Below are 56,396 nucleotides of genomic sequence, written 5' to 3' on the forward strand. Positions count from 1 at the left end.
AGATGGATGTGCGCGGGAAGGGGTGACGTTTTCGGTGGCGCGCCAAACTCGTCGTCATTGCTTCGCCGCTTCGCTTCTCGCAACGACGGAGTGCGCGGCCAAGCCGCCGGTTTCACGCCGCCGCCAGCTTCCGATACAACGCGCTGTAACTTCCCGCCGAGATGCCCCAGGAGAACGATCGTCCCATGGCGCTGCGACGCATGGTGTCGAGCTGGTCCTGCGCCATGAAGGCCTGGAAGGCGCGGCGGACCCCGCCGAGGAAGGACTCGTGCGAAGGCCTCGAGAACAGGAAGCCGGTCTCGCCGTCGGTGATGGTCTCGGCGAGGCCGCCGGTCTGGTGGCCGATCGGCAGCGAGCCGAAGCGCTGGGCATACATCTGGCTCAGTCCGCAAGGCTCGAACCGCGACGGCATCAAGGTGAAATCGCTGCCGGCAAAGATGCGCCGCGCGTGGGCGTCGTTGAAGCCGATGGTGACGCCGATGGCGTCGGGGCGGCGGCGATGCGCATCGATCAGCGCCTGCTCGAGTGCGGGCTCGCCGGAGCCGGTAACGACGATCTGCCCGCCGGCATCGACGATCTCGTCTGCGGCCGACAGCACGAGGTCGATGCCCTTCTGATGCACGAGGCGGGCGACGATCGCGAACATCGGCCCGCGCGAGACCGCCAGCCCGAACTGCTTGCGCACGTAGTCCGCGTTGGCCTTCTTGCCGACCCAGTCGCCGGCGCTGAATTGTTGCGCGAGCTGGGCGCAGGAACGTGGGTCCCAGCTCTCGTCGATGCCGTTGAGGATGCCGGTGAGCTCGGACGCGTCCGAACGGACGCGCAGCAAGCCTTCGAGGCCGCAACCGAATTCATCGGTCGTGATCTCGCGCGCATAGGTGCCGCTGACGGTGGTGAGGTGCGAGGCATAGACCAGCCCGGCCTTGAGGAAGGAGAGCTGGTCGTAGAACTCGACGCCGTCGATGTGGAAAGAGCTTTCGGGGATGCCGATCCGCCGCAGCGACTCCTTCGGGAACAGACCCTGATAGGCGAGATTGTGGATGGTCAGGATCGACGGCAGCTTGGCGCCCTGCCAGGCGAGGTAGGCCGGCACGAGCGCGGCCTGCCAGTCGTTGGCATGGATCAGGTCTGCTGCCCAATTCTTGTCCAGCTTGCCCATGGCAAGCTCGGCGGCTGCCGACGCAAAACGCGCGAAGCGGATGTCATTGTCGGGCCAGTCGCGACCGGACTCGTCGCCGTAAGGGTTGCCGGGGCGGTCGTAGAGCTGTGAGCACAACAGCACATAGACCGGCAGGCCGTCCTTGGTGGCGGCCCGGCCGAGCGAGCAGGCCGGCATCTCCGCAAACGCCGGACAACGCCCAACGATCTGAATATGCGTGAGTTGTTCGATGATGTCGCGATAGCCGGGCAGCATGACCCTGATATCGGCGAAGGGGCGGAGCGCTCGGGGAAGGGCAGCGGAAACCGCACCGAGCCCGCCGACGCGGACGAAGTCGTCCATCTCTGTCGTGACGAATAAGACCCTCAAGAACGATTGCCCTCTTCCGATCCCGATTGCTGCTATGCAAGATCGGGTCCAGTTGACCCTGGAAATCTCAAGCCACCTGCGAGACGCATCGGTTCGGTAAAGACTTTCCTACCCAGCCGCCGCCCTCTAGGGTCGGCGCACCAACAAGAGACAACAGTGATTGTTCCTAAGGGGCGGCCGGGGATGCAGCGATCAAATAAGCACGAAGACAAGACGACAAAGGCCTTCGCCGGCCTCCGCGTCCTGGATTTTTCGACGACCATCGCCGGACCCCACTGCGCTCGAATGCTGGCGGACATGGGCGCCGAGGTCATCAAGATCGAGACCGATGGCGGCGAGACGATGCGAACCCGGCCGCCGCTGCGCAATGGCTGCAGCACAGTGTTCGGCCAGCTCAATGTCGGCAAGAAAAGCGTCGTGCTCGACCTCAAGTCGGAGGACGGACGGGAGGCGGTTCGCCGGCTGGTCGCCACATCCGACATTCTGGTCGAGAATTTTCGCCCGGGCGTGATGCGCCGGCTGCGGCTCGACTACGACAGCTTGCGTTCGGTCAATCCCAGGCTGATCTATTGCTCGATCTCAGGTTACGGCCAGAGCGGTCCCTCGGCCGAGCTGCCGGCCTACGCCCCGGTGATCCACGCGGCCTCCGGCTACGACATGGCGCATCTCGCCTACCAGCCTGGCCGCAACAGGCCGGACTATTGCGGCATCTACCATGCCGATGTCGTCACCGGCACCTACGGCTTTGGCGCGATCGCGTCTGCGCTCTATCAGCGCACGGCGACCGGTCTCGGCCAGCACATCGACGTCTCCATGCTGGAGTCGATGCTGACCTTGACGGTGATCGAATTGCAGAGCTCGCAATTCGCGGTGAAGCCGCCGCCGCGCCCGATGTTCGGCCCGACCGAGACGGCCAGCGGCTATGTCATGATCACGGTCGCCAGCGAGAAGACGTTCCAGGCCTTGATGGGTGTGATCGGCCGGCCCGAATGGATCTCCGATCCGCGTTTCTCGTCCTACGCTCCGCGGCGCGAGAACTGGGCCGATATGATGGACGGCGTCGAGGCCTGGTCGCGGCGATTGTCGACCGACGCATGTCTTGTCGCGTTAGGCGCAGCCGGCGTGCCGGCTTCGGCCTATCGCACCATCAAGGAGGCCCTTGATGATCCGCAGCTCGCGCACCGGCAGGCGCTGTCGTCGGTAGAGGACGGAGGCGGCTCGTTTAGGGTGATCAACCTGCCGTTCCGGATGACGGGCGCCGACACCACGCCGGGCAAGACCATGGCCGTGCTCGGCGAGCACACGCGCGAACTGCGGGAGGAGATCGGCCTCGGTGAGACCGCTTCAATTCCGTCAGGCAAAACGCAAGCGGCGAACTGAGCGCGCTGCGGCATCGAACCTCGCGCGTTCCTCTTGCCGTGAGCTGCGATTCTCGCCAATCTCACCGAAGTCATCAGCGATCCGAAACATCGGACGAACGGCTTCGGGAGGGACCATGACGAACGCGGCAACGGCGGCGCGCAGACTTGCGCCAATTTTCCTTGCGACGGCATTTGCTGCGCTTCCCACGGGCCAAGCCGCTCAAGCTCAGAAAGCCGGCGGCAGCATCACGGTCGGCCTGGAACAGGACATCCCCGGCTTCGATCCGCTCAAGGTCGGCGTCTTCGATTCCGGCGGCTTCACCGCTGCTGCATCGATCTTCGATACCCTGACGACGCTCGACGACAAGGGGGAGGTGCAGCCGAAGCTCGCGCTGTCCTGGACGCACTCCGACGACTTCAAGACCTGGACCTTCAAGCTCCGCCCCGGCGTCAAGTTCCACGACGGCACGCCGTTCAATGCCCAAGCGGTGAAGGAGAACTTCGACCGGCAGAAGGATCCCGCCAACAAGTGCCGCTGCGCCTTCTACATCACCAGCATCATCAGCGTGCAGGCGACCGACGATCTCACCGTGGTCTACAATTTCAGCGATCCGTCGGTGAATTTTCCGGCGACGCAGACCATTCAGAGCACCAACAACGTGATGCTGTCGCCGACGGCGTGGAAGACCAAGGGCGACGACTTCAATCGCAATCCGGTCGGCACGGGCCCCTTCATTCTGAAGTCGTGGACCGCCGGCGACCGGATCGTGCTGGAGAAGAACCCGGATTACTGGAACAAGGGCAAACCCTATCTCGATCGCATCGTCCTGAAGCCGCTGCCGGACGCACAGTCGCGATTTGCCTCGCTGCAGTCCGGCGAGGCCGACGTCATCTGGGATGACGAATACGACGCCGACAACATTCAGAAGGCGCAGAAGGACTCCAATCTCTCCGTCAACGCCTATACGGGCTCGGGTGCGCAGGTCTATGCCATGAACACCAAGGCGGCGCCGCTCGATGACGTGCGCGTGCGTCAGGCGCTGGTGATGGCGCTCGACCGCAAGAAGATGTCGCAGGCGATCACCAACGGGCTGGCGAAACCCGCGACCAATCCCTACGGCGACGGTTCCTGGGTCAAGTGCAAGGACGATGGCGCTCTGCCGGAGGATCCCGAGAAGGCCAAGGCGTTGCTCAAGGACTACGGCAAGCCGGTCGAGTTCAAGATGATCGTCACCGCAACGCCGCGCGGACGCACTGTCGGACAGGTGCTCCAACAGTTCTGGAAGCGCGTCGGCGTCAACATGGAGATCGAACAGGTCGACCAGGCCACCATCGTGCCGCGCGCCTTCATGCGTCAGTTCCAGATGACGCCGTGGCGTATCGTCGATCTCGCCGATCCCGATCCGCAGATGTATGCCAACTTCAAGAGCGGCAGCCCGGTCGCGCTGGCCAATTACTCCAATCCGGAGCTCGACGGTCTGCTTGATCACGCGCGCTCGACCGCCGACGTCGCCAAGCGCAGCGAGGACTATTGCGCGATCAGCCGCCTGATCAACAAGGAGGCGATCTGGTTCTGGACCTTCCAGAACACCTACTATTCGATCTCGCAGGCCAAGGTGAAGGGTCTGCCGAAGATGTATAACAGCGTGCTCGACGTCTCGAACGCCTGGTTGGACTAAGGGACGATGCTCAACTTCGTCGTTCGGCGGCTGTTCTATCTCGTTCCCGTGCTGGCCGCCGTCTCGTTGCTGACCTTCCTGATTGCCTCGCTGCTGCCGGGCGATCTGGCCTATGTCATCCTGGGTGACCAGGCGACGCCGGAGAAGGTCGCGGCGCTTCGCCACGACATGGGGCTCGACCAGCCGCTGTGGTGGCGATACCTGAGCTGGCTCGGCCAGATCGTGCAGGGCGATCTCGGCCGCTCCTTCCGCACCGGGCAGACCGTGCTGCAGGCGGTCGCCGAGCGCATTCCGGTCTCGATCGAGCTGATGCTGCTCGCCGAGATCATCGGGCTCGCGATCGGCGTGCCGCTCGCGATCGCCTGCGCGGCCCGTGCGGGCAGCGCGTTCGACCGCTTCATGACCGGCAGCGCGTTTGCGATGCTGTCGGTGCCGTCGTTCCTCTCCGCGATCCTCCTGATCTATCTGTTCGCGGTCGAGCTGCGCTGGCTGCCCGCGACGGGCTACGTGCCGTTCGCCGAAGATCCCCTCGCGAACCTGCGCTTCTTCGTGTTGCCGGCGCTGACGCTGGCGCTGGCGGAGTGGCCGGGCATCATGCGCGTGCTGCGTTCCGACATGATCGCGACCCTGCAGGAGGACTATATCTCGCTCGCGAAAGCCAAGGGGCTGAAGCCGGCGCGCATCCTGTTCGTGCACGCGCTGAAGCCTTCGTCGCTGACGCTGGTGACGATTACCGGCATCAATATCGGCCGCCTGATCGGCGGCGCGCTGATCGTGGAATCGATCTTCGCGCTGCCCGGCATCGGCCGGCTGCTGGTCGGGGCCATCTATACCCGCGATCTCATCATCCTCCAGGGCGTGGTGCTGCTGGTGGCCGCCGGCTTCGTGATCATGAACTTCGTCGTCGACATGCTTTATGCCGTCCTCGATCCCAGGATTCGCCATGGCCACACTTGAACTCTCGCTGCCCGAAGAGGTCGAGCAGCCGGTGCGGCGCAGGCGCAGGCTCGGCTTCCTGTTCTGGTTCGCGATTTTCTGGATCTTGCTCGTCGTCGTGCTGGCGATGTTCGCGCCGATCCTGCCGCTGCAGAATCCGGTCGACATGGACATGCTGGAGCGCCGCGCCTGGTTCTCGTCCGAGCACTGGCTCGGCACCGACGGGCTCGGCCGCGACGAGCTGTCTCGCCTGATCTTTGGTGCGGGGGTGTCGCTGACGGTCGGCCTGTGCGCACCGATGATCGGCCTGACCATCGGTGGTGCGCTCGGACTGCTGGCCGGCTATTTCCGGGGCCGTTTCGAAACGCTGGTGGTCGGCAGCATGGACGTGCTGCTCGCCTTTCCGCCGCTGATCTTCGCCCTCGCCATCGTCGCCTATCTCGGCCAGTCCATTCCGAATCTCACCTTCATCCTCGGCTTCCTCGGCATTCCCGCCTTCATGCGGGTGTCGCGCGCGGCGACGCTGACGCTGGCACGGCGGGAATTCGTGATCGCTGCCGAGGCGCTCGGCGCGAGCCATGCGCGGATCCTGCTGCGCGAGCTGTTGCCGAACGTATTCCTGCCGCTGTTCGCCTTCTTCCTGCTTGGCGTTGCCGTTACCATCGTGGTGGAGGGTTCGCTGTCGTTTCTCGGGCTCGGCGTTCCGCCGCCGATGGCGAGCTGGGGCAGCATGATCGGAGAGGGACGCGAAAGCCTCGAGATCGCGCCACGGCTCGCCTTCCTGCCGGCGGTTGCGATGTTCGTCACCGTGCTGGCCTTCAATCTGGTCGGTGACACGCTGCGGGCGATCACCGATCCGCGTCAGGGGGCCCTGTGAGCGGGGTCTTGCTGTCCATCCGGGACGTCGCGGTCGACTTGCCGACGCCGCGCGGCAATCTGCGCGCCGTCGACCATGTCGATCTGTCGCTGGAGGCGGGCCGCACGCTCGGCATCGTCGGCGAGTCCGGTTGCGGCAAGACCATGCTGTCGCGCGCGATCCTGCAACTGCTGCCGAAGAAGGCGAAGCTCACGGGACGCGTGATGTTCGACGGCCAGGATCTGGCGCAGCTTGCGCCCGAAGGCCTGCGGCGTCTGCGCGCCCGCGACCTCGCGGTCGTGTTCCAGGATCCCATGACCTCGCTGAACCCGGTGCTGACGATCGGCACGCAGTTGATGGAGACGATCCAGGAACACCTTGAGCTCGACGCGTCGGCCGCGAAGAAGCGCAGCATCGAGCTGCTGACGGCCGTCGGCATTCCGGCGCCGGAGCAGCGGCTTGCGCAGTATCCGCATCAATGTTCCGGCGGCATGCGCCAGCGCATCGCGATTGCGATCGCGCTGTCCTGCGAACCGAAACTGCTGATCGCGGACGAGCCGACCACGGCGCTCGACGTCACCATCCAGGCGCAGATTCTCGATCTCTTGGCGCGCGAGCAGCGCCGACGCCATATGGCGATGATCATCATCACCCACGATCTCGGCGTGGTCGCCGGCCGTGCCGACGAGGTTGCGGTGATGTATGCGGGCAGGGTGGTGGAACGCGCGCCGACGCAGGCATTGTTCAAGCACATGCACATGCCCTACACCGAGGCACTGCTGGCCGCGATTCCCAAGCTGGACGCGGCGCCGCATACGCCGCTGCCTGCCATCTCCGGCCGCCCGCCCGATCCGACCCGGCCGCTCAAGGGCTGCTCCTTCGCGCCGCGCTGCCGCTATGCCACCAATCGCTGCCACGAGGCCAAGCCCGAGCTGAAGAGCGCCGAGATGCCCGATCATCTCTATGCCTGCTTCCACCCGATCCAGATGGCGGAAGGAATTGGCGCGTGATGCAATTGGCCGTGCGCGAAGAGCCGCTCCTGAGCGTCGACAATCTCGTTGTCGAATACGGTCTCGGCAACAAGACGGTGCACGCCGTCTCGGGCGTCAGCCTGCATGTCGCGCGCGGCGAGACGCTGGGGCTGGTCGGCGAGTCCGGCTGCGGCAAGTCGACGCTGGGACGCGCAGTGCTGCAATTGCGCCGCGCCACATCCGGCCGCGTGCTGTTCGACGGTGAAGATCTCACCGCGATGGAAGGGGATGCGCTGCGCAAGATGCGCCGCCGCGTGCAGCTGATTTTCCAGGACCCGATCGCCTCGCTCAATCCGCGCCGCCGCATCGGCGACATCGTCGCCGAGCCGCTGATCATCGCCGGCGTCAAGGATGCCGCCGAGCGCAAGCGCAGGGTTCACGATGTGCTGTCCGCGGTCGGGCTCGATCCTGATCTCGTCTCGGGTCGGTTGCCGCATGAATTCTCCGGCGGCCAGTGCCAGCGCATCTGCATCGCGCGGTCGCTGGTGCTCAACCCGGAATTCATTGTCTGCGACGAGCCGGTCTCGGCGCTCGACGTCTCCATCCGCGCCCAGATCCTCAATTTGCTGGAGGAGATGAAGGCGCGCTTCGGCTTGACGCTGCTGTTCATCGCGCATGACCTTGCCGTGGTCAAAGCCGTCAGCGACCGCGTCGCAGTGATGTATCTCGGCCGGCTCTGCGAGGTCGGTCCATCTGAGCAATTGTTCGCAAATCCCGCGCACCCCTATACCGGGCTGCTGTTGCAGGCGATCCCGGTGCCTGATCCGGACGTGCGTCCCGCCGAGAGCGTGGCGACCGGCGAGCCGCCATCGCCGATTGCGCCGCCATCCGGCTGCCGCTTCCGCACCCGCTGTCCGCGCGCCGACCAGCGATGCAGCGCGGAGATGCCGGAGTTGCGCGAGGTCGCGCCCGCGCAGTTCGTGGCTTGCCACCATCCGCTGGCCTGAACTAAGACCGGTCCCGGGTTTGTCTCGCCCCGCCGTCCATGGCATGGTGGGGCGACGACAAGTATGCTTGGAGGACGCTGATGAAGAGTTTCAAGGTCGCCGATTTCAAGGCGCCGCTGCAGGAGTTCGACGAGGCGACGCCGCAGCCATCAGGTACGCAAGTGCTGATCAAGGTGAAGGCCGCCGGTGTCTGCCACAGCGATCTCCACATCTGGGAAGGCGGCTACGATCTCGGCCATGGCCGCAAGCCGCTGTCGCTGAAAGACCGTGGCATCAAGCTGCCGCTGACCATGGGCCATGAGACCGTAGGCGAAGTTCTCGCCTTCGGTCCAGACGTGAAGCCGGGCGACCAGGGTGATCTCAAGCCCGGAGATACCGGCCTCGTCTATCCCTGGATCGGCTGCGGAAAGTGCGCTGTTTGCGTTGCCGGTGACGAGAACATGTGCGCGACGCCGCGCTCGCTCGGCGTCTATTGCGATGGCGGCTATTCCGACCACATGCTGGTGCCGCATCCGCGCTACCTGCTCAACTTGAAGGGTCTCGATCCCGCCACGACCGCGCCCTACGCCTGCTCGGGAGTCACGACCTACAGTGCGCTGAAGAAGGTCGAGCAACATTTTGATGCGCCGATCGTGATGTTCGGCGCCGGCGGCCTCGGGCTGATGGCGCTGTCGCTGCTCAAAGCGATGGGCGGCAAGGGTGCGATCATGCTCGATATCGATGCGAAGAAGCGCGAAGCCGCTGAGAAGGCTGGTGCGCTCGCGACTATCGATCCAAAGGCACCGGATGCGCTGGAGCAGCTCGCCAAGAAAGCGGGCGGTCCGATCCGCGCGGTAATCGACCTCGTCGGCAACGCCGCGACGACGCAGCTCGGGTTTGATTGCCTGGCCAAGGGGGGCAAGCTCGTCATCGTCGGCCTGTTCGGCGGCGGGGCGACCTGGGCGTTGCCGCTGATCCCGATCAAGGCCGTGACGATCCAGGGCAGCTATGTCGGCAATTTGCGCGAGACGCAGGAACTGCTCGACCTCGTGCGTGCCAAGAACATCGCGCCGATCCCGGTGACGAAGGCGCCGCTCAACAAGGCCAACGACGCGCTGGTGCAATTGCAGCAGGGCGCAGTGGTCGGGCGCACGGTCCTGACGCCGTAGTTCGACGCTCTCACCTCCGTCATTGCGAGGAGCGAAGCGACGAAGCAATCCAGAGTGCTTCTACAGATACAGTTCTGGATTGCTTCGCTTCGCTCGCAATGACGACCTGGCCAGCTCCTTCCTCGAGGCCCTCTGAATGTCCGCAAATAACGCCTTCCACATTGCCGTGCTCGCCGGTGACGGCATCGGCCCCGAAGTCATGGCGCCCGCACTCGAGGTGTTGCGCAAGATCGAGGCGAAGTCCGGCTTGCGCTTCCGCTTCACCGAGGCGCCCGCCGGTGCCACCAATTATCTCGCCACCGGCAAGTCGATGCCTGAGAGCACCATCAAGCTGTGCGAGGAGGCCGACGCAATCCTGCTCGGCGCCTGCGGCCTGCCGTCGGTGCGCTACCCCGACAACACCGAGATCGCGCCGCAGATAGAGCTGCGCTTCATCTTCGATCTGTACGCCGGGGTACGCCCGGCGCGCCTCATCCCGGGCGTGCCGAGCCCGATCGTCGGCGCCGACATGCGCGGCATCGATCTCGTGGTGATCCGCGAATCCACCGAGGGCCTGTTCGCCTCGATGGGCAAGGGCGTCGTCACCCACGAGGATGCGCGTGAGACCATGGTGATCACCCGCAAGACCTCTGAGCGCCTGTTCGACTTCTCGTTTCGTCTCGCCGAGCGGCGCAAGGCGCGCGGCAAGCCGGGCACGCTTGCCTGCGTCGACAAGGCGAACGTGTTCAAGGCGTTTGCGTTCTTCCGCAGCATTTTTGACGAGATCGCGAAGAAGCATCCCGAGGTGAAGACCGATCGGCTTTATGTCGATGCCTGCTCGGCCATGCTGGTCAAGCGTCCCTGGGATTTCGACGTGATGGTGATGGAGAACATGTTCGGCGATATCGTCTCCGACATCACCGCCAGCCTGATCGGCGGCCTCGGCATGGCGCCGTCGGCCGACATCGGCGACAAATATGCCGTGTTCCAGCCGTGCCATGGCACCGCGCCCGATATCATGGGACAGGGCAAGGCCAATCCCACCGGCATGATCCTGTCGGCGGCGATGATGCTGGACTGGCTCGCCGACAAGCACGGCCTTGAGAGTGCCGCTGAAGCGGGCGAACAGATCGAGCGCGCGGTGGATCAGGTCTATGCCGGCGGTCTCAAGCCGATGGAATTCGGCGGCAGCAATGGAACGGCTGATATCACGAAAGCGGTGCTCGGGGCGCTGTAGGCACCGGAGGCCGATGTTGGAGGAACTGGACGTTGATGGGCAATCCGGTCCCCGAACATTATCGACACCTCCGGACCTTTGCCTTCGGCGACAGTCCCGCGCTCGCAGATGAATTGCTTGATCTCGTCGTCAAGGGTGTCAAGACCGCGACGTGCAGCACGGAAGACGAACCAAACACGTCGACTCCCGGTGAGCGCTGGGTCGTGCTCGACGGGCGGGGGCAACCGCGCTGCGTCATTGAAACCATCGAGGTCACCTATCGGCGCTTCCATGACGTCGATGCCGCCTTTGCCTGCGACGAGGGGGAGGGCGATCGAAGCCTCGCCCATTGGCGCAGCGCCCATCGGTCCTATTTCGGTCGGCTGGGACGGTTCAGCGAAGACATGATGCTGATGTGCGAACGCTTTCGCCTGATCGAGGTTTTCGACGACTGACGGCTTGCATGGCCTTGCAAGAAAAAGGGGCCTTGCGGCCCCTTCGTCATTTACCAGCGGTGCCAGTGACGATGGCCCCAGCCCCATCGACGCGGGCCGTAACCATAGAAACGCCGCGGGCCGCCATAATAGCCGTAGGCTCCGTAAAAATTGGGGCGCCGCCAGCAGCGGCCCCAGGCATTGCAGACAAGCCGCACCTGATCGACATTCGCCGCCGGGCCGCTTGCGACCTTGTCGGCTTGCGGAATTCCGTTCGGCATCGCCGCCAGCGCTTGTCCCGACGCCAGCGCGGCGCTGCCGAGCGCAGCCAGACCAAGAACAGCAAATTTGAGTTTCATCACGATCTCCCTCATTGGTGGCGGGAGAACTTGCCGCAGATCAATTGGTTGCTATCGCAGCGCAAGACGGCGAGGAATTTAATCTTCCTGAATGAAGGTTCAGATTGGCCAGGGGTTCCAGGCGTTCCGCTCTCTCCGCATCGTCATTGTGAGCGAAGCGAAGCAATCCAGACTGTCGACGTGGACTGCTTCGACCTCGCAATGACGCGGTGAGAGATGTGCGCTCATAACGACGGAAGATTCACTTCCCCTGGAACTGCGGCTTGCGCTTTTCCATGAACGCCTGCCGGCCTTCGCGAAAATCCGCGCTGTCCATGCAGGCCGTGCCGATTGCCCTGATCGCGTCCATGTCGCGGGCGCTCTCGTCCTTGAGAACTTCGGCGATGGTGATCTTTGCGGCCTTGATCGCGAGCGGCGCGTTGTGTGAGATCGTCTCGGCAATCGCCATGGTCTCGCCCCAGAGCTGGTTGTCCGGGATCACGCGCTCGACGAGGCCGATGCGCAGCGCCTCCGTGGAATCGATGCGCATGCCCGTGTACATCAGAAGCCGGGCCCAGGACGGGCCGACCAGCGACACCAGGTGCCGCAAGCCGTCAAAGCCATAGGCGATGCCGAGCTTCGCTGCGGGAATGCCGAACTGGCTGTCATGTGCGGCGATCCTGATGTCGGCGAGCATCGCGACCTGCATGCCGCCGCCGAGGCAAAAGCCCTGGATGCAGGCGATGGTCGGCTTCGGGTAATCGGCGAGCAGCGCGCGCTGGGCGGCGCTGCGCCTGCTGTATTCCTCGGACGCCGCCGCGTTGTGCCTGACTTTCTCGAACTGGCTGATGTCGGCGCCCGAGACGAACGCCTTGCCGCCGGCGCCGCGCATGATCACGACGCGCACCGTGTCATCGTCGCGCAAGGCCGTCAGCGCCTCGCCAAATCCCTCCCACATCTCCAGCGACATCGCGTTGCGCTTGTCGGGATTGTTGAAGGTGATCACGCCGACGCCGTCGGTGATCTGCTTGAGGATCTTGCCGCCCGCGTAGGGAGTTTCTTGGGAAAGATCAGGCATCGCGCGCTCGCTTGTCGTTGACGACGCGCAATGTGCGGCTTTGGCGAGGCCTGGGTCAACCGCGGCAGGGGATGCAGCTCTGCATCCACCCGTGCCGCGATTGCATGCCTACTGCGCCATGTGTGCGGTCAGCGGATGATTGCCCGCATTGCTGAAGAACGCCGCCTCTTCGGCGGTCGCCTCCAGCAATTGCTCGTCCTGGTTATAGACGTCGGTGCGGAACTGGACGGTCTGGTCCTTGGTCATCCACGCCGTGAGATAGATCCAGGCCACCGGCACCTTCCTGGCCATGGGGACTTCGAGGTGCTGCCCGGTGGCGATCTCCGCGTCGATCGCGACGCGCGTCCATTTCGGCTGGTCCTTGAGCAGCCAGGCGGCGAGATCGCGGACATTGTCGACGCGGGAGCAGCCGTGGGAATCGAAGCGATAGTCGTCGCTGAACAGATTGCGCTGGTTGGTGTCGTGCATGTAAACCGAATAGGAGTTCGGCATGTCGATCTTCACCGCGCCGAGCGCGTTGAACGTGCCGTTCTGCTGGCGCACGGTGAAGTTCGGCGCGTGCGTGCCCGACCAGTCGACCGAATGTGGATCGATCGGATTGTCGTGAGCATCGAGCACCTCCATGTGCATGCGCGACAGATAGGTCGGATCCTTGCGCATATGCGCGGAGATCTCGGTCCTGGCGATCGAGGACGGTACGGTCCAGGTCGGGTTGAGCACGACGCCGGTGATCTGGGCCGTCAGCGTCGGCGAGGGCTTTTCGGTCTTGCCGACGATGACGCGATAGCGCCGCACCACCACGTCGTTCTCGACCGCCTCGGCGAAGGCGGCGGGAATATTGACCACGACATAGCGCTGGCCGAAGCTGAAATTGGTGTTCTCGAGCCGCTCGAGCGAGGCTTCGAGCTGGCGGATGCGTTTCTGCACCGGGACGTTCATCGCGGCGAGCGTGCGGGGTGTCATCATGCCGGTGGGGGCGAGGCCGTGACGGGCCTGGAAGCGCTTCACGCCATCAGCGAGATCCTGGTCGAAGGCACCGCTCGCCTTGTCGGCGGCGAGATCGCCGGAGAGGATCAGCCGCTTGCGGAGGAGGGCGTCACTGGCGCCCTGGACGCCGAGCGTGAATTTGGCGTCGGCGGGGATGGTCGGCCAGCCGCCGCGCACCGCGAGATCGGAATAGCTCAGCGCCGCGTCCTTGATCCGCTGCGCGGTGCCCTCGTCGAAGGTCGGCTCATGCGTCAGCGCGAGCGCTGCGGCTGAGCGGCTCTCGGCGGTCGACGCCGGGGCTGCTGCTGCTTTGGGGGCGGCGGAGTGGGCCGGGTTGGCAGCCGAAGGCAACGTGCCTGATGGAGCGGCGGGCGAGGCATTGGTCCTGGGGCCGGCCTGGCCCGTCGTCTCGGTCTGCGCGAGCGCGGAGGCGCTGGCGAGGAGGCCGATGACAATGATCACGGCATGACGTTTCGACATCTGCTTGGTCTTCCCCATGAGCCCCTTAAGCGCGGCGCGTCGAGCCCCGGCGTTGCACCGGGGCCCTCGATTAGGTCGCAGCAAGGTTGGGACCGGTTCGCGACATCGGCGATGAATGGCCGCCGGATGCTCAAAAAACACAAAGAAAAAGGGGCGGCCAGGCCGCCCCGAAAAGCCGTGACCGCGCGCGGATGGCGCGCAGGCTCAAATCGGATCCGTCAGGTCCCGCCCAATCCGCCCACGCGGCGCGGCGGATTGAACATCGGCCGTGAAGGCCAGACCGTCGACCGGCTCAGCTTTCGTTCGCCGCGATCGATTCCATCAGCGAGACGAGCTGACGCTGCACCGTCTGATCCTTGATCTTGCTGTAGGCGCGCAGCAGGCGGAGGCTGAAAGCCGAGTCCAGGAACAGGAGGCTCTCGACTTCGCGGGCCTTGTTGTCGCCGTCATAGAAGAAGGTCACGGGCACATCGAGGGCGGTGGCGATCTGCTGAAGCCGAGCCGCGCCGACGCGATTGACGCCCTTCTCGTATTTCTGGACCTGCTGGAAGCTGACGCCGAGCTTTTCGCCAAGCTCAGCCTGCGAGATCTTCATCTCGACGCGCCGCAGGCGGATCCGCTTGCCCAGCTCAATGTCCGGCTTGCCGGCACTGCGCTGCTTCATTCTCTTCGCCGCTGCTTTCATTTTAGTTTTCACCTTTGTTCTTCGGTTGAAAATCCCCCGAAGAGCTGGGTCAGGGGTTCGCCCATATACGAGTCCTTGAATTCATGCGGGTGCACGAATTCTTCCTTAAACCACGGGAAGCGAGCTGGATTGAAAGCTTCGATCAGCCAGTCAATCATGTGCCGCACGCGGGGAATCCGGCCGCTACCGGGATGGTAGGACAACCAGATATCCAGCGGCCGGTTCAACTCGACCTCCAGTGGAATCAACTTCCCGCCAAGCGCGATGGCGTAGCTCGGGAAGACGCCGATCCCGGCGCCGTTCGCGACTGCCCAGTAGTTGGCGCTCGAGACGTTGGTCTTCATGACCAGAAGGTCACGTTCCGGAACGCCCGGGAAGAAGCTCTCAAAGGTTTCCTTGGCGGCGATCTGATCGGCGAATTGCAGCACCAGGCGGTGCTTGATCAATTCCACCGCGGAGCGCGGCGCGCCATGTTTCTCGACGTAACTTTTGGAGGCCCAGAACATCAAATGCATGCGGCCGAGCCGGACCAGCTTGACGTCGAGCGCCGAGGGACGCGACAGATGGATGGCGACGTCGGCCTCGTGGCGGGAGACGTCGGCCGAGCGCATCGCGCAGTGCAGGTCGACCAGCACGTTCGGATAGGCCTGCTGGAATTCGACCAGCCGCGGCGCAAGCCAGAACGTGCCCAATCCTTCCGTGACGGCGACGCGGACCTCGCCGGTGAGGGCATTGGCGGTCGAATCGCTGGTGCGCAGCACGTCGAAGGCGGCCGCTTCCATGCGTTCGACGGCGGACACCACCAGCGCGCCTTCATCGGTCAGGTGGGTGCCGTGGACGTCGCGGGTGAACAGGGTGGTTCCGGTCTGTCGTTCGAAATCGTCGATCCGGCGGCGGACGGCATTGATCGACAAGGACAGGCGTTCGGCCGCCGAGCGGAAACTTCCGCATCGAACGACTTCCAGGAAAATGCGGGCCGCATCCCAATCGGAGAGGCCGCTGATATTTGTTTTTAGGCGTTCCTCCAGTGGAACGCCCCTTTCCGCCAAGGAGTGCATACAAGTCCCTTCGGGCCGCTAAACTGGCAGAATCTAGCGCAAACCACAACCACGACGGGTTGGGGAACGGTGAGTTTTGAACGCCATACTTACCGCGCCCGCGATGGTATTGGAGTGCGTTTCAGGTTGGGAATCGGGCAAATTTCGGCCCGGAAGAGGGGTAGACGTGCGTTCCGTTGCGAGCCTTAAAATGGCTGCGGGATTGCCGGGTCCATCTGGGCCGGAAGATGGCGTGCGAAAATCTGTGCGCTTTCATGCGATGGATCAATCGCGCAGGCTCAAGCGTTTTGTTTCTGACCGTTCCGACTTAAGCCGCGGTGCGATGCCGTCTGGAACCGCGATTTCGACAAAGAACCACATTCAATTCGTCTTCGAGGGCGCGGATTCGTCGTGCTATCCTCGGCGCTCTCTGGGGGCCGAGGGGATTTTTCCAAGCACGACTCGCAGCCCGAATTAACGGAAAGAACGCCGTGTCGCATTCAGACGAACAGTTGCAGTCGGTGCTCGAGACGCTCGAGGAGTGCCGCAAGGTTCTCAACGAGAGCAACAGCCGCGAATCGGCCGACTTGCTCTCGATCGTCATCCTGGATGTCAGGATGAAGCTCAAAGGAATTGACAGTGCCGACCTCAAGGCGCTGTGCGACGAAATGCTGCGGAGCGCTGCCAGCGAACCGCTGCCCCCCTCCAAGCAGACGCAGGACCAGCCCCGGCGTCCGCTGCTCCGCGTGGTGAAGTAGCCGCGCCGCCTGATCTCGCTTTTTGGCGAGATTTGTGCGCGTCCCGATGCCGCATCTGTGATCGCAGACGGCATCGGGAGGAGCCCTGGTTTGATCGCGCATCTGTTGCGCATTCCCCGGCATCGGCTACACCAGAGCCGGTTCGGCTCCGGTTCCGTGCGCATTCCCCGCGCCCAGCCCGAGAGCCCGGGATGGCTCCGACTGCATCATGCAACATGTCTCGATTACGGCGGCGCTGATTGCCGGTCTCGTCAGCTTCCTTTCGCCCTGCGTGCTGCCCCTGGTCCCGCCTTATCTGATCTATCTCACCGGCGCCACGATCGAGCATGTCGGGAGCGACCAGCCGGCGTCGACCTCCAAGCGCGCGATCATGATGGCGGCGGTGCTGTTCGTGCTCGGCTTCTCCACGGTGTTCGTGGCGCTCGGCGCCAGCGCCTCGCTGATCGGCTCCCTGATCCGCGCCTGGTCGGCGGAACTGTCGATCCTCGCCGGCATCGTCATCATCATCATGGGGCTGCACTTCCTCGGCCTGACGCGCATCGGCCTGCTGATGCGCGAGGGCCGCCTGACCGCACCAAAACCCGTCGGCCTCTGGGGCGCCTATGTGATGGGGCTCGCCTTCGCCTTCGGCTGGACGCCCTGCATCGGACCGATCCTCGCCGCGATCCTCTCGATCGCCGCGGCCGAGGCGACGGTGACGAAGGGCGCAGGACTGCTTGCGGTCTATTCCGCAGGCCTCGGCATTCCCTTCCTGATCGCGGCGCTGATGATCGAGCAGTTCTCGAAGCTGTTCGCGCGCATGAAGGGTCAGCTCGTCAATGTCGAGCGCGCCATGGGCGTCTTGATGGTGATCACCGGCATCGGTTTTCTCACTGGCGCGGTCTCCAATGTCAGCATCTGGCTACTGGAGACGTTTCCGGCGTTGCAGACGATCGGCTAACTCACGCCCGCGCCGCTGTCCCGGCGCTATCTCCCGTCCGGTCGGCGAACGGATCCTGATAGAGCCAGGCGAGATTCTCGCAGAAGCCCTCCAGGCTGGTCTCGCGGATCAGCTGGTTGCGCAGCAGCGCATGGACGCCGGCGGGATGGTAGACGTGGTCGCCGAGCTCGCGCGCCTGGAGCTGGACGCGTGCGGTGCGCAGCAGCCGTGCATTCCTGTAACGCTCCAGCGCGTGGGCGCTGTCGCCCTCGCCGGCGTCGAGCGCGTCGGCCAGACAGACCGCGTCTTCCAGCGCCATGCAGGCGCCTTGCGCAAAATATTGCAGCATCGGATGCGCGGCGTCGCCCAGCAGTACGACGCGTCCGTCGATCCAGCGATCGGTCGGATCGCGATCGCACGTCACCCAGGCCTTCCAGTCCCTGCCGTGATGAATGATCGCCTTGGCACGGGGATGCACGTCGCGAAATTCCGCGAGGACCTCGTCGTGGGTCACGGGCCTGGCGGCGAAGGCCTCGGCCGGATCGTTGTGGCAGGTGATCGCGAGGTTGAACACTTTCCAGCCTGACAGCGGATAATGCACCAGGTGGCACTTGGCGCCGGCCCACAGCGTCGCCGCGTTCCAGCGCAGATCCTCCGGCATCTGCTCGGTCGGGATCACCGAGCGATAGGTGGTGTGGCCGGCGATCCGCGGCGCACCGTCGCCGACCATCTGCTGGCGAATGCGCGAACGCAGCCCGTCGGCGCCGATCAGCAGACACCCGCTGATGCGCTCGCCTGATTTGAGCAGGGCCGCCGCGCGTGCGCCGTTCTGCTCGTATCCGGCGACATCGCAGTCGGTCCTCAACGTGACATTGGGATGCGCGTCGCAGGCGCGGACGAAGATGCCGTGCAGATCGCCGCGATGGACCACGGCATAGGGATTGCCGAAGCGCCGGCGGAAATGACTGGTGAGATCGATATTGGTGATCTCCTCCGCCGAGATCGCATCCATCAGGCGGAGCTGATCGATGAAAACGGCGATCGACCGTGCCGCATCGCCGAGGCCAAGGCGATCGAAGGCGTGAAACGCGTTGGGGCCGAGCTGAATGCCGGCGCCGATCTCCTGATAGCGCGAGGCGCGCTCGAGGACCGTGACCTGGAAACCCTTCTGCGCCAGCGCGATTGCGGCTGCAAGTCCGCCGATGCCGCCGCCTGCAATGATGATGGGATCCTGCCGCATGTCCTCTCCTGTTTCTCTATTTCCTTGATGTCTTTCCACGCGGCTGGCTCGCCTTGCCGCGCCTCTCCGCGCGTTCGTCGCGGGCGTCCTTCGGTCGCGCCGGCGGCGCGACCGTGATCTGACCGGCTTCGACTTCCTGCTCGAGCCGATCGATGTTGTGGTAAAGCTCGACCAGCACCTGCTTGAGCTCGGCCGCCTCCTTCGCGGACATGCTGCCGGTGACCACCTCTTCGTAATAGGCGGCGAGCGGCATCAGCCGTCCGGCGAGCTCGGTACCCTTGGGCGTCAGCGCGACCTGGAGGCTGCGCTGGTCGTTCTCGGGCCGGTCGCGCGTCAACAGGCCGGTGCGGCTCATCTCCGCAACGATGCGCGACAGCGTCGACACATCGGCAGAGGTCAGCTCGGCGATCTCGCCGAGACGCAGCGGGTGGCCTTGCTCCGACAGCGCGGCCAGCACGCGATACATCGGCAGCGTCAACTTCTCGTGACGGATCACGCGCGTGAACAGGTCGCCCATGCGCACGCCGAGCCGGGCGAGCAGATAGGGAAGCGAATTCGAAAATCGATACATGAGTTTAGGTCCGGGCTTGGGTCCTGGCAGGAGAGCCTCGCCCGGATTAAGCGCCAACCTTCGCATGTGCAATATTTGTGTTTCAATCATTTGCAAATGCAACTTTCTCATTGACAAGTATTTGCAGCGGGTGCTTTGCTTTGTCAACGCCGAAAGCAAAGCCGAAGGAACGCCGCCATGCAGGGCAAGATTACGCTCGAAGAGCATTTCGCGATGGACGACACCGTCCAGGACAGTGCGGGCTTCGCACCGTCCCAGGACTGGATCGAGCTCAAGGCGCGGCTGCTCGACATCCACGATCGCCGGCTCGCGGAGATGGATGCCCACGGCATCGAGCTGATGCTGCTGTCGCTGAATGCGCCCGCGGTGCAGGCGATTCCGGATCGTCATCGTGCGATGGATCTATCGCGCCGGGCCAACGACTTTCTCGCCGAGCAGGTCGCAAGGCGGCCCGAACGCTTCCAGGGGCTCGCAGCGCTGCCGATGCAGGACCCGGAAGGCGCCGCGCGCGAACTCGATCGTTGCGTCAGCACGCTTGGATTCCGCGGCGCGCTCGTCAACGGCTTCAGCGAGCTCACTGGGGCCGATCAGGCCATCTACTACGATCGCAAGGAGTTCTGGCCGTTCTGGGCGGAAGCCGAGCGCCTCGGCGTCCCGTTTTATCTGCACCCGCGCAATCCGCTGGCCAGAGACGCAGCGATCTACGAGGGCCATCGCTGGCTGCTGGGGCCGACCTGGGCATTCGGTCAGGAAACCGCGGTGCATGCCTTGCGCCTGATGGGCTCGGGCCTGTTCGACGCCTATCCGAGGCTCCAGATCATTCTCGGTCACATGGGCGAGGGCCTGCCTTACTCGATGTGGCGCGTCGACAACCACAACAAGTGGATGAAGACCCAGAACGCCTATCCGGCGAAGCGCAAGATCGCGGAATATTTCCGGGAGAATTTCTACATCACCACGTCCGGCAATTTCCGCACCCAGGCGCTGATCGACGCCATGCTCGAGATCGGTGCCGACCGGATCCTGTTCTCCGCCGACTGGCCGTTCGAGAACATCGATCACGCTGCCGACTGGTTCGACACGGCGACGATCTCCGAAGGTGATCGCCGCAAGATCGGCCGCGACAACGCCCGCGCTCTGTTCGGGCTCGGCGAAGCAACCAATCAACCTGCCGCAGAGCAGGACCAATCGTCATATCCAATGGAGGAAACCCGTGAGCATCTCGTCCGAAATCGACGTGCATGAGGAATTATCCGGCGCCGCGGTCGGGCCATTCCACAAGTTGCTCGGCATCCTGATCACGCTCATCACGCTGTTCGATGGCTACGACACTTTCAATCCAGCCTATGTCATCCACTATGTCATGCAGCCCTGGGGGCTCGCGCCAAGTCAGGCGGGGCTTTTGGTGAGCTCTGGTCTGTTCGGCTTCCTGTTCGGCGCGATCGGTCACGGCAGCGTCGCGGATCGCCTTGGCCGCCGCGGCACGCTGCTTGCGGGCCTGTGGATCGTCAACGTCTTCACGTTGCTGACCGCGGTATTCGCCGGCGATTTCTGGAGCTATTGCGCCCTGCGCTTCGCCACCGGGCTCGGTCTCGGGGTGCTGCTGCCGCTCGGAACGACGTTCATCAACGAGCTCGCGCCGAAGCGCGTCAGCAACACCTTTTCGCTCTGGGGCGTGACACTGGGCTGGTCGCTCGGCGGCGTCGCCGCCGGTCTCGTCGGCGTGTTCCTGACGCCGCAGCACGGCTGGCAGATCCTCTATTACGCCGGCGCGCTGTCGATCCCGTTGACCTTCGTGGCGCACACCATTCTGCCTGAGAGCCCGCGCTTCCTGGCCTCGCGCGCGCGTATCCCGGAGCTGCGCGCATTGCTTACACGGCTGCGGCCGGAGCGGGCGGCAGCCTACGAGAACGCGAGCTTCGTGACGAATGACGGCACGTCCTCACGGAGCGCATTGAGCGCGTTGCTGAGCCCGCGCTATCGCCGCGTCTCCCTGACCATCTGGTTCACCGCGTTTCTCACCTTGTTCGCGATCTTCGGTCTCACCGGCTGGATTCCGACCGTCATGCTCAAGCGCGGCGAGACGTTTGCGGCCTCGTTCGGCTTCGGCGCGCTGATGCAGGCGATGTCCTTCATCGGCGGCCTCACGCTCGCGATGCTGGCCGACCGCAATTTCGCGCTGACGCCGCGTTACCTCGCGACATGGTGGATCACCGGCGGTATTGCCGTGCTGGCGCTCGTCTTCGTCAGCGGTCACGGCGTCAATCTCGCCATCGTCGCCGTCGCCGGTTTCTGCATCATCGGCGCGCAGCACGTGCTGAACAATTTCACCGCCGGCTCTTACGAGACCAGTTTCCGCGCCAGCGGCGTCGGGATGGAGTTGGGCGTCGGCCGGGTAGGGGCAATTCTCGGTCCTTACGTCATCGGTCTGCTGCAACAGGCCACCGGTGGCCCGGACGCCGTGTTCTGGGCGATCGGCGGCGCGTGCATCGTCGGCGCGCTGGCGATCGGATCGCTCGGCTTCGCCGCCGCGGACCGCCTGCCACGCGCGGATGTCGCCCCGGCGGAATAACGAGATTTTCACCACAGGAGATATGACATGCCGACATCGACCCGTTCCGCTGAGACCGCAGGCCCGCTCGACAGCTGGGTGCTTCTGTTTGCGCGCGTCGCGATCGCGCCGCTGTTTCTCTACAGCGGCGTCGGAAAGGTGATGGCCTTTACCGCGACGGCGGGCCGGCTTCCCGGTGGCGCCGACGGCTTCGGCGCACTGCTCGCCGCGGGCGCAGTGACGGTTGAACTTGGATGTGGTATCGCCTTGATACTCGGTCTGTTCGCGCGGCAGGCGGCCATGATCCTGATCCCGTTCACCATCGCGGCCACACTGATGTTCCACAATTTCTGGGCCGCGCCGGCAGCGCTGGTCGTGATGCAGACCATCAACTTCCTGAAGAACCTTGGCCTGCTCGGCGCACTTGCGATGATTGCGACTTATGGGCCGGGCGCTTATAGCGCGCAGTCCGCGATCTGGCCTGGTCCCAAACGCGCACCGAGCCTCTCGTGACCGATCGCCGCGATGCCGAACGCACCGCCCGCAATTGAACCAGGGCGCGCACGCGTCAACGCCATCGGCGCGCCCTGGATCGAGTTGATGGATCAAACGCTCAGTAGTCCCAGAACACCGGCACCCAGCGGAAGGCGTCGCCGTCGATCGCGACGCGTCCGACCGACGGGAACGGCAAATGCGTGGCTACCAGCAGCTCGCCCGTCGCGGCAAGGTCTCGCAAGAGGTTGATACGAACCCGCGCCGCTTCCTCGGGATCGTGCTCGAAACCGTTGTGCCAGTCGGGTTGATCGAAGCCGACGGCAAACACCGCGTCGCCGGCGAAGGTCAGCGCGTCGCCGCCGGATGCCACCCGTACCACGCTATGCCCGGGGGTATGGCCGCCGGTGCGACGGGCGACGACGCCGGGCGCAATCTGGTGCGTCTCATCGAATGGCCGCAGCTGGCTGCCGTACTCCTTCACGAACTGCTTGGCGGTCGCGCGGAGCGCGTCCGGAAAACCCTGCGGCATGTTGGTGTGGGCGAAGTCCGGCGCCTCCCAGAACTTGACCTCGGCGGCCGCGACGTGGATGCGCAGATCCTTGCGGAGCCGCTGCTTCACGCCGTCGACGAGCAGCCCGCCGATGTGGTCCATGTGCATATGGGTGAGCACCAGATCGGTCACGGATGACAGATCGATGCCGGCGGCCTCGAGGCGCCTGGTCAACTGGCCTGCCCGCGGCAGGTGCAGATCGGGGTCGGACCCGAGGCCGGCGTCGATGAGGATGGTCTTGTCGCCGCTACGGACCATGACCGCATTCAGCGCCCAGTCGAAAGCGTCCTGCGGCAGGAACATGTCGTGCAGCCAGGCCGCCCGCTCGGCCGGAGCGGCATTGTGCGCCAGCATCGTGGTCGGCAGCGGCAGCACGCCGTCGCTGACCACGAGCACGTCGATTTCGCCGATCTTCAGCGCGTAGCGCGACGGCACGAGCTCTTCGGTGCCCGATGCCACGGGTTGCGAGGGATTGTGCAGGTTCATGTTGGTCTCCTGTGTCATGATGTGTGTTCCCGGCAAGACGTCGTCATGTCTAACGAACCGGAAAGTCGAGTGCCCCAGAGCGATTGCTGTGCCTGTCGAGAGATTGCTGCTAATGCGAGCGCTGGTCGTGGCGAGCGAGGCCACTATGCGCTGCAAGGGCCGAGCGTCTTTCCCGAAGCGGCCGCCTTTTGTCCGATCGTGCTCCGCGCAGGCGCACGTTTTCGTAAACGCACGCCTGGTGGCGGCGCGTTGTCGAGGTCCTGAACGGAGATAAGCGGGAGGGGCGCGCTCTAGCTCACGGCAAAGCGCGCGAGGGCCTCGCGGTCGATCTCGATCCCGAGCCCCGGACCGTCGGGGATGCGCACAACGCCCTTTGCATGCGCGATCGGTTCTCTCAGGATCGCCTGCCGGATCGGATGTTCGGTGCGGTCGAACTCCAGCATCGGCTCGAGCGGTGCGAGCGAGGTCGGCGTGTACGAGGGAAGCACCGCAAGAAGCTGGAGCGAGGCGGCGATCGCGATCCCGGTGCCCCAGACATGCGGATTGTAGCGGATACCGAAGGCTTCGCTCATGTCGGCGATCTTCTTGCATTCGGTGAGGCCGCCGGCCGCGCAGGTGTCGGGCTGGGCGATGTCGAGCGCATGTGAGGCGAACAGGTCGCGGAAGCCGAAGCGCGTGAACTCGCACTCGCCGCCGGCGATCGGAATTGTGAGCGCGGCTTTCACCGCGCGGTAACCTGCGACGTCCTCCGGCGGCACCGGCTCCTCGAACCATCCGATGTCGAGGGGTTCGATCATTCGGCCGAGCCGGATCGCGGCGACCGCGTCATAGGCATGGTTGGCATCGACCATCAGCGCGACGTCGGGACCAATCGCTTCGCGCACGGCGCGCGTGACGGCGGCATCCTCCGCGATACCGAAGCCGACCTTCAGCTTCACGGCGCGAAAACCTTCGGCCGCATAGCCGGCCGCTTCCTCCGCCAGATATTCGAGAGGATCGCCCGACTTCCGCCGATAGAGCCCGGTCGCATAGGCTTGCACTTCTCTGCGCGCCGCGCCGCCGAGCAGCTGGTGCACCGGCACGCCGAAATGCTTGCCCTTGATGTCCCATAGCGCGATGTCGATGCCGCTGAGGCCCTGGATCACGACGCCCTTCTGGCCGTGATCGCGCAGTCGCGCATAGATCGTCTGCCACAGCACATCGGTGCGCAGCGGGTCCTCGCCGATGAGCCAGGAGGCCACGTTCTGCACCACGGCGGCCGTCATCCGCGCCGGCCCGTAGCATTCGCCCCAGCCGGTCAGGCCCGCGTCGGTCTCGATCTCGACCAGCATTGCGGTGCGGGTATCGTACCAGGCGCGCGAGTAGGCGAAGGGCTGCGAGAGCTTTGCCTCGAGGATATGGGCGCGAATTCGTGTGATTTTCATTGCCATCGCTTCCGGTTCATCGTGTCTCGTCCAGCGCGCAGGTCACCGTGCAGACCACGCCGCGCGGCAGGAAGTCCACCGTTGCCTCGCCGCCAAGTTGATCGCGCGCGCTGCGCTCGATCAGACGCGAGCCGAAGCCGCGCTGCACCGGCGCGGTCACCAACGGGCCGCCGATCTCGGTCCAGATCAGCCGCAGCCGCGGTTTTGTGGTGTCGGCGATGACCTCCCAGTCGAGGGTCACCCGGCCGGTCTCGTTCGACAGCGCGCCGTATTTGGCGGCGTTGGTTGCGATCTCGTGCACGATCATCGACAGCACGACGGCAAGCCGCGGCGACAGCGGCACCGCGGGCCCTGCCATCCGGATGCGATCTGGATTGGTCAGCAGAAACGGCTGGAGCACGCGGGCGATCACGTCTCTCAGCTCCGAGCCGGCCCATTTCTCCTGGCTGAGGAGATTGTGCGCCTCGGCGAGCGCCCCGAGCCGTCCTTCGAATTTGATACGCTCGTCGCGGCTTGCGCTGCGAAACGTTTGCACGGCGATGGCCTGCATCAAGGCCAGCGTGTTCTTGACGCGGTGGTTGAGCTCCTCGATCAGGAGATTATGCAGCATCTCGCCGCGCGCGATCGTGGTCGCCATCCTGACCGCAAAGGTAAGGCCGACCAGCAGCAGCACGCCGCCGATCAGGCTGGTGATCGCGATGTTGCGCCAGAGCGGCGCGATCAGAGAGCTCTCGGTGACGCCGGCCGCGACGGTCCAGCCGGTTAGTTGCGACCGCGTATAGGCCGAGGCAAGCGCAACGCCGTCGAGCGAGACGCTCGACAGAGCAGCCTCGGGTGAACGGAACATGGCTTCGAACAGCGACGGCGAGGCCTGCTTGCCAAACGTCTCATTCGGATTGGGGGCGCGCGCGAACACGGTGCCCTTGCTGTCCAGCAGCGACACGGTCCATTGGTCGTCGGGGCGCTGCCGCTCGACCAGGTGCTGGAAGATGTCGATTGGCGGGCTGAAGGAAAGCGTGTAGACGACCTCGCCGTCGCGCAGCACCGGGACTTCGACCGTGACGATCGGGCGCTTCTTGGTTGATCCGGTGAAGAGGTCGGAGAATTGCGGCGTCTTGGTTGTGAAGACGCGTTCGACGATCTCGCGGTTGTTGCGCGGCGGCAGGCTCGCGGTTTCGGTCGTGACCGTCGAGAACAGCTGGTGCCCGGACTTGTCGGCCAGCAGCAGGACGCTGTCCTCGCCATACTGGCTGATGAATCCGGCTGCGGAGCGCCGGAAACTCTCGAAGTCACCCCTGCGCAAGGATTCGCTGAGCGCGAGCACCTGCAGGCCGCCCGTCATCCGCTGCACCTCGGAATCGAGCACGAGGCGCATGCTTCGTACCGTCTCGAGCACCCGGCGCGTCGCATCGCTGCGGTCCTGGCGATAGTTGGAATAAGCAAGGCCGACGGCAAAGACGATCAACGGCAACATCGTTCCCGTGACCAGGAGAGCGAGCCGGACCGGCAGGGTGAGCTTTGACAACGCGGGCGTCCCGATTCCAGCGCCTCGCGCGCCGGATTATGATTTTGGAGAGAACCATACGGGCAGGAATTGTGCTGCGCCATGATTTTCGTATCCGGCGAGCAGGCTGGAAGAATTCGGCGGGGCAGTCGCCGGCACCTCAGCTCATGCTGATTGCGGTGAGCAGCAGGCACACGGCGTACACGGCCGCCAGGCTGAGCCCGGCGATCCGGGCTTCTCGACGCGATGTCATGTGATCGACTCCAGGAGGGCGGCCGCCATTGCGGCGACCGCCCGTCCGTTACGTTTTAGTCAATTTCCTGCACGACCGTTCGTGTGCCGGGATCGACCAGCATCACGCGTTCGCCGGAGTAGACGTAGCGATAGTGCGTGAGCGACGGACCCCAATCGGCCGGGACCGCCTCGAGTTCGACATCGGTTGGAACCGTCGCGCCGACGATGATTTTTTCCTTCGTCGTCACCGGCCGCAGATGATGCTCGGTGACGTAGGATTTGATCCGCGTCCGGTATTGCGGCTCGATCTGGACCGCCGCGGCATGACCGGTTCCGGTCGTGGTCACCACGGTGGATTGTGCGAACGCGCCGGTCGAGATCATCAGCGCTGCTGCGGACAGCAGGAGTAGCTTTTTCATTTTGTCCTCCTCGATAACAAGCGCCGCACCAACATCTCATCGCTGGCGACGTTCCCGGCCGATAGGAACAAAATGCTACTTTTTCCCGTTTGCAAATCGACTGGGCGCGGAACGCCCGGCAATTGGAGGAGGAGAGAATGAAGCTGAGGATCGTAACCGCGGCCGTGATGGTTGCTGCGTTTTCACTACCGGCGTTCGCGGCCGACGAATTCTACGTCGTGCAGGACGTCAAGACCAAGAAGTGCACCATCGTCGACAAGAAGCCGACCGACACGAGCATGACCGTCGTCAGCCCCTCGGGCACGATCTACAAGTCGCGCACCGAGGCTGAGAGCGGCATGAAGACCGTCAAGGTCTGCACGTCAAACTGAGGAGGACGACAGAATGCCAGTTCTGATCTTGTGGGCCGTGCCGGCCGTGCTCGTTGTCGGCGGCGGCATCTATCTGATCGGCCACTTCCACTAGGCCAAACAGTATCGGGCTCCGCGAAGACTCGCGGAGCCCGATACAACAAATGTTGGGAACGTCAGAGATTGCTCTCCGTGATCGCGGCGTAGACCATGCTGCGCAGCTCGCGACGGAGCGGGTAGGCGCTCGACGGCAGCACCTGCGTCATGAAGATTGTGATCAGCTCCTCGGCCGGATCAATCCAGAACGAGGTCGTGGCCGCGCCGCCCCAATTATATTCACCAGGGCTGCCGGCGATCAGCGTCTCGGCCGGGCGCATCGTCACCGCAAAGCCGAGACCGAAGCCGATGCCGTTATAGGTGGCCTCCGAGAACAGCGAACGCGACACGTCCGGCAGCGCCTGTCCGCCCGGAATGTGGTTGCTGGTCATCAGCGCCAGCGTCTTCGGCCCGATCAGCCTGATGCCGCCAAGCTCGCCGCCGTTCAAAAGCGCGCGGCAGAAGGTGAGATAGTCGGCCATGGTCGAGCAGAGCCCGCCGCCTCCTGAAATGAGGGAGGGCGGCGCCAGGAACGAGCTCTTGGTCGGGTCGTCCTGAAGCGTCAGGCCCTCGCGGCGCTGGCCGGCATGCATGGTGAAGCCACCGCCGGGATCGGCGTTGTAGCAGGCGGCGAAGCGATGCGCCTTCGAGGCCGGCACGTGGAAATCGGTGTCGGTCATGCCCAGCGGGTCCAGGATGCGTTGCTTTAGAAACTGCTCGAACGGCATGCCCGAGATCTTGCCGACGAGGTACCCGATCACGTCGGTCGCGACCGAGTAGTTCCAGGATTCGCCCGGTGAGAACTCCAACGGGATTTTTGCGAGGCTCTCGATCATGCCCTGGAGCGTGCCTGACTTCTCGACCTCGCCGATCTTCTCGGCGCGATAGCCGGCATCGACATTGGAGCGCTGCTGGAAGCCGTATGTCAGTCCAGCCGTGTGGCGCAACAGGTCGACGATCAGCATTGGCCGGGACGGCGGCCGGGTCAGGAAGTTGGGGTGAGTGCCCGCGACGAAAACGCCGAGATTCTTCCATTCCGGAATGTATTTGGCGACCGGCTCGTCGATCGCGACCAGACCTTCCTCGACCAGCATCATGAAGGCGACGCTCGTGAGCGGCTTGGTCATGGAATAGATGCGGTAGATGGTGTCGTCCTTGGCCGGCACCTTGCGCTCGACATCGGCGAGGCCCTGCACCGAGCTGTGGGCGATCTTGCCGCGTCGGTAGACCAGCAGATGCGTGCCCGGGAAGCGGCCGGCGTCGATGTACCTGGCCTTCAGATGGGCATCGACGCGGTCGAGCGCGGTCTTGGACATGCCCACGGATTCGGGCGAGGCGGGGGTAGGGGCGAGCATCAGTTCCTCCGGCGGTTTTCTCAGGCGTTGATAGCCGAAATGAGGGCCTTATTCCAAGCGGGTCGCGCTTAACGCGAGGTCGCCTGATGGTGTAGGCTCCAGTCTGGAACGCCTCCAAGGAGCCCCTCAAGATCCCGCGGGGCCAACGAGAAAAACCTAAGGGCAAACGCAGCATGACCCAGTTCAACGAGACCGAACTCACCGAGGCCGTCGTCAGGAGCTTCGACAACACGCCCAATCCGCGCGCGAAATTCCTGCTCCAGGAATTGGTGAAGTCGTTGCACGATTACGTGAGCAAGACCGGTCTCACCTTCGAGGAGTGGGAATACGCCATCGATTTCCTGACCCGTACCGGCCAGAAATGCACGGACACCCGCCAGGAGTTCATCCTGCTCTCCGACGTGCTCGGCGTCTCCATGCTGGTCGATGCGGTCAACCATCGCGACCGCGACGGCGCGACCCAGACCACAGTGCTCGGCCCGTTCTATGTCGGCGAGCACAAGGTCACCCCCCACGGCACCGATATCTCGCCGAACAATCTTACGGGCGAGCGGATGTTCGTGCAGAGCCGCGTCACCGATCTCAAGGGCAAGCCGCTTGCGAACGTCCCGGTCGACGTCTGGCACGCCGACGATGACGGTTTCTACGATTCCCAGAAGACGAATTATGACGAGGTCGGTGCCTCGGCACGGGCGCGCTTCATCACCGACAGCGATGGCCGCTTCTTCTTCCGCACGATCCTGCCGTGCAGCTATCCGATCCCGACCGACGGGCCGGTCGGAGAGATGATCGTGCAGACCAAGCGCCATCCGATGCGCCCGGCGCATGTGCACTTCCTGGTCAACGCGAAGGGCTATGAGCCGCTGATCACCCACGTCTTCATGGACGGCGACAAATATCTCGATTCCGACGTCGTGTTCGGGGTCAAGGACGACCTCGTCGCCAAGGTCGAACCGCACAACGACGCGGCGATGCCCGACGGCACCAAGGCCAACGGGCAGTGGCACCTGATGACCTACGAATTCCACCTCAAGCCGGGCGGCGGCCTCGCCCCCAAGCCGCTCGGGACCAAGGCGGCCGAGCCGGCCTGACGTCACTTCTTGGGCATTCGCTCATTTGTTGTGCGCCGCACAAGGAGTGAGCGATTGCCCATTCAAGAAATGGGCGCGTCGCGACTTTTTGATGCATTCGTGGGTGTGCTCATCTTTTGATCGAATTCAAATAAGCTATTGCTACAACGTAATTTTTTTGTCCGTCCGTGCGCTGGCACAGGCCTTGAATAACAAGCTCTGACGCCACCGACGCCGTCACTCGACATCATCAATCAGCATCGCGAACTCGCCACCGGGGCGATGCCTCGGCGCGCCTCCACGCCTGGAGGCTGGGTCTGCAACGACGCAGCGATGCGACCAAAGGGATTATCAATGACGAAAGATCCGTCTCTAAGTCAGGCTTGGATTTCTGACTGGCGCCCCGAAGATGAGGCGTTCTGGAATGCGGGCGGCAATGCCGTCGCCCGGCGTAACCTGATCTGGTCGATCGTCGCCGAACACATCGGCTTTTCGGTCTGGCTGATCTGGAGCATCGTCACCACCAAGCTGCCGCAGGCCGGCTTCCACTATTCCACCGACGAGCTGTTTCAGCTGATCGCGGTGCCGGGGCTGATCGGCGCATTGATGCGCTTCCCCTACACCTTCGCGGTCACGACCTTCGGCGGCCGCAACTGGACCATTTTCAGCGCAGCCGTGCTGTTTATTCCGACGCTGTCGCTCGCCTATTTCGTGAGCCAGCCCGATACGCCGTTCTGGCTGATGCTGCTGGTGGCTTCGACCGCCGGTCTCGGCGGCGGCAATTTCGCCTCCAGCATGACCAACATCTCGTTTTTCTTCCCCGACCGGATGAAGGGCTGGGCGCTCGGCCTGAATGCGGCCGGCGGCAATATCGGCGTCTCCAGCGTGCAGCTGCTGACGCCGATCCTGATGACACTCGGGGTCATCAACCTGTTCCAGGCAAGTCCCGTCGGCGGTGTGTTCCTGCAAAACGCCGGCCTGATGTGGGTGCTGCCGATCGCGGTCGCGGTGTTCGGCGCGGTGTTCTTCATGAACAACCTCACCGCGGCCAAGTCGTCGATCAAGAACCAGCTCGCGGTGGTCAAGCGCAAGCACACCTGGATCATGGCCTATCTCTATATCGGCACGTTCGGATCCTTCATCGGCTATTCGGCTGCGTTCCCGCTGCTGATCAAGACGCAGTTTCCGACGGTGACGATCGCGATCGCGTTCCTCGGGCCTCTGGTCGGCTCGCTGTCGCGACCGCTTGGCGGCCTGCTTGCCGACAAGATCGGCGGCTCGATCCTGACGTTCTGGAATTTCATGGTGATGGCGGCCGCAACCGTCGGCGTGCTCTACTTCGTCGGGCAGCAGGACTTCATCGGCTTCCTGTCGATGTTCCTGATCCTGTTCGTCACGACGGGCATCGGCAACGGCTCGACCTATCGCATGATCCCTTCGATCTTCCGCGAGCAGAACCTGTTCAAGGTGCGCGGCGAAGGCGATGCGGCACGGGCGGTCGCGCTGAAGACGGCGAGCATCGAGAGCGGTGCGGCGGTCGGCTTCATCGGCGCGGTCGGTGCCGTCGGCGGCTATCTGATCCCGAGTGGTTTCGGCAAGTCGATCGCCATGACCGGCGGTCCGCAGCTCGCGCTCGTGATCTATCTCGCCTTCTACGCCTCCTGTCTCGCGCTCACCTGGTGGTTCTATCTGCGTCGCAGCCCACAGGGCGAAGGCGCCGGAAGCCTCGCCGAAGCGAGGATCTAGGATACGTACCCGCTTCTCCCCGTACGCGGGGAGAAGCTCCACGGCAGGCTTGGAACAGGAAGGTCTCATGAGTGAACCGCTCGTCATCGTCGGGAACGGAATGGCAGCCGCGCGTCTGGTCGACGAACTCGCCAAGACGGCGCTCGGTCGCTATGCGATCGCCGTGATCGGTGAGGAGCCGCGGCTCGCTTACAACAGGGTGCTGCTCTCGTCAGTGCTGGCCGGCGAGACTGGCTCGCACGAGATCGATTTGAGACCTGCGGACTGGTGGCGCCATCGCGGCGTCACCGTGCGCTACGGATATCGCGTCACCGAGATCGATACCGGCCGCCGCGAGCTCAAGATATCAGGCGAAGAGAGCATGGAATATTCCAAGCTCGTGCTCGCCGTCGGATCGACGCCGCTGCGGCTCAAGGTGCCCGGCGCCGATCTCGCCGGCGTGCACACCTTTCGCGACACCCGCGACGTCGATCTGCTGTTGGCGCTGGCGGCGGCGAAGAAGCGCGTCGTCGTGGTCGGCGGCGGTCTGCTGGGTCTCGAAGCGGCTTATGGTCTTGCGAAAGCCGGCGCACCCGTGACGCTGCTGCATCTGATGGACCGTTTGATGGAGCGTCAGCTCGATGGGCCTGCCGCTGATCTGCTCAAGACGCTGGTGGAGCGCAAGGGCGTCCGTATCCTGCTCAACGCCTCGACCGCCCGCATCCACGGTGAGGGCCACGTCCAGGCCGTCGAGCTTGCCGACGGCAGCCGCATCGAGGCGGACGCCGTGATCTTCGCCGCTGGCATCAGGCCCAACATTGCGCTGGCCGAGGAGGCCGGCATTGCCGTCAACCGCGGCATCGTCGTCAACGACGTGATGCAGACCGCATCGTCGGACATCTTCGCGCTCGGCGAATGCGCGGAGCATCGCGGCATCTGCTACGGCCTGGTCGAGCCGGCCTATGAGCAGGCGCGCGTGCTGGCGCGGCATCTCGGCGGCCGTCCCGCCGCCTATCAGGGCAGCGTGGTCGCGACCAATCTGAAAGTATCCGGCGTCAGCGTGTTCTCTGCCGGCGACTTCATGGGCGCCGACGGCAGCGAGAGCCTGGTGCTGACCGACCGCAGGCGCGGCACCTACAAGAAGCTCGTGATCGCAGACGGACGCCTCACCGGCGCGGTGCTGATCGGCGATACTGCGGAAGCGCTCTGGTATCTCGAGCTGATCCGTACCCGCGAGAAGATCGCCGGGATTCGCGCCGACATGATGTTTGGCCGCACCCTTGTGGCTCCCAAGGCGGCTTGAGATGACGGCGATCGACCCGGCGTTGCGCGCGATCAAGACAACCTGTCCCTATTGCGGCGTCGGCTGTGGCGTGCTCGCAACGCCCGATGGCGCGGGCGGCGCGGCGATCGCCGGCGATCCTGACCATCCCGCCAATTTCGGTCGCCTGTGCTCGAAGGGATCGGCGCTCGGCGAAACCGTCGGGCTCGAGGGCCGGCTGCTCTACCCGATGATCCGCTGCAAGGGCGCGCTGGAGCGCGTCGCCTGGAGCGACGCGCTCGACCACGTCGCTCATCGCATCCAGCACATCGTGGCGCGTGACGGCGCCGACGCGGTCGCGTTCTATCTCTCCGGTCAACTCCTCACCGAAGATTACTACGTCGCCAACAAGCTGATGAAGGGGTTTATCGGCACCGCGAATGTCGACACCAATTCGCGGCTTTGCATGTCGTCTTCGGTCGCCGGCCATCGCCGCGCCTTCGGTGCCGACACCGTGCCCGGCTGCTACGAGGATCTCGACCAGGCCGATCTGCTGGTCCTTGTCGGCTCCAATGCCGCATGGTGCCATCCCGTGCTGTTCCAGCGCATGCTGAAGAACCGTGGGGAGCGCGGCGCGCGCATGATCGTGATCGATCCGCGCCGCACCGATACCGCTGATGACGTCGATCTCTTCCTCGGCCTCAAGCCCGGTACCGACACCGCGCTGTTCTCAGGCCTGTTCGCGCATCTTGCCGACAGCGGAGCGCTTGATCAGGATTACATCGCGAACAATACGGCCGGCTTCGACGATGCTCTGGCGCGCGCGCGCAACATCGCCGGCAACGTCACCGCGACCGCGCTGGCGACGGGCCTCTCCGAGCAGGACGTCGCCACCTTCTTCAGGATGTTCCGCGACACCGAGCGGGTCGTCACGTTGTATTCACAAGGCGTCAACCAGTCTGCGCAGGGCACCGACAAGGTCAATGCGATCCTGAATTGCCATCTTGCGACGGGGCGGATCGGCAAGCTCGGTGCCTCGCCGTTCTCGCTTACCGGCCAGCCCAATGCGATGGGTGGCCGCGAGGTTGGCGGCCTCGCCAATCAGCTCGCCGCGCATATGGGCTTCACGCCGCCGGATATCGACCGGGTCAGGCGGTTCTGGAAGGCGCCCCGTATCGCCACCCATGAAGGGCTGAAGGCGGTGCAGCTGTTCGAGGCGATCAACCGTGGCGAGGTCAAGGCATTGTGGGTGATGGGCACCAATCCCGCGGTGTCGCTGCCCGATGCCGATATCGTGCGCGAGGCGCTGAAGAAGCTCGAGCTGTTCGTGGTCTCCGAGAACGTGCTTTCCAATGACACGGTCGAGGCCGACCCGCACGTGCTGCTGCCGGCACTGGCCTGGGGCGAGAAGTCGGGCACGGTGACCAATTCCGAGCGCCGCATCTCGCGCCAGCGGTCATTTTTGCCGGCGCCAGGCGAGGCGCGGCCGGACTGGTGGATCCTGAGCGAGACCGCCAAACGCCTCGGCTTCGGCGACAGCTTCAATTACAAATCCGCTGCGGAGATCTTTCGCGAGCATGCCGCACTCTCCGCATTCGAGAACGACGGCAGCCGCGATTTCGACATCGGCGCGCTGACGTCGCTGTCCGACGAAGCCTTCGACGCCCTAAAGCCGGTGCAATGGCCCGCGCGTGAAGGCGAGGCTCCAAGCGAACGCTTCTTCGCGAGCGGCAGCTTCTTCACCAACGACGGCAAGGGCCGCTTCGTTGCGCCGGAGGTGCCGGCGCTGCGCAGCGAGACCGGGCCGTCGCGTCCCCTGCGGCTCAATACCGGGCGCATCCGCGACCAGTGGCACACCATGACGCGCACGGGGCTGAGCCAGCGGCTTGGTGCCCATCTGCCCGAGCCGTTCGTCGAGATTCACCCTGATGATGCCGGCAAATACGGCATCGTCCATGACGGCTATGCCCTCATCACCACCGATCACGGCCGGTGCATTCTCAAGGCCGTCGTCAGCGCGCGGCAGCAGCGCGGTACGTTGTTCGCGCCGATCCACTGGAGCGCGATGAATGCCTCGCACGGTCGCGTCGGCGCGCTGGTCGCCCCGTTCACTGATCCCTTCTCCGGGCAGCCGGAATCGAAGGCGACCCCGGCGGCGATTGTGCCCTATGACTATGTCTTCCGCGGCTTTGCGCTGTCGCGACGTCTGCTCGATCTGCCGCCCGGCGTGTTGTGGACCCGCGTCACGGTTGCCGGCGGTTTCGGCTATCTGTTCGCAGACAATGCAGATCTGTCGCGCTGGCCGGCTTGGGTCAATGGTCTCGCAGGCGAGGACGTCGCCGACTACCGCGATGTCGGCGGCGGGATTTTTCGCGCAGCCTCGTTTTCGCGCGATCGCATCGAGACCTGCCTTTTCGTCGGCCCCGCGCACGATGCCGGCGATTGGGACGTGGTGAAGAGCCTGTTCGCAGCCGATCACGTCACCGACGATCAGCGCCGCATGCTGCTGTCGGGCAAGTCCAGCGAAGGTGCTGCATCGACCGGCCCGATCGTCTGCGCCTGCTTCGGCGTCGGCCGTGGTGCCATCTGCGACACCATCGCGAGCGGCGCCCGAACCGCCGCGGAGATCGGCGCAAGGCTCAAGGCCGGCACCAATTGCGGCTCCTGCATCCCGGAGTTGAAGCGCCTGATCGCGGCGACGGACGTTGTGCCGGCGAAGCAGGCGAAGCTCGCCGGGGTTGCGAGGTAGGGACCACTTCCTCCAACGTCATTGCTTCGCTGCGCTTGCAATGACGGCGTGGATGTAGTTCTGCGCGATAGCCATAAGAGGCCGCTGGCGCGCCCAACGCCCTCAATTCAGCCATGCCCTCCGCCCCAATCGACGCGCCCGCGATTGTGCCTTATGGTGCCGCGCGCTGCCCTCTCAACACCAATAAAAACATGATGTACCTGGAAACGCCGCCGCGCCTGATCGAAACCAGAATCTTCTCCGCCATGCCCGACACGTTCCGCCGCAAGGGCGTGCGGACGGACTGGGCCGATGCCAACCGGCCGGGCGTGCCGACAGATAGCTTCATCGAAGGGCCATCGTTCGACAAAGACGGCAATCTCTATATCGTCGACATTCCCTTCGGTCGCATTTTCCGCATCACGCCTGATGGGGTGTGGTCGCTCGTGATCGAATATGACGGCTGGCCGAATGGGCTGAAGATCGCGGCTGACGGTCGCATCCTGGTCGCCGACTACATGCACGGCGTCATGGAGCTCGACGCCAAAGCCGGACGGATCAAGCCGATCCTGACGTCGCGAAATTCGGAATCGTTCCGCGGCTGCAACGATCTGCATCTTGCCTCCAACGGCGACATCTTTTTCACCGATCAGGGGCAGACCGGGCTGCATGATCCCAGCGGGCGCGTCTATCGCCTGACGGCGGCCGGCCGGCTCGATTGTCTCATCGACACCGGCATCAGCCCGAACGGGCTCGTGCTCGATCCGAGCGAGAAGGTGCTGTTCGTTGCTATGACGCGCGACAATGCGGTGTGGCGGCTGCCGTTCATGAAGGACGGCAGCGTGTCAAAGGTCGGCCGGTTCTGCTCGCTGTTCGGCACCTCGGGTCCCGACGGCCTGACCATGGATGCTTCCGGCCGCCTGTTCGTCGGCCACGCCTCGCTCGGCCATGTCTTCGTGTTCGCCCCGAATGGTGAGCTGATTGCGCGGATCAAGTCATGCGCGGGACCGAACTGCACCAACGTCGCGATTGGTGGCGCGAACAAGGATCGGCTCTATATCACGGAGTCTGCGACCGGCAGCGTGCTGGTGGCTGACATCGGTGGACTGTAGGAACCAGCATGAACAAGCATCCCTTCGGCAAGACCGGAACTGACGTCTCCGTCATCGGGCAGGGCACCTGGTATCTTGACCACGGTGACCGCAAGCGCGCGATCGCGGCGCTTCAGCGGGGGGTTGATCTCGGCATGACCCATATCGACACCGCCGAGATGTATGGCGATGCCGAACTCGTCATCGCGGATGCGATTGCAGGCCGACGCGATGAAGTCTTCCTGGTCTCAAAGGTGCTGCCAAGCAATGCCTCGCGCCGCGGCACCATTACCGCCTGTGAACGCTCGCTGAAGCGTCTGAAGACGGATCATCTCGATTGCTATCTCCTACACTGGCGCGGATCGTATGATCTCGAAGATACCGTCGCTGCGTTCGACGAGCTGGTGAAGGCGGGCAAGATCAAATCGTGGGGCGTCTCGAATTTCGACGCCGACGACCTCGACGAGATTCTCGATGTGTCCGGCGAAGGCAAGATCGCTTGCAATCAAGTGCTCTATCATCTCAAGGAACGTGCGATCGAGCACGCGGTGATCCCGTGGTGCGAGCGGCACAATGTTGCGGTCGTTGCCTATTCGCCGTTCGGGCATGATGATTTTCCCGATGAGCGCAGTAAGGGTGGCGCCGTGCTCGCGCGCATTGCAGAGACGCGTCGCGCGACGCCGCGTCAGGTCGCGCTGAGCTTCATCACCCGTGCGACTACGGTGTTCGCGATCCCGAAGGCGTCGTCGGCGGAACACGCCGGCGAAAATGCTGCCGCCGGCGATCTCGTGCTGACGAAAGAGGAGATTTCGGCGCTGGATGCGGCGTTTCCGCGCGGTCCGAAGCCGCGCGGCCTGCCGATGTTGTAGGGCACAAACCCCCATTATTAATGGAGTATTGACGCGCGCGGACCTGAGTGCATATCGGCATCCTGTTTTCGGAAGTTGTGAAAGCGGCGCATTTGTCGTTTTTATAGGCTGTTCTCGATTCGCATTCTTGCCGGGTTCCCACAGTGACACCGCCGCCCGCCGCAGCCGCAAGGCTCGACAGTATTCCTATGCCCTTGCCCGAGAAGAAGCAGGAGGCTCGCCGCGCGCCTGCACGCGTCGATCATCCCTTCAAGGGCATCGCGCTGGTGCTGCTGTCGACGATCTTCCTCGGCTGCTCCGACGTCACCTCGAAATATCTGTCGTCGAGCCTGCCGTCGATCGAGATCACCTGGATCCGCATGGCCACCTTCGCGCTGATGTTCACGCCGGTGATGCTGCCCGGCTCGCCGCTGCACGCGATGCGCACCGAGCGTCTCGGCCTTCAGCTGATGCGCGGCACAGCGCTGCTCGGCTCTTCGCTGTTCTTCATCACGGGCTTGAGCTTTCTCCCCATTGCGGAAGCCTCCGCCACCGGTTTCGTCTCGCCGCTGTTCGTCACCGCGCTCTCGATCATCTTCCTGAGCGAGAAGGTCGGCATGCGCCGCTGGATTGCGACCGCAATCGGCCTGATCGGCGTGATCATCATCATACGTCCCGGGTCGAGCGCGTTTCACGTTGCCGCGTTCTTTCCGATCGTCTCTGCGTTCTGCTGGGCTGCGGCATTGATCATGACGCGCATGATGAGCGGTCGCGAAGCCGTGGTCACCACCATGGCCTACTCCGCGCTTACGGGCTTTGCGATCATGAGCCTGATGGTGCCGTTCGTCTGGGTGACGCCGAGCTGGAGCTCGATCGGGTTCGGCATCCTGATCGGCGTTGCCTCCACGGTCGGCCAGTGGATCATCGTGCTCGCCTATCGCTACGGCGATGCCTCGGTGCTGGCGCCGTTCTCCTACACACAGCTGCTGTGGGTCAGTATCCTGGGCTTCTTCCTGTTCGGTGAAGTGCCTGACGTCTGGACCGTCACCGGCGCGGCCTTCATCGTCGCCAGCGGTCTCTATATCGCCCATCGCGAGCGCATCCGCCGCGCTCAGCTTCTGGTGCAGGCAGCGCGTTCTCCGAACCCCTGACGCAAGTTCAGACGTTCGTCTTCGTGCTATCAATGGCTCCAACGTAACGGGAGGAGCCGGATGCGCGCTGCGATTTTCAGGAACGGTGAGATAGTCGTCGGTCAGATGGCGGAGCCGAAGCCCGGCCCCGGCCAGGTGCTGGTCAAGACGCTCGCCTGCGGCATCTGCGGCTCCGACCTGCACGCGCGCCAGCACGCGCCGCGGATGGTGGAGATGGCGAAGAAGACCGGGCGAACGCCAATGGACCTGTCGCGCGACGTCGTCTTCGGCCACGAGTTCTGCTGCGAGATCGTGGATTATGGCCCTGGCACTACCCGCAAGCTCAAGCCGGGCACGCATGTGTGCTCGCTGCCCGCACTGCTGACGCCGGAAGGGATCAAGGGCATCGGCTATTCCAACGACTTTGTCGGCGGCTATGCGGAAGCGATGCTGCTCAGCGAGCCGCTGCTGCTGGAAGTGCCGAACGGCCTTGCGCCGGAACACGCCGCACTGACCGAACCGCTCGCGGTCGGCGTTCATGCGGTGGAGAAAGCAAATATCGGGGGTGGCGAGGTGCCGCTCGTGATCGGCTGCGGCCCCGTCGGGCTTGCCGTGATCGCCGCGCTCAAGATCAAGGGCCTGCATCCGATCGTCGCCGCCGACTATTCGCCGGCGCGCCGCGCGCTCGCCGCAAAGCTCGGCGCCGATATCGTCGTCGATCCCAAGGTATCGCAACCCTATGCGACCTGGGCCGAGCACGCGCAGATGTCGGCGGCGGAGAAAGCGGCGCGGCCGCCGTTCCAGGCCATGCTGCCGGCGCTGAAATCTGCGGTCATCTTCGAATGCGTGGGCGTGCCCGGCCTGCTCCAGCAGGTGTTTGAGGGAGCCCCGCGCGACGCCAAAATCGTCGTGGTCGGCGTCTGCATGGAAAATGACAAGAACGAGCCCATGCTCGGCATCATGAAGGAGCTCAATGTCCAGTATGTGCTCGGCTACACGCCGGAGGAGTTTGCGGCCTCGCTGCGCCTGATCGCCGACGGGCAGGTGGATGCCGCGGCGATGGTGACGGCGGAAGTGGGTATCGACGGCGTCGCAACGGCCTTCGCCGATCTCGCCAATCCCGAAGCGCACACCAAGATCATCGTGCAGCCGTGGCGGTGACGATGCCGTAGGGTGGGCAAAGGCGCAAAGCGCCGTGCCCACCATGTCTCCCGATTCAAACGCTGGTGGGCACGCTACGCTTTGCCCACCCTACAAAGCCTCCGTCAGTACTTCGAGGGCACGTACATCTCCGGCGGGATCGGGCCGCGGTGATAGTCGGGATTGCGTACACGTGCCGGTAGCACCACCGGCACATGCGTCACGTCCTGGTAGGGGATCTGGGTCAACAGATGCGAGATGCAGTTGAGGCGGGCGCGCTTCTTGTCGACGGCATCGACGATCCACCACGGTGAATCCGGCAGATGCGTGTGCTCCAGCATGGTCTCCTTGGCCTTGGTGTAGGATTCCCAGCGGCTACGCGCCTCGACGTCCATCGGGCTCAGCTTCCACTGCTTGAGCGGATCCTTGATGCGCATGGTGAAGCGGAATTGCTGCTCGTCGTCGGTGATGGAGAACCAGTATTTGACGAGGATGATGCCGGAGCGGATCAGCATCCGCTCGAACTCGGGAACGGTCTTGAAGAATTCCTGGTACTGCTCGTCGGTGCAGAAGCCCATCACGCGCTCGATGCCAGCGCGGTTGTACCAGCTGCGGTCGAACAGCACCATTTCGCCGCCGGCCGGCAGGTGCGACACGTAGCGCTGAAAGTACCATTGGGTGCGCTCCCGCTCGCTCGGCGCGGGGAGCGCTGCGATGCGGCAGATGCGGGGATTGAGACGCTGCGTGATGCGCTTGATGACGCCGCCCTTGCCGGCGGAGTCGCGGCCCTCGAACAGCACCACGACCTTCTTCTTCTCGCTCTGCACCCAGTCCTGCAACTTCACCAGCTCGCCCTGGAGGCGAAGCAGCTCCCTGAAATAGAGCCTGCGGTCGACAGTTGGGCCGAGGGCGTCGGTCTCGTCCAGGAGCTCGTCGAGCCTGCTGTCATCCATCTCCATCTCCAGCTCCTCGTCGAGGTCGTCGGCCATCTCCTGGATGATGCGCTCGCGCCTGGCGGTCTGGGAGGTGCGGTCGGATGCAGTCATGGGTCTCTCCCTCGGCAGGAATGCCTGTCGCCCTGACCATCGGCGGGGTTTATTGCGCCCATGTGACACCGGCCGTTGGCCGGGCCGTCACACCGGCAGCGCGATCGAATATTTGACCTGGCTGAGCGCAAAGCTCGACTCGATCGAGGCGATACCGTCGAGCCGGGTCAGCTTGGTCTTGAGGAAGGTCTCGTAGGAGGCGAGGTCGGCCGCGACGACGCGCAGGAGATAGTCTCGGTTGCCGGTCATCAGGTAGCACTCCAGCACCTCGTCCCATTTCGAGATCGCGCGCGCGAAGCGATTGAGGTCCTCCTCCTTCTGCCGCGCCAGCTTGATCGAGATGAAGACGCTGACATGCAGCCCAAGTGCCTTCTGGTCCACGGTCGCGATATAGCGCGAGATGACGCCGCGCTCCTCCAGGAGCTTGACCCGGCGGTGGCAGGGCGACACCGAGAGCCCGACCCTGTCGGCGAGCTCCTGCATGGTCAGGCGGCTGTCGGTCTGGAGGTAGCTGAGGATTTTGCGGTCGATGGCGTCGAGCTCGGGCATTGGGATGGAACCTGGGTTTGGTGGGCTATGTTGGTAAATTATCCCAATATCGGGAGGTATGGCGCGAAAAATTGAGAAGTTTGGCGCCGCCCGCAGGCGTATCATCATCGGACCAGTTTTCCGGGAGCATTGCCATGCCCGTTGATTCCGCCCGTCTCGACACGCTGACCGCGCTGGCTCGCAAGGCGCTGTGGCTGTCGTCATGGACCATCCACCACGCCAACCACATCAGGTCGAACACGGACGGACTGAAGGTCGGGGGCCATCAGGCCTCTTCGGCCTCGCTCGCGACCATCATGTCGGCGCTGTATTTCCACGTGCTCCGCCCGGAAGATCGCGTCGCGGTGAAGCCGCATGCGAGTCCGGTGTTCCATGCCATCCAGTATCTGTTCGGCCGGCAGAGCCGCGAGAAGCTGGAAAATTTCCGCGGCTTCAAGGGCGCGCAGTCCTATCCCTCGCGCACCAAGGACGTCGACGACGTCGATTTCTCGACCGGCTCGGTCGGGCTCGGCGTCGCGCAGACGCTGTTCGCCTCGCTGGTGCAGGATTACGTCAAGGCGCATGGCTGGATGAAGGATCGCCGCGAAGGGCGGATGATCGCGCTGGTCGGCGATGCCGAGATGGACGAGGGCAACATCTTCGAAGCGCTCGCCGAAGGCTGGAAGCACGGACTGCGCAACACCTGGTGGGTGGTCGACTATAACAGGCAGTCGCTCGACGCCGTCGTGCGCGAAGGGCTCTGGGAAAAATTCGAGACCGTGTTCCGCAATTTCGGCTGGGACGTGGTGATCGTGAAATACGGCCGGCTGATGCGTGAGGCCTTTGCGGAAGCAGGCGGCGAGGCGCTGAAGACCTGGATCGACAATTGTCCGAACGCACTTTACGCGGCGCTGTGCTTCCAGGGCGGCGGCGCCTTCCGCAAGCATCTGCATGACGAGATCGGCGACCAGGGCCCGATCACGAAGCTGATCGACAAGCGCAGCGACGAGGAACTGCTGGCGCTGATGTCTAACCTCGGCGGCCACGACATGGCGAGCATGGTCGAGGCGTTCGAGTCCGTCGATCACGATCGCCCGGTCTGCTTCATCGCCTACACCATCAAGGGCGTCGGCCTGCCGTTCCAGGGCCACAAGGACAACCACGCCGGCCTGATGACCGTCGCGCAGATGGAGAAATATCGCGAGAGCCAGAGCATCCGACCGGGCCACGAATGGGACAAATACGAGGGACTCACGCAAGGCGCCGCCGAGCTCGACGCCTTCCTCGCGCGCGTGCCGTTCAACAAGGATGGCCGAAGGCTGACTGCGCCGGTCGTCGAGGTGCCTCAGCAACTCGCCTTCAAGCCGTCTCCGCAGATGTCGACGCAACAGGGCTTTGGCCTCGTGCTGAACGAGATCGCGCGCGGCGACAGCGAGCTCGCAAAGCGCATTGTCACGACCTCGCCCGACGTCACTGTCTCGACCAATCTCGGTCCGTGGGTGAACCGCCGCGGCCTGTTCGCGCGCGGTGAGAAGGCGGATTTATTCCGCAGTGAGAAGATTCCATCCACGTTCAACTGGGACTTCTCGCCGAAGGGCCAGCATCTCGAGCTCGGCATCGCCGAGATGAACCTGTTCATCATGCTCTCGGCGCTCGGCCTGTCGCACCAGATCAACGGCGCGCGGTTGTTGCCGGTCGGCACGCTCTACGATCCCTTCATCGAGCGCGGCCTCGATGCGCTGAACTACGCCTGCTACCAGGATGCGCGTTTCATGGTGGCGGCGACGCCGTCCGGCATCACACTCGCGCCCGAAGGCGGCGCGCATCAGTCGATCGCAACGCCGCTGATCGGCATGGCGCAGGACGGACTTGCCTCGTTCGAGCCGGCTTTCGTCGACGAGCTGGCCGTGATCATGGGTTGGGGCTTCGAGCACATGCAGCGCGATCCGGGCGAGGGCGGCTCGGTTTACTTGCGCCTCTCGACGCGTAGCATCGAGCAGGCGCAACGCATCATGACTCCTGAACTGCAGCAGGGCATCACCGACGGCGCCTATTGGCTGCGCAAGCCCGGCCCCAATGCCGAACTCGTGATCGCCTATACCGGCGCGGTCGCGCCGGAGGCGATCGAGGCGACCGGCTTCATCGGCGAGAACAGGCGCGACATCGGCCTGCTCGCGATCACCTCGGCCGACCGTCTCCATGCGGGCTGGACCGCCGCGCGAAAATTGCGGCGCGACCGGCGTGGCGTGCAGCATCTCAGCCACATCGAAAAACTGCTGGCGCCGTTGATGCGCGACTGCGGCATCGTGACCGTGATCGACGGTCATCCGTCCGCGCTCGGTTGGCTGGGCAGCGTGCGGGGCAACCGCGTCGAGGCGCTCGGCGTCGAGCAGTTCGGCCAGACCGGCACCATCGCCGACCTGTATCGCCACTACGGCATCGACGCCAATGCGATCATCGATGCGGCGGAAAGCCTCACCACCGGCGCGCCAATCGTCCATCGCAAGATGGCGGTGTAACCAGGGTAACCGGGGCGATAATGCGCGCGCCGGAATGACGGCAGGGCCACCTTGCCACGTTCCCGCCATCGGCTCATATAACCTCCGTCCGCCGCAACGCTGGCCCCGCATATGGCGGGTTCAATTGCTGGCGCTTTCGTGCAAGGATGCCTGCCGAAACGCCCCCCAAGCCCCCAAGAAGAGGTTAACGATGGTCAATCGCATGCAATTCTACATCGACGGCGCCTGGGTCGATCCGGCCGTCAAGAAATCCACTCCGGTCGTCAATCCGGCGACGGAAGAGGCGATGTACGACGTTGCGCTGGGCTCCAAGGCCGACGTGGACAAGGCGGTTGCCGCCGCCAAGCGCGCCTTCGCGACGTTCTCCCAGACCAGCCGTGACGAGCGCGTCGCGCTGCTCACGAAAGTGATCGAGGTCTACAAGGGCCGTCTCAAGGAGATCGGTGCCGCCGTCTCCGACGAGATGGGCGCGCCGCTGCCGATGGCCGAGAAGCTCCAGGCCGGCGCCGGCCTCGGCCATCTCATGACCACGCTCGACGTGCTCAAGAACTATCATTTCGAGGAGCCCGTCGGTACCGCGATGGTGCTGCGCGAGCCGGTCGGTGTGGTCGGCATGATCACGCCCTGGAACTGGCCGCTCAACCAGATCGCCTGCAAGGTCGCGCCCGCGCTTGCCGCCGGCTGCACGATGATCCTGAAGCCGTCGGAGTTCACCCCGACCTCGGCTTTGATCTTCGCGGAAATCCTCCATGAAGCCGGCGTGCCGAAGGGCGTGTTCAATCTCGTCAACGGCCTCGGCCCCGAGGTCGGCGCCGCCATGAGCGAGCATCCCGACATCGACATGATCTCCTTCACCGGCTCGACCCGCGCCGGCATCGATGTCGCCAAGCGCGCGGCACCGACCGTGAAGCGCGTCAGCCAGGAACTCGGCGGCAAGTCGCCGAACGTCATCCTCGAAGGCGCTGACCTCGCGAAGGCGGTGACCGGCGGCGTGATGCACATGTTCAACAACTCCGGCCAGTCCTGCAACGCGCCCTCGCGCATGATCGTGCCGGCCGCGAAGATGAAGGAAGTCGCCGCGATCGCGAAGGCCGTTGCCGACAAGACCAAGGCTGGCGATCCCCGTGCCGAAGGCACCACCATCGGTCCGGTCGTCAACCGTGGCCAGTGGGACAAGATCCAGGGCCTGATCAAGAAGGGCATCGACGAGGGCGCAACGCTCGTCGCCGGCGGCCCGGGCCTTCCCGAAGGCGTCAACAAGGGCTTCTACGTCCGCCCGACCATCTTCGCCGACGTCACCCCCGACATGACGATCGCGCGCGAAGAAATCTTCGGACCGGTGCTGACCATCATCGGCGCCAAGGACGAAGCCGAGGCCGTGCACATCGCCAACGACACACCCTACGGCCTCGCCGGCTACGTCACCGGCGCGTCGGTCGAGGACGCCAAGCGCGTCGGTCGCCAGATCCGCGCCGGCAACGTCAACCTCCAGGGCGTGCCGAATGACCGCACTGCGCCGTTCGGCGGCTACAAGCAGTCGGGCAACGGCCGCGAGTGGGGCAAGTACGGCCTCGAGGACTTCCTCGAAGTGAAGGCCGTCGCCGGCTTCAACGCGGCGTAAGTTTTAGCGCCTGAACAGAATGACGCCGGAGCGGGAAACCGCTCCGGCGTTTTTTGTTTGTGACGACACTGTCACCTCCTCGTCATTGCGAGCGAAGCGAAGCAATCCAGAATCCCTCCATGGGCACAGTCTGGATTGCTTCGTCGCAAGAGCTCCTCGCAATGACGGTGGAGAGACTATCCCCCCACCGCGCCCTGCGTATTCACATACAGCGCGTAGATCGACTGGCTCGCCGCCATGAACAGGCGGTTACGCTTGACGCCCCCGAAGCAGAGATTGGCGCAGCGCTCGGGCAATGCGATACGCCCGATCATGACGCCGTCGGGTGCGAACACCACGACGCCGTCGAGCTCGGGATCGCCCATGCCCCAGCCGCACCAGAGATTGCCGTCGATGTCGACGCGGAAACCGTCGGGCGTGCCGGGACCGGCATCGACGAAGACGCGCTTGTTCGAAAGCTTGTCACCGGAAGGCGAGACGTCATAAGCGAGAATTTTGCGGGTGGGCACGCCGCGGGATTCGATGACGTAGAGGATTTTCTCGTCCGGCGAGAAGGCGAGCCCGTTCGGCCCGAGCACACCCTCGGCGACGACGGTGGCTTTGCGCGTCTCCGGGTCGAGCCTGTAGACGTTCATGTCGATCTCGGGCTCCGCCTTGTAGCCCTCGTAATTGCCGAGCAGGCCGAAGGTCGGATCGGTGAACCAGATCGAGCCGTCCGATTTGACAACGACATCGTTCGGCGAGTTCAACCGCTTGCCGTTGAATTGATCCATCAGCACGGTGATCTCGCCGTCATGTTCGGTGCGGGTGACGCGACGGCCGCCGTGCTCGCAGGTGACCAGCCGGCCCTGGCGATCCCTGGTGTTGCCGTTGGCGAAATTGGAGGGTTTCCGGAAGTTCGAGACCGCGCCGGTCTCTTCCTCCCATTTGATGATGCGCTGGTTCGGGATGTCGCTGCACAAGAGATAGCGCCCGTCGCCGAACCACACCGGCCCCTCGGCCCAGCGCAGGCCGGTCGCCAGCCGCTCCACCGCCGAGAGTTTCAACCAGTATTTTTCGAAGCGGGGATCAAGGGCGTGAATAGCCGGATCGGGGTAATAGGTCGCCGGCCGCCAGCCTGGCCGCTCCTGGGGGTGGGACGATGCCTCATTCATGTCGGTTCTCTCGTTTCGTTCCCTCTGGACAATCCAGCTATCATTAGAGACACGTGACGGCAAATCGGTCACCACATACGAGGAAAGACATGTCGCGCATCTTGATGACGGGAGCTTCGGGCGGGATCGGAACGCGCCTGCGGAAATTGCTGCCGTCGATCTATCCGGACCTCCTGCTCAGCGACATCCGCCCGCCAGCCGATCTCGGGCCCAACGAGCAGTTCAAGGCGGCCGATCTGTCCGATCTGGCGCAATGCGAAGCGATCTGCGAGGGCGTCGACGGCATCCTCCATTTCGGCGGCTATTCAGTCGAGGGGCCCTGGGACGACATTCTCCAGGCCAACATCATCGGCGGCTATAATCTGTTCGAGGCGGCGTACCGCAAGGGCGTCAAGCGCGTCGTGTTCGCGTCCTCGAACCACGCCGTCGGCTTCTATCCTCGCCACCGCAGGATCGACACCGACGTCACCGCGCGCCCGGACGGCCGTTACGGCGTCAGCAAGGTGTTCGGCGAAGCACTCGGCGCGCTCTACGCCGACAAGCACGGCTTGAAAGTGACTTGCTTGCGCATCGGCAATTTCGGCGACGTGCCGCTGGACCTTCGCCGGATCTCGATCTGGCTGAAGCCGGAAGATCTGGTGCAGCTTTGCCAGATCGGGCTCGAGCACCCCGACATCCATTTCGAGGTGTTCTATGGCGTCTCGCTGAACGAGCGCGCCTGGTGGGACAACCACCGCGCCTACGAATTCGGTTATCGGCCCACCGGCCGCTCCGAGGATCACGTGGCGCATGCGATGGCCGAGCAGGCCAAGCTGAAGCCCGATCCGGTCGGCGACCACTACCAGGGCGGCGCGTTCTGCAGCAACGAGTTCGACGGCGATGAGAGCCGGATCATCGATTGGAATAAGCGGTAGGAACATGGTGCACCCCTTGCGTGCAGAGTGAGGGGCTCGCCGGCGCCCGTGCTGGAGCGTTAGCCTAGTCCATGCCTTCGTCGGGAATGTTCAAGATGGTCCCGCAGGCCTTGCAATGCACCGCGTCGACATCATGGCGCTGTAGGGCGCACACCGGGCATGGGAAGCGCACCTTGGAGGGCGCGAGGAGAGCCTTGGCCAGATTCAGGAACAGTGTCACGCCAAAGATCATGATGACGACGGTGATCAGGCGCCCGACGGTGCCGGGCAAAGTGATGTCGCCGAAACCGGTCGTGGTCAGTGCGGTGACCGTGAAGTAGAGCGCGTCGGCATAGTTGGCGATCTGGTGGTTGTGGGACTTCTGCGTCTCATAGACGACGCCCGTCATCACGAAGATGAACACGCCGAGATTCGCGACGGCAAAGACGACCTCTTCATTCCGTCGAAAGAAGGCGCTGTCGATCCGCAAGCGCGCCAGCATTCTGTAGTCGCGCAGCAGTCGCAACGTTCGAAAGGCACGCAGAAAGCCACCGGCTTCTCCCGCGAGCGGCGCCAGGAACGAAATGATGACGACGATGTCGGTCCAGGTCGAGAGCCGCGCGAGGTCATGCAGCGGCTGACGGCTGATGATCATCCGTGCAGCGAAATCCGCGAGGATCAACACGCCGAACACGACATCGAGTGTCTCGACAGCCACGTTGCGCGGCAGGAATGACGTTGCGATGATGAACAGCACCGTGACGATATCGAGCAGAAGCAGAGCGTATCGGAATTTGATGCAGCCGAACGTGTCGCCTTCGTAGAGTTGCCGGGTCCTGCCCTTCAGGATCTCGAACGGACCGGCGATGGCCTCGGACAGCCCGTGTCCCTTTGTGTTGTTGCGATGAACCATCATGGTCAGCGGTCGCCGTTCGTACCCGTCGGCAGCCTATCCCTCCGAAGGATCGAGCATTTCGCCGACCTTGCGAACGGCGACATTGATCGACATGCCGACATAGTCGCCGGAATCGCCGAACCATGAGCCGGCCAGCGGCACGGCCTGGCCCGGATGTCGCGCGATGGCCACCGGGATGAGATCGAAACCGGCGTTGAGACTGTTGGTCGGATCATAGTCGAGCCAGCCGGCGCCGGGGAGGAACACCTGCACCCATGCGTGAGTCGAGCCAGAGCCCGTCATGCCCACCGCGCCGCCATCAAGCGTGGCGTCGTAGAGATAGCCGCTTACGAACCGGGCCGCGAAGCCGAGCCGGCGCAGCGTCTCGATCATCAACCAGGCGAAGTCCCGACAGGTCCCCGATTTGGTTCGCAGCGTTTCGCCCGGCGACTGCGTGCCTTCCGTATCCCTGCTGCGATATTTGAACTCGCTGCGAAACTGCGCCAGCATTCGGCGCAGCACGTCGGCGGTCTGGTCCTGATCGCCCGCAACAAAGCTCTTGGTCCATGTTGCATGAGTCCCGTCGAGGTCGTCGGTATGCGGACGCAGGTAGCCGGAAAGGTCAGTCCACTCGTCCGGTGTGTACTGCACGGGGACGATCTCAGCTCGGGACTCCAGCGGAAAGGACTCCAGGCCCTTGATGCCGAAATACAGACCGCGAACCCTGAACGTGAATGTCAGCTCGCTGCCGGGCTCGGTGAAGTCCATCACCGTGACGGCATTGGAGCGGGAGTCGGTGACCCAATGCACCTTGGATGCCAGGTTGGTATGAGCGGACCAGCGTAGCAGCCGGGTCGAGGCGCCGCGCCGCGGAAGAAACATCGCCCGGTGCGTGCCGAACGTCACCGGCTTTGCATAGCGGTAGGTCGTCGTGTGGGTGATCTCGCCAATGATCGCCATGCAGTGCCCCGCGTCGAGGCCCCCGCATTGCGCCGCTGGCTGACAGGGTGCGCCTCGACAACGACGCCAGCATTCAATTCGCTCGTTTTTGCCGATTTGATCTAGATCAACATGGCCCCGCGATCGTCCGGCTCACCTCAGGCGAGGACAGTTTCCTTCAGGCGTTGATGCGCGAATTGACCGATTGGAGCGATGGACATGGGTATCCTTTGGACGATCATCATCGGATTTATCGTTGGACTGGTCGCCAAGTTCATCATGCCCGGCGACAAGGCCGAGCCCAAAGGCTTCATTTTGACGACGGTTCTGGGAATTATCGGCGCGTTCGTTGCGACCTGGCTCGGCCAGGCCGTCGGATGGTATCGGTTCGGCGAAGGCGCGGGCTTCATCGGCAGTGTTGTCGGCGCGATCATCCTTCTGTTTGTGTACGGGCTTGTCCTCGGTCGCCAGGGGCGCGCTTGAAGATCGCGCTGCCACCTTTCGCGATGCTCGCGATCATCGCATCAGGGCCGTCGCGCGCCGCGACGCTCAGCAATGCCGAGGCAACGTTCCTCGACCAGCTCGTCACCGCATCCGCGGTGCTCGAACAACGCTGCGTCGGCTACGAGGCCGATGGTGCGGGCGGCGTTCAACTCGGCGCCCGGCTGCTTGGCAGCCCCAATGCGGCGATGGCGATGATCGACGCCTATTCGGCGGCGATCAAGGCTCACGACGGAGAGAGCTATGATCCCGGCAAGTTTCGCCCCGAGGTATTCGAGGCGGCCAGCAAGACGGTCAAGCGCGTGCTGACGGATTTGATCAGAGATCCGAAAGGGGCCTGCGCCGACTATGGCGATGCCAGTGTCGATCGCGGCCTGCTGAGGCGATACTGACCGGCTTCGGGGCGCACGTCATCCAGATCCGCCTATAGACCGCGCCGGAGGTTCTCGGCAGCGCGCCTGAGGACCTCATGGAGCCATTCGTGCGAAGGATCGCCCTCGACGCGCTCGTGCCATAGCAGCCGCACCTCCAGCGGATTCGCGGAGTAAGGAAGCTCGTGCGTCGCAATCGGATAGTTTTGTTCCAGTACTTTCGCGAGCGGACGCGGGACGATGGCCGCAAGTTCGGAATCCTGAAGCAGCCCGGGGACGGCCAGAAAATGCGGCAATGACACCGCCATCCTCGGCGGCCGGTCGCTCTCGCCGAGCGCCCGTTCCAGCGCATCGCGGTCGTACATTTCCGAGCGTCGCGCCAGGCCCCGCTCCGAAATGAAGCCGCCGATCGCCCCCTCCTGTTCTCCACCGAAGGAGACGACCACCAGCGGCAGCCGCGCCAGCATCGCCTTGTCCAGCCTGCCCAGCTTGCGCTTCCTGCTGACGATCAGCACGTCGTCATATTCGAACAGCAGCGACGTGCGGAAACGGCTCGGCGGCAGCGAGAAGACGCCGATCGCCACGTCAATGCGGCCGAGGTCGATCTGCTCCGCAAGGTCGATCCGGGTGACTGGCTTGATGGCCAGGTCGATGTGGGGCGCCTCGCGCCGGAAGATCTTCAGCAACGGCGAGGCCAGCACCATGGTGGTGAAGTCGTTGGCGGCCAGCGTGAACTGCTTGGTCGAAGTCGCAGGCGCAAAGGTCGGCAGTTCGACGGCAGCCTCGAGCGCGCGCAGCGCTTCGCGAACTTGAGGAGCCATCGTCAGGGCACGCGCCGTCGGTTGCATACCTGCGGCGGTGCGCACGAACAGTTCGTCTTCCAGCATCTCCCGAAGCCGGGCGAGCGAGTGGCTCACGGCGGACTGGCTGAGCGCGACCTTCTGGCTGGCGCGCAATACGCTCCGTTCCTCCATCACGGCGTCGAACACCTTGAGCAGGTTCAGGTCCAGGGTCTTGAATGAAACCGACACGATGAGGATCCAGCTGTTGGTGACGGCATGCAGCAACGGAAATCATTAAAGCCGGGAACGCCGCAGATGCAACTGGCACAAGGCATCGAACCAGGCTCCAGCGCTGCGCCCGGTGCAAACTGAAGGCGGTTCAAGATCACCCTGCAACAGTTTCACTTCCGCAAGCGAGCAATCCCGGCATTATCCAATGGCCGTGTGTGCGGAGGAGCTGGCGATCATGAAGTCGATGGCGACGATGGGGAAGGGCAAGACGGTCGTTGCGATGCTGGCATCGGTGATGCTGGCGACCGGGGCGACTGCCGGGGAGGGGCCGGTCAAGCTCGGGGTGCTGACCGACATGTCCTCGCTTTATGCGGACAATGGCGGGCAAGGGTCGGTTGTCGCGGCGCAAATGGCCGTCGATGATTTCGGGGGCAAGGTTTTGGGACGCCCTGTCCAGATCGTTGCCGGCGATCACCAGAACAAGCCTGACGTGGGATCGGTGATCGCACGGCGATGGATCGAGAACGAAGGCGTGGAGGCTATTCTCGACGTTCCCAATTCCGCTGTCGCGCTCGCCGTGCAAGGCATTACCCGTGACAAGAAGAAGGTGTTTCTCGCCACCGGTGCCGCGACCTCGCGCCTGACCGGCGACGAATGTTCGATGACCGGCATCCACTGGACCTACGATACCTATGCCTTGTCGCAGGGCACAACCAAGGCCATCGCGCGCCTTGGTGCAAAGAGCTGGTTCTTCCTCTCCGCGGACTATTCGCTCGGCGCCCAGCTCGAAGCCGATAGCCGCAAGGTCATCGACGCGACCGGCGGCAAGGTCGTGGGCGCCGTCAAGCATCCGATCAATACGGCGGATTTCTCCTCCTTCCTGCTGCAAGCGCAGGCCTCGAAAGCGGATGTGATCGCGCTCGCCGACGCTGGCGGTGATTTCATCAACGTCGTGAAGCAGGCCGGCGAGTTCGGCGTCACGCGCGAGCAGAAGCTTGCCGGCCTCATTGTCTTCATCGCCGACATTCACAGTCTGGGATTGCAGAGTGCGCAGGGCCTGATGCTCAGCTCGGCATTCTATTGGGATCTGAACGACGCCACGCGCGCCTGGTCGAAGCGCTTCATCGAGAAGACACAGAAGGTGCCGACCATGATTCACGCCGGCACCTACGGGGCGGTGATGCACTATCTCAAAGCGGTCGAGGCGGCGGGCACGCTGGATGGGCCTGCCGTCGCCGCCAAGATGCGCGACATGCCCGTGAACGACTTCATGACCAAGAATGGACGGATCCGCCCGGACGGCAGATTGGTCCGCGACATGTATCTGTTCCGGGTCAAGTCCCCGCAGGAGTCGAAGTACAAGTTCGACTATTACGAGCTGCTCGCGACCATTCCCGGTGAAGAGGCCTTCAGACCGATGGAGGATGGCGGATGTCCGCTCCTGAAGAAGTCGTGACAGGCGGGATTGAGGCATGTGTCGCGGGAGGCCCCATCGATGCGATCCTGGCCGGCCGGTTCGCATGCCGCGAATTCCGCGAGGCACCTGTCGCTCGACGGACGATCGAAGAGATCCTCCATGTCGCGCGGTTCGCGCCCAGCGGCGCGAACATTCAGCCGTGGCGCGTCTACGTACTGATGGGAGCGGTCAAGGACACGGTCTCGGCGGCGCTGCTGGAGGCCCACAACACCTCTCGCAACGATCATGCGTCAGAATACAAATACTATGCCAGCGATTTGCCCGATCCGTATCTCGCGCGTCGGCAGGAATTCGGGCGGTTGTTCTACGGCTCACTCGGAATTCATCAGGCCGATTCCGAAGCCAGGAGCAGGCAGACCGCGAAGAACTACACATTCTTCGGCGCGCCCGTGGGATTGATCGTGACCATCGACCGTCGCCTGGAAGTCGGAAGCTGGCTCGATCTCGGAATGTTCGTGCAGAACGTGATGCTCGCAGCGGCGGGGCGCGGCCTTCAATCCTGTCCGCAGGAGACGTTTGCAAAATACCACCGCATCTTGCGACCGCTGCTTTCGATTCCGGCCGAGCAGATGGTCGTGTGCGGTGTCTCGGTCGGCAAGGCCATGGTCGACGGGCAGCAAAGGTTGATGCCGCGGGCGGATATCAATGAGTTCGCGACGTTCCTTGGCTTCGATGGACAAAACTGAATCGAAAAGGAGATTATCATGGGAAGCAGGGAAGACCTGATTCAGCGCAGCATTCCGTTTCTCCGGGAAGTGAAGGACATGACGCCCGGCGCCGAGATGGAGCGTTGGCTCAACGCGACATACGGCGAAAACAGCGGACTCTATCGGGATCTCTCTCGCCTGATCAGGATCGGGATCGAGGAGGGATGGGCAGCAAACCAGGAGGTGGACGGTCCGAACTACCGGCGCAGCCGCATCCTGGAGCCGACGGCTGAAACGTTTCAGTTCAGCATCACCGCCGTGTACATGAACAGTGCGGATCCGCGCCGCTTTAAGGACGAGGACGATCACGACGTGTTGCGGGGACAGTATCACGGCCATCCCTACGGAGAGCTCAACCTGGTGGTGCCCTTGAACGCAGGTGCGGAGCTGAGGGGATTGCAGGGTTGGCAGGGCGCCGGCTGGACGGCGCCTGATCCGGGCAGCAGGCACTATCCCGAGGTCAGGGGCGGCGCGGTCATTGCATTGTTCTATCTGCCGGCCGGGCGCATCTCGTACGACTTCAAGGCGCCGGCCTGATGATCTCGCCGTCGCCGATCCTTGCCAGATAATCCGCCTTGCTGAACTGCATGTGATCCACGCACAGCTGGGCCAGGGCCCAGCTGTCGCGACCCCGCAGCAGCTCGATCATCAGCTCGTGCTGGCGCCGCGATTGCGCCAGACCCTCACGGTCGGCGAGGTTCTTCGCGCGCATCGGCAGCGTCAGGCTCATGTAGTCCTGCAGCGAGCGCACCAGATAGGGATTGCCGCAGGCGGCGAACAGCGCGACGTGGAAGGCGTCGTTGGCCTCGTGAATGCCGCGGAGGTCGCGGACATCGGCCTTCGCGCAATAGTCGCGTTGCAGGGCGGTCAGCTCTTCGATCAGGCCCTGCGGCGCGGGCAGGGGGATCATCAGCGCCGCCTGCCGCGTCAACATCTCCCTGACTTCGTAGATCTGTCGTACCTCCTCGGCCGAGTAGAACCGAACGGTGGCGCCGACATTCCGCTCGCGGCGGACGATGCCGCGGCGCTCCGCATCGACCAGCGCCTGCCGCACGAAATGACGCGAGGTGCCATAGCGTGACATCAGCGCGTCCTCGGTCAGGCGCGCGCCCGGCGCGAAGCGGCCGAAGATGATGTCCTCCTCCAGCCGCGCGACGACGTCATCAGGGTCGTCGCGCCTGATAGCCACGGCGTCTGCGGTGCGAATGTCGGACATGCCCTCAGCCTCCGGCCGCTGCCGGTCCGTCTTGTGGAGCAGGGAGAGGCCGGATTGTCAATAATTTGTGCCTTGGGACCGGTCTGAGGTTAGAAAGTGCGACGATCCGGCCCAATCTTATTGACAATCAGGGGGCTGGCTGTAGCACAATGGCAAGCAAGAAGGAGCGTTATGATGACGAGTGGTTTGCGCAAGGGTCTGACGAGCTATGGCGATGCCGGCTTCTCGCTGTTCCTGCGCAAGGCGTTCATCAAGGCCATGGGCTATTCCGACGACGCGCTGGAGCGTCCGATCGTCGGCATCACCAACACCTATAGCGATTACAATCCCTGCCACGGCAACGTCCCTGACATCATCGAGGCCGCCAAGCGCGGCGTGATGCTGTCGGGCGCGATGCCCTTCGTGTTCCCGACCATCTCGATCGCCGAGAGCTTCGCGCATCCGACCTCGATGTATCTGCGCAATCTGATGGCGATGGACACCGAGGAGATGATCCGGGCCCAGCCGATGGATTCGGTGATCGTGATCGGCGGCTGCGACAAGACGCTGCCGGCGCAGGTGATGGCCGCGATCAGCGCCGACCTGCCGACGGTCGTCATTCCCGTCGGTCCGATGGTGGTCGGCCATCACAAGGGTGAGGTGCTCGGCGCCTGCACGGATTGCCGTCGTCTCTGGGGCAAGTATCGCGCCGGCGAGATCGACGACGTCGAGATCGAGGCGGTCAATGGCCGCCTCGCGCCGTCGGTCGGCACCTGCATGGTCATGGGCACGGCCTCGACCATGGCCTGCATGATCGAAGCCATGGGCCTGTCGCTGCCGATGAGCGCGACCATCCCGGCGCCGCATGCCGAGCGTTTCCGCCTTGCCGAGGCGAGCGGCCGGGTGGCCGCCGAGATGGCCAAGACCAAGGGGCCGAAGCCGAGCGAGTTCCTGACGCCGGCATCCTTCAAGAATGCGCAAGTCGTGCTGCAGGCGATCGGCGGCTCCACCAACGGCCTGATCCACCTGACGGCGATGGCGCATCGCTCGCCGCACCGGCTCGATCTCGAGGTGTTCGACCAGATCGGCCGCGAGGTGCCGGTGCTGGTCGATCTCAAGCCGTCCGGCGAGCACTACATGGAGCATTTCCATCACGCCGGCGGCGTGCCGAAGCTGCTGGCACAGCTCGGCGATCTCGTCGATCTCGATGCGAAGACGATCTCGGGCCAGACACTGCGCGATGTTGTCGCGAACGCAGAGGACGTGCCCGGCCAGGACGCGATCCGCTCGCGCGACAATCCGATCAAGAAGGAAGGCGGCCTCGCCGTGCTGCACGGCAACCTCGCGCCGCGCGGCGCGGTCATCAAGCAATCCGCGGCGAGCCCGAAGCTGTTGAAGCACACAGGGCGCGCGGTGGTGTTCGAATCCGTCGAGGACATGACCTTGCGGGTCGACGATCCCGAGCTCGACGTGAACTCCGACGACGTGCTGGTGCTGCGCAATGCGGGTCCGAAGGGTGCGCCCGGCATGCCCGAGGCCGGCTATCTGCCGATCCCGAAGAAGCTCGCGCGCGGCGGCACCAAGGACATGGTGCGCATTTCGGATGCGCGCATGAGCGGCACCGCGTTCGGCACGATCGTGTTGCACATCACGCCGGAATCCGCGGTCGGCGGGCCGCTGGCACTGGTGAAGAATGGCGATATGATCAGCCTCGATGTGGCCAAGCGCAGCATCGAACTGTTGGTGGATGCGGCCGAGCTGGAGCGCCGGCGCGCCGCCCTGAAGCCGACTGCTGCGCCCGATGAAGCTCGGCGTGGCTATGCCTGGCTGTTCAACGAGACCATCATGCAGGCCGACGAGGGCTGCGACTTC

At 64.0% G+C, this 56,396-nt stretch carries 53 protein-coding genes (2 of these 53 only partly in view); 33 read left to right on the forward strand and 20 right to left on the reverse strand.

The annotated features are described in order from the left end of the window. Nucleotides 1–26 carry the final stretch of an oxygenase MpaB family protein gene (locus tag JQ631_RS02400; RefSeq protein ID WP_212323662.1) on the forward strand. It extends 925 nt beyond the left edge of the window, so only the last 26 of its 951 coding nucleotides appear in the window; its start codon lies off the left edge, out of view; its stop codon occupies nt 24–26. A gap of 86 nt (nt 27–112) precedes the next feature. Here the strand turns inward: JQ631_RS02400 and glgA are convergent, their stop codons facing one another. Further along, nucleotides 113–1,528, reverse strand: coding sequence for a glycogen synthase GlgA (glgA, locus tag JQ631_RS02405; RefSeq protein ID WP_212323663.1), 1,416 nt, complete (start codon nt 1,526–1,528; stop codon nt 113–115). Nucleotides 1,529–1,711: 183 nt separating this feature from the next. Here glgA and JQ631_RS02410 point away from each other — a divergent pair, with 183 nt between their 5' ends. From JQ631_RS02410 to JQ631_RS02450, 9 genes are all read left to right on the forward strand, one after another. Beyond that, complete coding sequence (locus JQ631_RS02410) at nt 1,712–2,908, forward strand: CaiB/BaiF CoA transferase family protein (RefSeq protein WP_212323664.1); 1,197 nt, start codon at nt 1,712–1,714, stop codon at nt 2,906–2,908. 115 nt (nt 2,909–3,023) lie between these two features. Then, nucleotides 3,024–4,568: an ABC transporter substrate-binding protein gene (locus tag JQ631_RS02415; RefSeq protein ID WP_212323668.1), complete on the forward strand. Its 1,545-nt coding sequence runs from the start codon at nt 3,024–3,026 to the stop codon at nt 4,566–4,568. A gap of 6 nt (nt 4,569–4,574) precedes the next feature. Then, nucleotides 4,575–5,525 (forward strand): ABC transporter permease, encoded by a 951-nt coding sequence (locus tag JQ631_RS02420; RefSeq protein ID WP_212323670.1) that lies wholly within the window; start codon nt 4,575–4,577, stop codon nt 5,523–5,525. Beyond that, nucleotides 5,512–6,381: an ABC transporter permease gene (locus tag JQ631_RS02425; protein ID WP_212323672.1), complete on the forward strand. Its 870-nt coding sequence runs from the start codon at nt 5,512–5,514 to the stop codon at nt 6,379–6,381. Before JQ631_RS02420 ends, JQ631_RS02425 begins: the two co-directional genes overlap by 14 nt. Next, complete coding sequence (locus JQ631_RS02430) at nt 6,378–7,370, forward strand: ABC transporter ATP-binding protein (RefSeq protein WP_212323674.1); 993 nt, start codon at nt 6,378–6,380, stop codon at nt 7,368–7,370. Before JQ631_RS02425 ends, JQ631_RS02430 begins: the two co-directional genes overlap by 4 nt. Beyond that, entirely contained in the window at nt 7,370–8,338 is a 969-nt protein-coding gene (locus tag JQ631_RS02435) for an ABC transporter ATP-binding protein (RefSeq protein ID WP_249160410.1), read from the forward strand. The genes JQ631_RS02430 and JQ631_RS02435 overlap by 1 nt, the downstream gene beginning before the upstream one ends. Nucleotides 8,339–8,418: 80 nt before the next feature. Further along, nucleotides 8,419–9,486: an alcohol dehydrogenase gene (locus JQ631_RS02440; RefSeq protein WP_212323676.1), complete on the forward strand. Its 1,068-nt coding sequence runs from the start codon at nt 8,419–8,421 to the stop codon at nt 9,484–9,486. 136 nt (nt 9,487–9,622) lie between these two features. After that, nucleotides 9,623–10,702: an isocitrate/isopropylmalate dehydrogenase family protein gene (locus JQ631_RS02445; protein WP_212323677.1), complete on the forward strand. Its 1,080-nt coding sequence runs from the start codon at nt 9,623–9,625 to the stop codon at nt 10,700–10,702. Between the two features lie 35 nt (nt 10,703–10,737). After that, nucleotides 10,738–11,136, forward strand: a complete 399-nt coding sequence (locus JQ631_RS02450; RefSeq protein ID WP_212323678.1) for an ASCH domain-containing protein — start codon at nt 10,738–10,740, stop codon at nt 11,134–11,136. Nucleotides 11,137–11,186: 50 nt separating this feature from the next. Here JQ631_RS02450 and JQ631_RS02455 read toward each other — a convergent pair whose 3' ends face one another. The 5 genes from JQ631_RS02455 to JQ631_RS02475 all read right to left on the reverse strand — a co-directional run bounded on the left by JQ631_RS02455 (nt 11,187) and on the right by JQ631_RS02475 (nt 15,741). Then, the gene (locus JQ631_RS02455; protein WP_212323679.1) at nt 11,187–11,474 is read right to left on the reverse strand and encodes a hypothetical protein; all 288 of its coding nucleotides are present in this window, start codon (nt 11,472–11,474) and stop codon (nt 11,187–11,189) included. Nucleotides 11,475–11,715: 241 nt separating this feature from the next. Next, nucleotides 11,716–12,531 carry an enoyl-CoA hydratase gene (locus tag JQ631_RS02460; protein WP_212323683.1) on the reverse strand — a complete coding sequence of 272 codons (816 nt, stop codon included), beginning with the start codon at nt 12,529–12,531 and terminating at the stop codon, nt 11,716–11,718. 108 nt (nt 12,532–12,639) lie between these two features. Beyond that, the gene (locus tag JQ631_RS02465) at nt 12,640–13,998 is read right to left on the reverse strand and encodes a L,D-transpeptidase family protein (RefSeq protein ID WP_212323684.1); all 1,359 of its coding nucleotides are present in this window, start codon (nt 13,996–13,998) and stop codon (nt 12,640–12,642) included. A gap of 292 nt (nt 13,999–14,290) precedes the next feature. After that, nucleotides 14,291–14,662: a helix-turn-helix domain-containing protein gene (locus tag JQ631_RS02470; protein ID WP_028179980.1), complete on the reverse strand. Its 372-nt coding sequence runs from the start codon at nt 14,660–14,662 to the stop codon at nt 14,291–14,293. Between the two features lie 29 nt (nt 14,663–14,691). Continuing rightward, complete coding sequence (locus JQ631_RS02475; RefSeq protein ID WP_212323685.1) at nt 14,692–15,741, reverse strand: LysR family transcriptional regulator; 1,050 nt, start codon at nt 15,739–15,741, stop codon at nt 14,692–14,694. A 470-nt stretch (nt 15,742–16,211) separates the two neighbouring features. Between JQ631_RS02475 and JQ631_RS02480 the strand changes: the two genes are divergently transcribed. Both JQ631_RS02480 and JQ631_RS02485 read left to right on the forward strand, forming a co-directional pair. Continuing rightward, nucleotides 16,212–16,478 carry a hypothetical protein gene (locus JQ631_RS02480; protein ID WP_212323686.1) on the forward strand — a complete coding sequence of 89 codons (267 nt, stop codon included), beginning with the start codon at nt 16,212–16,214 and terminating at the stop codon, nt 16,476–16,478. Nucleotides 16,479–16,686: 208 nt separating this feature from the next. Beyond that, the gene (locus JQ631_RS02485) at nt 16,687–17,418 is read left to right on the forward strand and encodes a cytochrome c biogenesis CcdA family protein (RefSeq protein WP_212323687.1); all 732 of its coding nucleotides are present in this window, start codon (nt 16,687–16,689) and stop codon (nt 17,416–17,418) included. A gap of 1 nt (nt 17,419) precedes the next feature. Here JQ631_RS02485 and JQ631_RS02490 read toward each other — a convergent pair whose 3' ends face one another. Together JQ631_RS02490 and JQ631_RS02495 are read right to left on the reverse strand one after the other, a co-directional pair. Beyond that, a complete protein-coding gene (locus tag JQ631_RS02490) occupies nt 17,420–18,637 on the reverse strand; it encodes a 3-hydroxybenzoate 6-monooxygenase (RefSeq protein WP_212323688.1) in 1,218 nt (405 codons plus the stop codon). A gap of 16 nt (nt 18,638–18,653) precedes the next feature. Beyond that, the gene (locus tag JQ631_RS02495; protein WP_212323690.1) at nt 18,654–19,208 is read right to left on the reverse strand and encodes a MarR family winged helix-turn-helix transcriptional regulator; all 555 of its coding nucleotides are present in this window, start codon (nt 19,206–19,208) and stop codon (nt 18,654–18,656) included. 177 nt (nt 19,209–19,385) lie between these two features. Between JQ631_RS02495 and JQ631_RS02500 the strand changes: the two genes are divergently transcribed. From JQ631_RS02500 to JQ631_RS02510, 3 genes are read left to right on the forward strand one after another with little or no spacing between them, the layout of a single operon-like run. Further along, complete coding sequence (locus tag JQ631_RS02500; RefSeq protein WP_212323692.1) at nt 19,386–20,453, forward strand: amidohydrolase family protein; 1,068 nt, start codon at nt 19,386–19,388, stop codon at nt 20,451–20,453. Continuing rightward, nucleotides 20,422–21,780: an MFS transporter gene (locus JQ631_RS02505; protein ID WP_212323694.1), complete on the forward strand. Its 1,359-nt coding sequence runs from the start codon at nt 20,422–20,424 to the stop codon at nt 21,778–21,780. The genes JQ631_RS02500 and JQ631_RS02505 overlap by 32 nt, the downstream gene beginning before the upstream one ends. Before the next feature lie 27 nt (nt 21,781–21,807). Beyond that, nucleotides 21,808–22,272 carry a DoxX family protein gene (locus JQ631_RS02510; RefSeq protein WP_212323696.1) on the forward strand — a complete coding sequence of 155 codons (465 nt, stop codon included), beginning with the start codon at nt 21,808–21,810 and terminating at the stop codon, nt 22,270–22,272. A gap of 100 nt (nt 22,273–22,372) precedes the next feature. Here the strand turns inward: JQ631_RS02510 and JQ631_RS02515 are convergent, their stop codons facing one another. The 4 genes from JQ631_RS02515 to JQ631_RS02530 all read right to left on the reverse strand — a co-directional run bounded on the left by JQ631_RS02515 (nt 22,373) and on the right by JQ631_RS02530 (nt 26,871). Further along, the gene (locus JQ631_RS02515; protein WP_212323697.1) at nt 22,373–23,308 is read right to left on the reverse strand and encodes an MBL fold metallo-hydrolase; all 936 of its coding nucleotides are present in this window, start codon (nt 23,306–23,308) and stop codon (nt 22,373–22,375) included. Nucleotides 23,309–23,580: 272 nt separating this feature from the next. Further along, complete coding sequence (locus JQ631_RS02520; protein ID WP_212323698.1) at nt 23,581–24,714, reverse strand: mandelate racemase/muconate lactonizing enzyme family protein; 1,134 nt, start codon at nt 24,712–24,714, stop codon at nt 23,581–23,583. Nucleotides 24,715–24,730: 16 nt separating this feature from the next. After that, the gene (locus JQ631_RS02525; RefSeq protein WP_212328461.1) at nt 24,731–26,188 is read right to left on the reverse strand and encodes a sensor histidine kinase; all 1,458 of its coding nucleotides are present in this window, start codon (nt 26,186–26,188) and stop codon (nt 24,731–24,733) included. Between the two features lie 338 nt (nt 26,189–26,526). Next, nucleotides 26,527–26,871 carry a DUF1236 domain-containing protein gene (locus JQ631_RS02530; protein WP_212323699.1) on the reverse strand — a complete coding sequence of 115 codons (345 nt, stop codon included), beginning with the start codon at nt 26,869–26,871 and terminating at the stop codon, nt 26,527–26,529. Nucleotides 26,872–27,008: 137 nt separating this feature from the next. On the opposite strand from JQ631_RS02530, the gene JQ631_RS02535 reads away from it, so the two are divergent. After that, on the forward strand, nt 27,009–27,242 hold the full coding sequence (locus JQ631_RS02535; protein WP_212323700.1) for a hypothetical protein: 234 nt from the start codon (nt 27,009–27,011) through the stop codon (nt 27,240–27,242). 155 nt (nt 27,243–27,397) lie between these two features. Here JQ631_RS02535 and JQ631_RS02540 read toward each other — a convergent pair whose 3' ends face one another. Continuing rightward, a complete protein-coding gene (locus tag JQ631_RS02540; protein WP_212323701.1) occupies nt 27,398–28,672 on the reverse strand; it encodes a serine hydrolase domain-containing protein in 1,275 nt (424 codons plus the stop codon). 173 nt (nt 28,673–28,845) lie between these two features. Between JQ631_RS02540 and JQ631_RS02545 the strand changes: the two genes are divergently transcribed. The 8 genes from JQ631_RS02545 (at nt 28,846) to JQ631_RS02580 (ending at nt 39,686) form a co-directional block, all read left to right on the forward strand. Continuing rightward, nucleotides 28,846–29,763, forward strand: a complete 918-nt coding sequence (locus tag JQ631_RS02545; RefSeq protein ID WP_212323703.1) for an intradiol ring-cleavage dioxygenase — start codon at nt 28,846–28,848, stop codon at nt 29,761–29,763. 333 nt (nt 29,764–30,096) lie between these two features. Further along, nucleotides 30,097–31,488, forward strand: coding sequence for an MFS transporter (locus tag JQ631_RS02550; RefSeq protein ID WP_212323704.1), 1,392 nt, complete (start codon nt 30,097–30,099; stop codon nt 31,486–31,488). Between the two features lie 67 nt (nt 31,489–31,555). Then, nucleotides 31,556–32,770, forward strand: a complete 1,215-nt coding sequence (locus JQ631_RS02555; protein ID WP_212323706.1) for an NAD(P)/FAD-dependent oxidoreductase — start codon at nt 31,556–31,558, stop codon at nt 32,768–32,770. A 1-nt stretch (nt 32,771) separates the two neighbouring features. Continuing rightward, nucleotides 32,772–35,477 (forward strand): nitrate reductase, encoded by a 2,706-nt coding sequence (locus JQ631_RS02560; protein WP_212323708.1) that lies wholly within the window; start codon nt 32,772–32,774, stop codon nt 35,475–35,477. 194 nt (nt 35,478–35,671) lie between these two features. Beyond that, a complete protein-coding gene (locus JQ631_RS02565; RefSeq protein WP_212328462.1) occupies nt 35,672–36,568 on the forward strand; it encodes an SMP-30/gluconolactonase/LRE family protein in 897 nt (298 codons plus the stop codon). Between the two features lie 8 nt (nt 36,569–36,576). Beyond that, complete coding sequence (locus JQ631_RS02570) at nt 36,577–37,416, forward strand: aldo/keto reductase (protein ID WP_212323710.1); 840 nt, start codon at nt 36,577–36,579, stop codon at nt 37,414–37,416. 188 nt (nt 37,417–37,604) lie between these two features. Next, the gene (locus JQ631_RS02575; RefSeq protein ID WP_212328463.1) at nt 37,605–38,546 is read left to right on the forward strand and encodes a DMT family transporter; all 942 of its coding nucleotides are present in this window, start codon (nt 37,605–37,607) and stop codon (nt 38,544–38,546) included. Nucleotides 38,547–38,606: 60 nt separating this feature from the next. Then, the gene (locus tag JQ631_RS02580; protein ID WP_212323712.1) at nt 38,607–39,686 is read left to right on the forward strand and encodes a zinc-binding dehydrogenase; all 1,080 of its coding nucleotides are present in this window, start codon (nt 38,607–38,609) and stop codon (nt 39,684–39,686) included. Between the two features lie 104 nt (nt 39,687–39,790). On the opposite strand, the gene ppk2 is transcribed toward JQ631_RS02580, so the two are convergent. Together ppk2 and JQ631_RS02590 are read right to left on the reverse strand one after the other, a co-directional pair. Beyond that, nucleotides 39,791–40,711, reverse strand: coding sequence for a polyphosphate kinase 2 (gene ppk2, locus JQ631_RS02585; protein WP_212323714.1), 921 nt, complete (start codon nt 40,709–40,711; stop codon nt 39,791–39,793). Between the two features lie 87 nt (nt 40,712–40,798). Further along, nucleotides 40,799–41,260, reverse strand: a complete 462-nt coding sequence (locus tag JQ631_RS02590) for an Lrp/AsnC family transcriptional regulator (protein WP_212323716.1) — start codon at nt 41,258–41,260, stop codon at nt 40,799–40,801. 134 nt (nt 41,261–41,394) lie between these two features. Between JQ631_RS02590 and JQ631_RS02595 the strand changes: the two genes are divergently transcribed. Both JQ631_RS02595 and JQ631_RS02600 read left to right on the forward strand, forming a co-directional pair. Next, nucleotides 41,395–43,758 carry a thiamine pyrophosphate-binding protein gene (locus tag JQ631_RS02595; RefSeq protein ID WP_212323718.1) on the forward strand — a complete coding sequence of 788 codons (2,364 nt, stop codon included), beginning with the start codon at nt 41,395–41,397 and terminating at the stop codon, nt 43,756–43,758. A 190-nt stretch (nt 43,759–43,948) separates the two neighbouring features. Then, entirely contained in the window at nt 43,949–45,379 is a 1,431-nt protein-coding gene (locus JQ631_RS02600; RefSeq protein ID WP_212323720.1) for an aldehyde dehydrogenase family protein, read from the forward strand. Nucleotides 45,380–45,555: 176 nt separating this feature from the next. Here the strand turns inward: JQ631_RS02600 and JQ631_RS02605 are convergent, their stop codons facing one another. Then, nucleotides 45,556–46,533, reverse strand: a complete 978-nt coding sequence (locus JQ631_RS02605; RefSeq protein ID WP_212323722.1) for an SMP-30/gluconolactonase/LRE family protein — start codon at nt 46,531–46,533, stop codon at nt 45,556–45,558. 89 nt (nt 46,534–46,622) lie between these two features. On the opposite strand from JQ631_RS02605, the gene JQ631_RS02610 reads away from it, so the two are divergent. Continuing rightward, entirely contained in the window at nt 46,623–47,447 is an 825-nt protein-coding gene (locus JQ631_RS02610; RefSeq protein ID WP_212323724.1) for an NAD-dependent epimerase/dehydratase family protein, read from the forward strand. A 64-nt stretch (nt 47,448–47,511) separates the two neighbouring features. Here the strand turns inward: JQ631_RS02610 and JQ631_RS02615 are convergent, their stop codons facing one another. Beyond that, nucleotides 47,512–48,342: a potassium channel family protein gene (locus tag JQ631_RS02615; protein WP_212323729.1), complete on the reverse strand. Its 831-nt coding sequence runs from the start codon at nt 48,340–48,342 to the stop codon at nt 47,512–47,514. A 33-nt stretch (nt 48,343–48,375) separates the two neighbouring features. Continuing rightward, nucleotides 48,376–49,281, reverse strand: coding sequence for a transglutaminase family protein (locus JQ631_RS02620; RefSeq protein WP_212323731.1), 906 nt, complete (start codon nt 49,279–49,281; stop codon nt 48,376–48,378). A 198-nt stretch (nt 49,282–49,479) separates the two neighbouring features. On the opposite strand from JQ631_RS02620, the gene JQ631_RS02625 reads away from it, so the two are divergent. Beyond that, nucleotides 49,480–49,743 (forward strand): GlsB/YeaQ/YmgE family stress response membrane protein, encoded by a 264-nt coding sequence (locus tag JQ631_RS02625; RefSeq protein ID WP_212323733.1) that lies wholly within the window; start codon nt 49,480–49,482, stop codon nt 49,741–49,743. Next, nucleotides 49,740–50,153, forward strand: a complete 414-nt coding sequence (locus JQ631_RS02630) for a hypothetical protein (RefSeq protein WP_212323735.1) — start codon at nt 49,740–49,742, stop codon at nt 50,151–50,153. Before JQ631_RS02625 ends, JQ631_RS02630 begins: the two co-directional genes overlap by 4 nt. A gap of 32 nt (nt 50,154–50,185) precedes the next feature. Here the strand turns inward: JQ631_RS02630 and JQ631_RS02635 are convergent, their stop codons facing one another. Next, complete coding sequence (locus JQ631_RS02635; RefSeq protein ID WP_249160106.1) at nt 50,186–51,199, reverse strand: LysR family transcriptional regulator; 1,014 nt, start codon at nt 51,197–51,199, stop codon at nt 50,186–50,188. A 226-nt stretch (nt 51,200–51,425) separates the two neighbouring features. Between JQ631_RS02635 and JQ631_RS02640 the strand changes: the two genes are divergently transcribed. From JQ631_RS02640 to JQ631_RS02650, 3 genes are read left to right on the forward strand one after another with little or no spacing between them, the layout of a single operon-like run. Next, a complete protein-coding gene (locus tag JQ631_RS02640; RefSeq protein WP_433995514.1) occupies nt 51,426–52,601 on the forward strand; it encodes an ABC transporter substrate-binding protein in 1,176 nt (391 codons plus the stop codon). Beyond that, a complete protein-coding gene (locus JQ631_RS02645) occupies nt 52,577–53,308 on the forward strand; it encodes a nitroreductase (RefSeq protein WP_212323736.1) in 732 nt (243 codons plus the stop codon). Before JQ631_RS02640 ends, JQ631_RS02645 begins: the two co-directional genes overlap by 25 nt. Before the next feature lie 18 nt (nt 53,309–53,326). Further along, nucleotides 53,327–53,866, forward strand: coding sequence for a 4-hydroxylaminobenzoate lyase (locus JQ631_RS02650; RefSeq protein WP_212323738.1), 540 nt, complete (start codon nt 53,327–53,329; stop codon nt 53,864–53,866). Here JQ631_RS02650 and JQ631_RS02655 read toward each other — a convergent pair. Beyond that, nucleotides 53,850–54,545 carry a GntR family transcriptional regulator gene (locus JQ631_RS02655; RefSeq protein WP_212323740.1) on the reverse strand — a complete coding sequence of 232 codons (696 nt, stop codon included), beginning with the start codon at nt 54,543–54,545 and terminating at the stop codon, nt 53,850–53,852. The two genes, JQ631_RS02650 and JQ631_RS02655, sit on opposite strands and share 17 nt — an antisense overlap. A gap of 174 nt (nt 54,546–54,719) precedes the next feature. On the opposite strand from JQ631_RS02655, the gene JQ631_RS02660 reads away from it, so the two are divergent. Continuing rightward, nucleotides 54,720–56,396, forward strand: partial view of an IlvD/Edd family dehydratase gene (locus JQ631_RS02660; RefSeq protein WP_212328466.1) — the 5' portion only. 42 nt of this gene lie beyond the right edge of the window; 1,677 of the gene's 1,719 nt are visible here — the first part of the coding sequence; its start codon is at nt 54,720–54,722; the stop codon falls past the right edge of the window.

Origin of the sequence: Bradyrhizobium manausense, assembly GCF_018131105.1 — a bacterium.
Taxonomy (GTDB): domain Bacteria; phylum Pseudomonadota; class Alphaproteobacteria; order Rhizobiales; family Xanthobacteraceae; genus Bradyrhizobium; species Bradyrhizobium manausense_B.

Excerpts from the sequence above, each read along its gene's own strand:
- JQ631_RS02560 (WP_212323708.1), top strand. The coding sequence starts at position 32,772 with ATGACGGCGATCGACCCGGCGTTGCGCGCGATCAAGACAACCTGTCCC.
- JQ631_RS02450 (WP_212323678.1), top strand. The coding sequence starts at position 10,738 with ATGGGCAATCCGGTCCCCGAACATTATCGACACCTCCGGACCTTTGCC.
- JQ631_RS02520 (WP_212323698.1), bottom strand. The coding sequence starts at position 24,714 with ATGAAAATCACACGAATTCGCGCCCATATCCTCGAGGCAAAGCTCTCG.
- JQ631_RS02555 (WP_212323706.1), top strand. The coding sequence starts at position 31,556 with ATGAGTGAACCGCTCGTCATCGTCGGGAACGGAATGGCAGCCGCGCGT.
- JQ631_RS02655 (WP_212323740.1), bottom strand. The coding sequence starts at position 54,545 with ATGTCCGACATTCGCACCGCAGACGCCGTGGCTATCAGGCGCGACGAC.
- JQ631_RS02625 (WP_212323733.1), top strand. The coding sequence starts at position 49,480 with ATGGGTATCCTTTGGACGATCATCATCGGATTTATCGTTGGACTGGTC.
- JQ631_RS02425 (WP_212323672.1), top strand. The coding sequence starts at position 5,512 with ATGGCCACACTTGAACTCTCGCTGCCCGAAGAGGTCGAGCAGCCGGTG.
- JQ631_RS02515 (WP_212323697.1), bottom strand. The coding sequence starts at position 23,308 with ATGACACAGGAGACCAACATGAACCTGCACAATCCCTCGCAACCCGTG.
- JQ631_RS02530 (WP_212323699.1), bottom strand. The coding sequence starts at position 26,871 with ATGAAAAAGCTACTCCTGCTGTCCGCAGCAGCGCTGATGATCTCGACC.
- JQ631_RS02435 (WP_249160410.1), top strand. The coding sequence starts at position 7,370 with ATGCAATTGGCCGTGCGCGAAGAGCCGCTCCTGAGCGTCGACAATCTC.
- ppk2 (WP_212323714.1), bottom strand. The coding sequence starts at position 40,711 with ATGACTGCATCCGACCGCACCTCCCAGACCGCCAGGCGCGAGCGCATC.
- JQ631_RS02545 (WP_212323703.1), top strand. The coding sequence starts at position 28,846 with ATGACCCAGTTCAACGAGACCGAACTCACCGAGGCCGTCGTCAGGAGC.
- JQ631_RS02600 (WP_212323720.1), top strand. The coding sequence starts at position 43,949 with ATGGTCAATCGCATGCAATTCTACATCGACGGCGCCTGGGTCGATCCG.
- JQ631_RS02535 (WP_212323700.1), top strand. The coding sequence starts at position 27,009 with ATGAAGCTGAGGATCGTAACCGCGGCCGTGATGGTTGCTGCGTTTTCA.
- JQ631_RS02455 (WP_212323679.1), bottom strand. The coding sequence starts at position 11,474 with ATGAAACTCAAATTTGCTGTTCTTGGTCTGGCTGCGCTCGGCAGCGCC.
- JQ631_RS02565 (WP_212328462.1), top strand. The coding sequence starts at position 35,672 with ATGTACCTGGAAACGCCGCCGCGCCTGATCGAAACCAGAATCTTCTCC.
- JQ631_RS02415 (WP_212323668.1), top strand. The coding sequence starts at position 3,024 with ATGACGAACGCGGCAACGGCGGCGCGCAGACTTGCGCCAATTTTCCTT.
- JQ631_RS02410 (WP_212323664.1), top strand. The coding sequence starts at position 1,712 with ATGCAGCGATCAAATAAGCACGAAGACAAGACGACAAAGGCCTTCGCC.
- JQ631_RS02620 (WP_212323731.1), bottom strand. The coding sequence starts at position 49,281 with ATGGCGATCATTGGCGAGATCACCCACACGACGACCTACCGCTATGCA.
- JQ631_RS02570 (WP_212323710.1), top strand. The coding sequence starts at position 36,577 with ATGAACAAGCATCCCTTCGGCAAGACCGGAACTGACGTCTCCGTCATC.
- JQ631_RS02550 (WP_212323704.1), top strand. The coding sequence starts at position 30,097 with ATGACGAAAGATCCGTCTCTAAGTCAGGCTTGGATTTCTGACTGGCGC.
- JQ631_RS02495 (WP_212323690.1), bottom strand. The coding sequence starts at position 19,208 with ATGTATCGATTTTCGAATTCGCTTCCCTATCTGCTCGCCCGGCTCGGC.
- JQ631_RS02445 (WP_212323677.1), top strand. The coding sequence starts at position 9,623 with ATGTCCGCAAATAACGCCTTCCACATTGCCGTGCTCGCCGGTGACGGC.
- JQ631_RS02595 (WP_212323718.1), top strand. The coding sequence starts at position 41,395 with ATGCCCGTTGATTCCGCCCGTCTCGACACGCTGACCGCGCTGGCTCGC.
- JQ631_RS02610 (WP_212323724.1), top strand. The coding sequence starts at position 46,623 with ATGTCGCGCATCTTGATGACGGGAGCTTCGGGCGGGATCGGAACGCGC.
- JQ631_RS02490 (WP_212323688.1), bottom strand. The coding sequence starts at position 18,637 with ATGCGGCAGGATCCCATCATCATTGCAGGCGGCGGCATCGGCGGACTT.
- JQ631_RS02525 (WP_212328461.1), bottom strand. The coding sequence starts at position 26,188 with ATGTTGCCGTTGATCGTCTTTGCCGTCGGCCTTGCTTATTCCAACTAT.
- JQ631_RS02650 (WP_212323738.1), top strand. The coding sequence starts at position 53,327 with ATGGGAAGCAGGGAAGACCTGATTCAGCGCAGCATTCCGTTTCTCCGG.
- JQ631_RS02640 (WP_433995514.1), top strand. The coding sequence starts at position 51,426 with ATGCTGGCATCGGTGATGCTGGCGACCGGGGCGACTGCCGGGGAGGGG.
- JQ631_RS02440 (WP_212323676.1), top strand. The coding sequence starts at position 8,419 with ATGAAGAGTTTCAAGGTCGCCGATTTCAAGGCGCCGCTGCAGGAGTTC.
- JQ631_RS02575 (WP_212328463.1), top strand. The coding sequence starts at position 37,605 with ATGCCCTTGCCCGAGAAGAAGCAGGAGGCTCGCCGCGCGCCTGCACGC.
- JQ631_RS02420 (WP_212323670.1), top strand. The coding sequence starts at position 4,575 with ATGCTCAACTTCGTCGTTCGGCGGCTGTTCTATCTCGTTCCCGTGCTG.
- JQ631_RS02465 (WP_212323684.1), bottom strand. The coding sequence starts at position 13,998 with ATGTCGAAACGTCATGCCGTGATCATTGTCATCGGCCTCCTCGCCAGC.
- JQ631_RS02510 (WP_212323696.1), top strand. The coding sequence starts at position 21,808 with ATGCCGACATCGACCCGTTCCGCTGAGACCGCAGGCCCGCTCGACAGC.
- JQ631_RS02500 (WP_212323692.1), top strand. The coding sequence starts at position 19,386 with ATGCAGGGCAAGATTACGCTCGAAGAGCATTTCGCGATGGACGACACC.
- JQ631_RS02540 (WP_212323701.1), bottom strand. The coding sequence starts at position 28,672 with ATGCTCGCCCCTACCCCCGCCTCGCCCGAATCCGTGGGCATGTCCAAG.
- JQ631_RS02470 (WP_028179980.1), bottom strand. The coding sequence starts at position 14,662 with ATGAAGCAGCGCAGTGCCGGCAAGCCGGACATTGAGCTGGGCAAGCGG.
- JQ631_RS02460 (WP_212323683.1), bottom strand. The coding sequence starts at position 12,531 with ATGCCTGATCTTTCCCAAGAAACTCCCTACGCGGGCGGCAAGATCCTC.
- JQ631_RS02475 (WP_212323685.1), bottom strand. The coding sequence starts at position 15,741 with ATGCACTCCTTGGCGGAAAGGGGCGTTCCACTGGAGGAACGCCTAAAA.
- JQ631_RS02605 (WP_212323722.1), bottom strand. The coding sequence starts at position 46,533 with ATGAATGAGGCATCGTCCCACCCCCAGGAGCGGCCAGGCTGGCGGCCG.
- JQ631_RS02485 (WP_212323687.1), top strand. The coding sequence starts at position 16,687 with ATGCAACATGTCTCGATTACGGCGGCGCTGATTGCCGGTCTCGTCAGC.
- JQ631_RS02645 (WP_212323736.1), top strand. The coding sequence starts at position 52,577 with ATGTCCGCTCCTGAAGAAGTCGTGACAGGCGGGATTGAGGCATGTGTC.
- JQ631_RS02615 (WP_212323729.1), bottom strand. The coding sequence starts at position 48,342 with ATGATGGTTCATCGCAACAACACAAAGGGACACGGGCTGTCCGAGGCC.
- JQ631_RS02590 (WP_212323716.1), bottom strand. The coding sequence starts at position 41,260 with ATGCCCGAGCTCGACGCCATCGACCGCAAAATCCTCAGCTACCTCCAG.
- JQ631_RS02580 (WP_212323712.1), top strand. The coding sequence starts at position 38,607 with ATGCGCGCTGCGATTTTCAGGAACGGTGAGATAGTCGTCGGTCAGATG.